Genomic DNA, 57671 nt, shown 5'->3' with positions numbered 1-57671 from the left:
CGGCCGAACTGGGCCTCGACACCATGCAGCTGCTCGTCGCGGAACCGGGCAGCTATCTGTGGGCCGAGCGGCTGCGGTCGGCGGCGGGCGACGACGAGTACCTCGTCACCAACGACGGGCTGGCCTTCGCCGCTGGTCGCGTCGGCGGCGCGATGCTCGACGGCGAGGCCACCGAGGAGGCCCGCCGCCGACTGCTGCGGATGACCGTGGAGGCGGTGCCGGACGTCGAACGGGCGAGCCGCCCCGACCTGCCGCAGACGCAGACGCAGACGCAGGCACAAGCGCAGACGCGGACACCGGGCCAGGACCCGGCGGGCCGGGGCGGGGTGAGCGCCCTTCGCCGGGGGCTGAGGGCCCGGCCGCGCTTCGCGGTGGCGCTCGACTCCGTACAGACGCGCTGGTTCCTCGCCGATGTGGCCTGGCCGAGGATGACGGCCGTCCCCGCCGGTGTGGTGCGCACCCCCGACGGCTTTCTGACCGCCGACAAGCCCGGCGCGGAGCGCTGGCTCAGCCGGATGATCGACAAACGGTTGCTCGAACCGGAATCCCCGGAAGCGGAGAGTGCCTGATGGAGAAACTCGGACTCGGGTTGGGCATGGACCTCGTGTGGGGCGAGCGCATCGGCTTTGAAAGGGGCGGCCCGGGGCGTCCGACCGATCAGGTGGAGACCTTCCTGAAGCGGAACGCCCATGAGTACGACTACCTGTTCGTCGCCTTCCAGCCCATCGACCACGGTCCGCTGACACCGGAGCGCTACTTCCCCGCGTACGACCGGATCTTCGAGCTGTTCGGCCCGGAGCGCCCACGCGCCTTCCACCACACGATGCTCAACACCGGCAGCCCCGAGACCTACGACGGCTCCGCGATCGCCGATTTCACCAACGCCCTGGTCGAGCGGTACGGATTCCGCTGGATCATCGAGGATCTGGGCATCTGGTCACTGGCCGGCCGGAGCCTGCCGTACCCCATGCCGCCGGTGCTGACCGAGGAGGGCCTGCGGCTGTGCGTGGCGCAGGTGGGCCAGTGGGTGCGACGGCTGGACGCGCCGCTGTCGGTCGAGTTCCCCGGTTTCACCGAGGGCGGCAGCTTCCTGGTGGGCACGCTGGACGCCTTCGACTTCTACGCCGCGGTGATCCGGGAGACGGGGGCGCTCGCGACCGTCGACATCGGCCATGTGCTGGCCTACCAGTGGCTGATGGGCCGGACCGGCGAGCGGATGTTCGAGGGGCTCGACGCGCTGCCGCTGGAGCGGTGCCACGAGGTGCATCTGTCGGGCTGTCAGATCGTCGACGGCAGATTCCGCGATCTGCACCACGGCGTCCTGCTGGACGAGCAGCTCGCCCTGCTGGAGCATCTGCTGCCCAGGATGCCCAGGCTCGCCGGGATCACCTATGAGGATCCGAAGTTCGGGGCCGACGGAGCGCTGGTGCCCAAGTCCCGGCCGAACGCCGAGCGTCTCTTCTCCCTCGTCCGCTCCTGGAAGGAGTACGGCCGTGCCGTCTGAGGCCCCGGACACCGGCACCGGCACGGAGACCGATCCCGGTGCCGATCCCGGTGCCGGCCGGCACGAGCGGATCCTGCGGGTCCTCGACCGGCTGCTGTACGACGCCGCCTTCCGCGCCGCCTTCGTCTCCGGAGGCCCCCGGAACCCGGAATTCCCTGTCGACGGCGATCTCACCGACGTCTTCGGCAAGGTCGACCCGCACGAACTGACCCTCGTGGGCCGCCGTATCCGCTCCAAGGTCCTCGGCGGAACCGGAACCGGAACCGGGCCGGGACTCAAGGACGCGTTCCCGCGCACCCTCGAAGCCGTCCGCGAACTGCACGGCGTCACGGCCGGTGAACTCGCCGAGGCGTTCATCGCCTCGCCGTCCTTCCAGGCCTTCCGGGACGTCCCCTTCTCACCCCGGGGCCGTGGCACGACCCTGCCCGAGTGCTTCCACCACTTCATGGCGGCCCCGCCGCCCTTCGACCCCGGCGGCGCGCTGGAACCGCTCGTCTACTTCGAGGCCGCCACCGCCGTGGCGCGCACGGTCGCCGCCGGCGCGGGCGCGACCTTCGCCGTCACCCTGCCGCACTCGGCGTTCCACGGCCCGGTGTTCTGCGCGTTCCGTGAGTACGACGAGGCCCCCGCCGCCTGGGCGCTGCGCCCGACGATGTATCTGGCCGGCGCGGGGCGCTGTGTCGTGGGACCGGCCCGCCGCCCGGTGTTCGAAGCGCTGAGGACGATCCTCGCGGGGCGGGGAGAGCTGATCGCCGCCGAGGTCCGAGGGCCGCTGGAGGAGCGGCTGCGCGCATGGGGGTTCCGCTGACGGCGCGGCGACCGCCCCCGTCCTGAGCATCCGCACCGACACCGGCACTGGCCGGACACCGACATGGGGAGAGGCATGCACATCAAGGATCTCGCAGCGGACCGGTCGGCGGAGGGACTGCCCGACCTCTTCACCGTCGTCCTGGCGAAGGACCGGGCGGCCGTCGCCGCCAATGAGCTGCTGCACCGGGTGGTCGCCCGGCAGTATCTGGTCCGGCTGCTCCGGGCGGTGCGCAGGCTGCGCACGGAACAGCCGGCGGCACCGCAGCTCACCGCCGTCGCGGCGCTGCTCGACGCCGCGGACCTCGACACGGCGTTCGCCTGGGCGACCCGGCCGGATGTGACGGGCTGGATCTGGCGCAGCGGCATGAGCGGCGCGGACCCCGTCGGACTCCTCGACCGGCTCGGCCGCTGCCTGGCCGAGGAACCGGCCGGAGCCGCCGCTTCCGTACCCCTCGGGCGGCACCCCGCCGTCCCCGTGATCACCCCCGGGGCCTCCGCCCGGTCGGCGCAGCTCTTCGACTGGGCGTCCGAGGGCGACGAGCGCCCGCTCGCCCTCGATCCGGCGCGGGCCGCCGCCTTCGCCGCGCGGGTGCGGGCCGCCGCCGAGGTGCTGGGGAGACTGTGGCCGGAAGGGCTCGACACGGCCGCCACGGACATCAGGGCGTTCGCCGCGCTCGGCGGCCACCGGGGGCTCCGGCCGCTGAACTTCAGCATCCACGGCCTGCGCGGGCTGGTGCTGACCAGCGAGCGGCCCGCGTACATGCTCGCCCAGACCCTGGTCCACGAGGCCGGCCACCAGCGGTTCAGCGGGATCCTCGACTGTGTCGCGGTCGTCCGCAACCCCACCGCCACGCACTACTCGCCGTTCGTCGACGCGGAGCGCCCGCTCGGGCACATCCTGCACGGCATCCTCTCCTTCATCAACGATGTGCACGCGGCCCGCCGCTGTCTCGCGGCGGAGGCCGACGAGACGGAATCCCGGCGGATCGAACGCTATGTGGCGCTGAAGACCGACCAGCTCCGGCTGGCGGAGAAGAACTTCGCCGAGGTCGCGGAGCCGACCGCGCACGGCGAGCGGCTGTTCGAGGGGTGCCGGGCCGCGATCGCCGGCCTGAGCCGTGACTGAGACCCTGGCCGCCGAGGTGGGACGGGCACGTGTCCTGCTGGGGCCGGGGGCCAGGGTCACCGCCGGTGAGACGGACGGGCTCTGGAGCGTCCGGATGAGCCTGGGCCCGCCGTGTCACGGCCACACCCCGCAGTGGGGCGTGGCCGCGTACGACGAGGCCCATGTGACGGCCCGGGTCGGCAGCGGCGTCGCCGAGCTGCTCTCGGACCGGGAGCTGCTCAGGGCCCGCAGACCGCTGACGGCACCGGTCACGGGACCCGCGCTGCTCACCCCGACCGCCGCCGGAGTGCTCGTGCACGAGTGCTTCGGCCACACCAGTGAGGCCGACAACTACCTCGCGCACGGCGGCTCGCTGAACCGGGGAGTCGGCGACCTGTGGACCCGGGCCCCGCTGACGGTACGGGACCGGCCCGGGGCCCGTCCGTACGCGGGCAGCTACACGCGCGACGACGAGGGCTCGGAGGCCCGGACGGTGACGCTGCTGGCGGACGGGCGCTGGGTCGGACTGCTCACGGACCGCGCGACCCGACGGCTCAGCGGCGGACACAGCACCGGCCACGGCCGGGGCGGCGGGGGAGCGATCGCCCCCCGGTGCAGTGTGCTGGAGGTGCGCCCCGGGAATCACCCGGTGACCGCGCTGCTCGGCGCTCTGGGCGACGACGGCTGGCTGCTCGGATCGGCGATCGGCGGGTTCTCCGTGCGCGAGCACGCGATCATCGAGCTGCTGTGGGCCCGCCGGGTACGCGCCGGACGGCTCACGGACGAGGTGATCGGCCCGGCGGCGATCTGCGCCCGCAAGACCGCGCTCGCCGCCCGCATCACCGCGCTGGGCGACGATGTCTCGGTGCTCAGCTCGCCGTACACCTGTGTCAAGGACGGGCACGAGGTCGGCTCCACCCTCATCAGCCCCTCCATGCTGCTGGAGCGCTGTGTGCTGCGCCCGCTCAAGGACGTCCGGCGGCTGGTGTCCCGCGCTCACCCGGGCACGGACAGGGCCGCGCGGTAGTCGGCCAGGGCCCGCGCGGTGCCGGTGAGCGGGAAGCGGGCGGCGAGCTGCCCGTCCGGGCGGACGGCGAAGCCGGTCGGTCCGCCGGGGCGGTAGAGCCGGGCGAACTCCCCGGCGGCGTCCCGGTATCCGGGGACGGCCAGGGCGTCGAGGACGTCGACGGCGGTGGGCGGCGCTTCACGGGCGAGGACGGCGACGGTGTCGGGGCCGCCCCCGGCGCTGAGCGCCGTCCCGGCGGCTTCGGCGGCCTCGGCCAGCCCGTCGGGGTCGGCCGAGTACAGGAGCACCACATGCCCCGTACGGCCGCGCAGGACGTCCAGCAGCCGCAGCGGGTAGGCGGCGACGGAGGCGGTCAGTCCGGCGCAGTCCGGGGCCCGGTCGCCGGGCTGGGGCGCGTCGGCCGGGCCGTGGGGGCGGCCGGTGAGCGGGCCGCCCCGGTAGCCGACGAGCAGTTGGGCCTCGCGGAGCAGCAGGGTCCCGGGGTCCTCGGGGTCGGCCCCGACGCCGTGGACGGCGTGGCGCACGGTCCGGCCGACGACCTCCTCGCCGACCGGGCGGCGCTCGGCGTCGTAGCTGCCGAGCAGGGCGCTCCCCGCCTCCCCTCGGACGACGAGGGCGAGTTTCCAGGCCAGGTTGCAGGCGTCCTGGATACCGGTGTTCATGCCCTGGGCCCCGGTCGGCGGGTGAATGTGGGCGGCGTCGCCCGCGACGAAGACCCGGCCGTCCCCGTAGCGGTCGACGATCCGGTGGCTGACGCGGAAGACGGAGGACCAGCGCATCCGGGAGAGCACGGCCGGCTCGGGGGCGAGCCGGTCCACGACGGCCTGGATCCGGGACAGCTCCGGGAGCGCACGGCCGCCCTCCGGCCCGCCCTGAAGCCCGTGCGCCACGCCGTCGTCCTCGCCGTCGCCGTCGCCGCCCGCGTGCTCCCCGCCCGCCGCCCGCGCGGAGAGTTCGGGCGGGACCAGCATCGACATGCGGTAGCGGCCCGTACCGGGCAGCGGAACGCAGACCAGCAGATCGTCGGTGGAGCCGTCGTCGGCCAGATGGCTGGAGCGCACGCTGTATCCGTACGGCAGATCCCAGTCGGCCTCGACATCGGCCAGCATGTACTCCTCGGGAAAGGCCCCGCCCCCGAAGGCGAGCCCCAGCCCCTTGCGGACGGTGCTGTGGGCTCCGTCGCAGCCGATCAGATGGCCGACACGGACCTCCTCCTCGGCACCGGAGGCCGTGCGCAGCGCGGCGGTCACCCCGTCCCGGTCCTGAGCGAACGACAGCAGCTCGGTGCCGCGCTCGACGGCCGTGCCCAGCCCCGCGACGTACTCCTCCAGCAGGCGCTCGGTCTCGTACTGCGGCAGCGCGGCGAAGCCGTACGGCACCTCCGGCGGCAGCGTGAGGCCGGTCCGCGACCGCTCCCGGCCATTGACGTAGACCAGCTGGCCACGCAGCGGAACAGCGGCCTCCCAGGCGGCGCGCGCCAGACCCATCCGGTCCCAGATCTCGAAGGTGCGCGGCTGGACGCCGACCGCCTTGGCATACGGCAGCCGTGCCGGCAGCCGGTCGACGAGACGGCAGCGCACCCCGCGGCGGCGGAGTTCGGCGGCGGCGCTCAGTCCGACCGGACCGGCGCCCACGATCAGTACGTCGTCGGTCATCACGGGTCTCCCAGCGGCTGTCCCCCGGGACCTGCCCCGTACTCCATGGTCGCCCGCCGGCGCGCGGGCGGCGAGCCGGGCCCGCCTGAGGAAGATCCTCATGCGCTCATGACCGAACGGCGGAACAATCTTCAGTGGAAGGGAGCGGTCATGGCAGATGTCCAGGAGTCCGAGGACGCCATGGGCGACGAGGTCTATCAGCCCCAGGGCCCGGGCGACAGCGAGGTGCTCGACGACGTGGGCATCCTCGACTCCGAGGACACCCTTCTCAACCGGGGCGTCGACCCCTACGACGAGGGCTGGTCCCCGCCGGAGCGCCCCCTCGGCGTCGACCACACGGGCGTCACGGCCCGCGAGCAGCGGGAGGGCGAGACGCTGGACGAGCGGCTCGCCGAGGAGGTGCCCGAGGACTGGGACCGGGCGTACGAGGGGGACGGCGTCGGCGACGCGGCCGACACCGACGGGGAACTCCTCGACGACGAGGTGGGCGACCACCGCGCGGGCCGCCTCGTCGCCCCCGACGAGGGCGCCCGTCCCGACGAGGAGAAAGACCTCCTGGCGCGCGACGAGGGCTTCGCCGGTGGAGCGGCTTCCGCCGAGGAGGCCGCCGTCCATGTCGTCCCCGACGACGACTACTACTGAGCCCTCAGGACAGCGCGTTCGGGCGGCGCGGCGGCGGCACCGCCCGCAGCAGTTCCCACAGCGGCGCCGAACCCCCGGCCCACCGTGCCAGCAGGGCGCGGTCCACGAGGTGGAGGCGCTGCGAGCGGGCGAAGTCGACGGCTTTGGCGGTGAAGCGGCCGTTGGTGACGAGGACCACGACATCCCCCTGATGCACGGGGCGTCCGGTGCCGTTGAGGACATGCAGGTCGGGGGTGCCGACCGCGGCCCCGGACGCGCCCGCCCTCCGGTGCTTGCACTGGATCACCCACCGGCGGCCGTACGGGTCGGTCGCCTTCACATCCGCGCCGTTGTCGCCCGCGCCCCCGACCTGGACCGCGTCGGCGCACCCGTCCCGGCGCATCAGATCGCGGACGGCGTACTCGAACTGCCGGTGGTGCAGGGCGTCGATCTGCGGCATCGCGTAGCGCAGCCCGCGCCGCCGGGCCCGCTCCCACCGCCCCCGCTCCCGTCTGCGCGCCGCCCAGAGCCCCGCGCCCCCGGCGACGGCGGCCGGCAGCAGGACGACGACGGCCGGATGCTCGGCCAGCCACCGCAGCGCCCCCGCGACCATGCTCCCCACCACCACGGCCACGAACGCCCCCAGCACCAGCTTCTCCCCGCCGCTCCCTCCGCCCTTCCGTCCGGACCGCCGCCGCGGCCTCCTCACGGGCCGGCGCGCCGGACGACGGCCGCTCATCGCCCACCGTCCGCACGTCCGCGGCTTCTCGACGCAGGCACCGCGCCCCCTCCCGGAAACCTGACAGGCCGGACGGGGCCCGGCCCCGGAGAGCGGATCCCTCCGGCCCTCCTGTGTAGCCGCCGCCGCGGGGTCTCGCGCCCCGATCGCCCGGAGTTGGCGTCAAAACGCCCGCTCTGGCCGGAACGGACGGGGACGGCTCGCCGGAGGAGGTCTCCGGCGGGCCGTCGGCGGGATCGGGTGCCCGGTGGGGGCGGGGGCTACTTTCCGAAGTACGCGTCGATGACGCTCACCGAACTCCTGTTGCCCGAGGTGTCGGTGATCTCGGCGCGGAGCGAGACGCTCTTGCCCTTCGCGGGGTTCTTCACCGTGATCCGGCCCTTGGTGACAGGGGTCCTCCGCCAGCTCCTGCCGCCGTCGTGGGAGACCTGCACGGCGAGCGACCTGAGCCTGGAGCCGGCCGCCGCGCCCTCGACGGTCACCGGCAGGGTCGTCTGCCCGCCGGCCGGTACGGTGCTGTCCAGCGCGGTCTTCGCGCCGAAGCGGGCGGTGGACGCGGGAAGCTGGACCGTTGTGCCGTCGGCGGGCTTCTTCGAGCGGAAGGTGAAGCTCACCTCGGTACGGCTGGTGGCACGGGCCACCTCCGGCGGACGGCTGACGGTGCTCCTCAGGGTGTACTCGGCGTCGCCCGGGCCGACCTCGAAGCCCTCCTCGCCCCGGAGGCCGCCCTCGTACTCCCCGATCTTCGTCCTGCCCCGGTACAGCTCGGTCCTGTACTTGGTCCCCGCCGACCATCCGGGGTGGCCCGCGCCGTCGGTGAACATGCCGACCTCGCCCCAGACGTGGTTGCCCGCGCGGTTGACGCCGCCGCTCCGGGCGAGCGCGGGGGAGACGACACCGGAGTTGAAGTCCTCCTGGTAGGTCCTGCCCGCCGTGAAGGCCCTGGGCTCGCCGATGGAGTAGTTGACGTCGGAGTCGACCATGCCGGCCCACTCCTGGGTGATCTGCTGGTACTCGATGCCCCAGGCAGCCCTGTCCTTCACGGACAGCAGCACGGTACGGCCGACGGGCAGCTTCCCCGGGTCGTAGGGGCTGACCCCGCTGTGGAGGTCACCGATCCGGAAGCCGATGTTCAGCGCGCCGATCCGGTTCTTGGCGGAGCCGCCGAGCCCGGTCCTGACGGTGGCGAAGTCGGCCGCCGCGAACTTCTTGGAGTAGCCGGTCGCGAGCTTCTCCACCGCACCGCCGGAAGCCGTGCGGTACTCGGTCTTCCCGCCCTTCTCCCACTGGAGGTGCCAGGTCTGGGCCAGCGAGCCGTCGGTGATCCGCGGACCCAGGTGCGCGGTGCGCAGACCCGCGAACGAATTCATCACGAAGTCGGCGCGGAGACCGCCCTCCCACGGCCTGCCCACCGTGTAGCCGGTGCCGGCGAAGGAGGGCTTCGCCCCGGCGTCCGGGACGGTGACGGAGACGGGCCTGGCGGTCCGCGCGTCGACGGTCAGCGTGATGTCCTCGGTGACGGACAGCCTCGGCCGGGTCAGCAGATCGACGCCCTTGGCGGCGTTCTCAGGATCCACCACATCGCTGGACTGGAGGGTGTACTCGCCCTTGGGCGCGCGGACGACCGCGATCCCCCTGGCCCGGTCCTCCCAGCGCGTCTCCGGATCGCTGCGGTACTCCCCGGACAGCTCCGTGGAGAAGTTCCGGCCCGGCCCGCCGTCGCGCGCGATGTGCTTGACGGTGACGTCGTACGCCTCCGCCTCCAGCTCCGTCGTGGCGGTGGTACGGACGCTCTGGCCGCCGCCGACGGCGCTCACGGAAGCGGAGTAGTGGCCGGAGACGGTGGAGCCGCGCCGGGTGTCGGCGGTGATGCCGACGGAGGCCGTACCGCCGGCCGGAACGGTCACCCGGTCCGCGCCGAGGGTGAAGAACCCGTCCGGGGCGGGGTCGCCGTCGGGCCGGTGGCCGGTGACGGAGAGCGCGAGGGTGACGGGCTTGTCGCCGAGGTTGCGGTAGGCGGCCCTCTTGGTGACCGGGGTGTTGTCGGAGTGCGGCCACAGCTGCTCGCCGAAGTCGAGCGACACCTTCTCGGCGAGCACGGTCTGCTTCAGCGCGCGGTCGACCGCGATCCGGCCGGTGCCCTGTGTGAACGGGGCGTGGGAGGCGTCCCGGGCGGAGGCGCTGAGCGCGCCCTTCAGCTCCTTGTACGTCCACCGGGGGTGCCGCTGCTTGAGCAGGGCCGCCGCCCCGGCGGCGTGCGGGGAGGCCATCGACGTACCGGAGATCGTCAGATGGCCGTCGGGCTTCTGGCCGTACTCCTTCGCCAGGGAACTGCCGGCCGCGGCGGCCGCGGTGGTGCCGACGCCCGGCGCGGTGACATCGGGCTTGACCCCGCCGCCGTCGCCGTTCGGGCCGCTGCTGGAGAAGTCGGCGGGCCCGTCGCGGCCGTCGGTCGCGCCCACGGTGAGCGCGGACTCCGCCGTGCCGGGGGAGTTGATGCTGTAGGCCTGCTGTCCGCTGTTGCCCGCCGACACGGCGAAGAGGACGCCCCTCTTCCGGGAGAGCTGCTCGACCATCGCCTCCTTCGGGTCGGTGCCCGGGAAGTTCATGCCGCCGAGACTGAGGTTGACGATCCCGGCCCCCTGGTCGGCGGCCCACTCCATGCCCGCGGCGATGTCCGAGTCGGAGCCGTAGCCGTCGTCGTCGAGGACCTTCCCGCTGATCACCTCGGCGCCGGGGGCGACGCCCTTGTGGGTGCCGCCCGACTTCGCGCCGGTGCCCGCCGCGATGGAGGCGACATGGGTGCCGTGGCCGTGGCGGTCCTTGGCGTCCGCCGACGCCGAGAAGTTCTTGGCGGCTCTCAGCCGGCCCTTGAGATCGGGATGGGAGGCGTCCACTCCGGTGTCCAGGACGGCGATGGTGACGCCCTTCCCGTCGTAACCGGAGGCCCACGCCCCGGGCACGCCGATGTGGCTCACGCTCTTGTCGAGCGAGGCCCGGTTCACACCGTCCAGCCAGATCCGGCTGATCCCGGAGGCGGTGGCCCGCGCTCCGCCGTCGCTCTCCTCGGTGAGCGCCTCCCAGAGCGCCGCCGGGTTCTCGCGCGACGCGGTGACCGCGTCCGCGTCGAGCGCGGCCAGCGTGCGCCGCAGCCGGGTGTCGCCGGTGGCGCGGACGCCGCCGCGCGCGGACTTGGCGGCCGTGCCGCCGTACCCCACGATCACCTTGAGCCCGTCGCGGTGGGCGGCGCGGCTCTCGGTGCTGCTCAGCTCGGTGAGGTCGAAGAGCCGCCGGTCGAGACGGCCGCTGTCGATCAGCCGGCGCGCGTCCTCGGGAACGACGAGGGTGCGCCCCTGATGGGCGCGGATCCGGACGGGCACGCCCTCGCGGCCCTTCGCCCGCTGGAGGCCGAGCACCTGGCCCTTGGAGCTGCCCCGAGTGCCCAGTCTGACCCGGTCGCCGGTGAGCAGCGTGACCACCTGGGAGGGGTCCTTCTTGTGCACGGCCGTCGCCGTGGCGGCGGTGGGTTGCGTGGGGATGGCCGGAACGGTCGCCGACGGGCCGGTCATTCCCGCCACGAGCGTCACGGAGATCGACGCGGCGAGCAGGCCGATGCCGAGGTTCTGATATCGGGTGAGCATTCTTCCCCCTCAAGAATCAGAGCGGAACAGAGTCGGGATCCCGTCCCTTCTGACGCAGGAACCCCATCGCCCGTCGCCCGGGTTGGTTCCGAACATGACAATTGGCTGGAAAAGTCTGTCTGCTGGAACGATTCCGGCCGCCGACCCCATGGCGGGGCCGGCGGCCGGAGCCGTTCTCATGCCGCTGTTACGGGGCGTTCCGCACCGTGCCGGTGAACTCCGGGCCCTCCCGGGGCTCCCAGGACTCGTCGTAGAGGACCGAGCGCAGCCGCAGCCGCTCCTCGGGCTCGGCGACCGCGTCCTTGACGGTGGGCACGGTCACCTCGGTGCTCAGCTTCCCCGCGGGCACCACCGCGTGGAGGTAGGCGGTGTCCACCAGGCTCGACAGGGGCCGCTCCGGGTTCGCCGACACGCCGAAGACCTCCTCCAGCCAGGCCGGGGAGACGTCCAGGCTGGAGAGCTCCGGCCCGCCGGCGGGCGGCAGGATGTCGAATCCGGTCACGATCTCCGTACCGGCGGCCTCGGACAGCGAGACCCGCCAGGTGAGCGGCTTCCCCTCGACGACCTTGTCCGCGACCGGAGTGACGGTGACCTTGGGCATCGGGTCGTCCTCCTTGACGGTCAGCCCGCCCAGGTGCGTGCCGACCGCCGTGCCCTGAACCGCCTTGACGAAGGCGTTGTGCTGGGTGCCGTAGCTGTACCGCTTGTCGCCCTTCACCTTGACCTGGGCGACGATCTCGCGGTTGCCCGGACTCAGCGTCACGAGCCGGGAGGAGATCTTCCCGGAGTTCGGATCCGGGAGGAACAGCCGGACCTGGCCGTTGCCCTTGCCGGAGACCCGGATCGGAATCCGGTGGGTCCGGACGCCGGAGTCGCCCTCGGCGACCTCCGTCCGGCCGATGTCGACGCGCGCCAGCGGGGCCGGATGCGTCACGGGGGTGCCCGGACGCCAGTTCCACGCGTCCATCAGCCATGCCTGACCGGCCCGGCCGCGCGGGGTGAGCTCCAGGGTGGTGATCCGCCGCAGATCCAGCTTGGCGCGGGTGGCCGCCGACATCGGCAGCCGGACCTCCCGCGCCCAGTGGGAAGCGGTCCGCCCGGTGCCCGGCAGCCCGTCGACCTTGGCCTGACCGAGCTTCGCCCGCCGCCCGGAGGCGTCGACGAGCGTCACGTCCAGCTGGGTGCCCGAGGTGTTGGGCGGCACGATCAGCCGCAGCGCCAGCGAGCTGTCGCCCCGCAGCGAGACCGGGCGCGCGGGGCGCACCCGTACCGGCGAGCCGGGCTTCGACCATTTCATCCGCACCGCGTGACGGCCCGGCTCGGAGGAGGTCTCCCAGACGGCGAAGTGCGGTGAGGCGCCCCTGACGTCGGACGGCAGACAGGCGTCGGCGGATTCGCTGTCGACCTGGGCGCAGAGCCGGCCGCCGGACCCGGTCACGGTGACCGAGGAGTCCGGTACGAACGCGGGCCTGCGGTTGCCGCCGACGGCGTGGCTGAGCACCCGCGCCGGGCCCGCCGAGGGCGCGCGCCGGTCCGAGCCGTCCAGCAGCGGACGCACCCGGTCGTCGCCGGCGACGAACAGCCGGGCCGCGGCGGCGATGTAGGTGGAGCCCGCCTTCTGCTGCTGCTTGGCGGTCAGCCGGGTCTTGGTGCCGGGCGAGCAGACCGCGTCCGGGGTGTCCTCCGTCCAGAAGTCGTCGTCGGCCGGGGCCTCGGCCTGGCCCGGCGTCCACTCGGTGTTGAAGAAGTTGTGGTTCGCGCCGACCATGTAGACGGCGCTGTGCAGGGCGGTGCCCCTGCTGACACCGCGCGTGCCGTCGAGGTAGATCTGACCCTGAAGGTCGCTCACATCGCCGTCGCAGCCCGGCAGGATGGTCATGGAGGGCACGTCGGGGACCGGGTTCTGCCCGAAGATCGTGGGGCCGATCAGTACCGTGCCCCGGATCCTCCAGCGCACCGGACCCTTGTACCCCTCCTGATCGGCGGGCGGCCGGGAGAGGGTGTCGAGCGCGGCCCGGTTGACTCCCTCGCCGCCGCGCGAGTGACCGACCAGCAGAACGCGGGACAGATCGGCGCGGGAGGCCGCGCGCACGGCGGCCGGGGCCTTGGCCGGATCGGCCGACCACTCTGCCCAGCGGGCGAGGTGCTGCCGGACCAGGGAGGAACGGGCCTGCGCGCCGCCGTCCTCGGCGTTGTAGTCCTGCCCGTTGATGCCGTTGGCGGAGACGGAGACCGTCACATAGCCCTGGGAGGCCAGCAGCTTCTGGTCGTGCAGATAGCCGCGGTGGCTCGGCACCGCCTTGCTGTTCGCCGGGCAGGGCCAGCCGCCGAGCGCTTCGCCCTTGGCGTCGTAGCAGGTGAAGTGACGGCCGTGCAGGAAGAGCGCCAGCGGGCGGCGGCCGGTCGCACCGACCGGCCCGGTCACGGTGGCGCGCATCTCCACCGGCTCGGGGAAACCGGGCAGCTTGACCGGGTCCAGCTCGTACTCGCCGCTCACCGTGCGGAACGAGCCCGGGACGCCCGGGTCGACACCGTTCGCCTTCGGAGGGGCCGGCTGCTCGGCCGGCGGGGCGGAGCTGCGGGGGCCCTTGGCCGCTGCGGCCCCGGCCTCGTCGAGGCGGCGGCCGCCGGCCAGCACCTTCAGTTCCCGCGCCGGGCCGATGTCGACGCCGTCGAGAGGCAGCCGGAAGGTGTGCCGGTCGTCGTCGGCCAGCGGCCGGCCGAGAAGGGCGGAGCCGGAGTGGAACTCGACCCGGGCGTCCCCCATGGGCACCGGGACGGGCGAGACCCAGACCAGCTGCCGGCCCTCCCCGGAACCGGATATTCGCCAGCCGTCGGGCAGCCGCTCGGCGGCGCTCCCCGACGGGCCGTCGGCGGTGGAACCCCGGGTGGAAGGCGGGGAATCGGCGGACGGCAGCGCTTGCGCCACCCCCGGCGATCCCGCTGCCAGCGCGAGTACCGCCATACCGGCGGTCACCATGCGCGAGACACGGATCAAGATGGTCCTCCTCGTGATTGAGCCTGCGTCAAGTACCCCAGGGGTCTCATGAAGCCCAGGGGTCACTCCCGCATCCCGATGACGTCCGGCCGGGGCACCGAGGTTGCCTCGGCTCGCGGACTGTGAGGAAAACGTTGTTCACCCGCGGCCGGGGTGAATCCTTCGGCGCGGTCCGCGCCTCTTGTTCCTGTGCGGACGAAACCTCGACACAGAACATTCAGCACAGGACATTCGGTACGGAACATGGAGGCTGTCATGATCGAAGGTGCTGTCATCGGCGCGATCGTGCTCATCTGCGCGTGCGTGGTCGTCGTGATGCGGCGGAAGGGGCGCTCCCGTGGCTGAGTTCGACTGGCCCGGCGAACAGCTGATCACCGCCGCCCGGGAGGGCGACCCCGAGGCCACGGCCGCCCTGGTCTCGGGCTCGCACCCGCATGTGCGGCGATTCGCCCGGACGCTCTGCGCCTCGCCGCAGGACGCCGAGGACGCCGCGCAGGAGGCGCTGATCATCCTCTATCGCAAGATCGGGATGCTGCGGGCCTCCGGGGCGCTGGCCTCCTGGATGTTCCGCATCGTGCGCAACGAGTGCGTGCGCCGGACCCGGCTGGCGCTGCGCGGCGGCCACGGTCCGCTCCCGGACGCCGTCGCGCCCTCGTTCGAGGAAGAGGTCTTCCTCCGGCTGGAGGCGGGCCGGGTGGCGGCCGCGATAGCCGCCCTCCCCGCCGACCAGCGACGGGTCCTGATCATGCGGGACGTCCAGGGCCACAGCGGGCGGACCACCGCCGACGCCCTCGGACTCAGCACCGCCGCCATGAAGTCACGGCTGCACCGGGCCCGTACCACCGTCCGCCAGGCCCTGGGCGACCAGGACGGCCCCGACCACCCGGGCGGCGGCCATGACTGACACACCGGACTTCGCCAGCGCGACACTGCCCCGCCATGTGCTGCGCGGTGCCGTGGGGTTCGGCGCCCTGGCCGGCTCCGTACTCGCGCTCCCGGCGGTGGGCCCGGTCAGTCTGCTCCTGGTGCCGGTGGGACTGCTCGCGCTCCGCGGCTGCCCCATGTGCTGGACGATCGGCCTCGTGCAGACCCTCTCGCGAGGCCGGCTGCGGCGCTCCTGCGCCGCCGGCCGCTGCGAGCTGACAACCACCGGCCGGTGACCTGACGGGCTCCGCGCGGCGGGTGCGGCGCGGTGGACGGCCCGTCCCTACCGGGTCAGCCGGGGGGCCTCCGCAGCCGCGTCGACCGGAGCCCCGTCCCTCTCCCCGCCCTCGCCGACCCGCGCGGCGAGGGCGCGCGCCCAGGCCACCAGCCCGGAGACGTCCACCCCGTACGGATCCCGACAGCCGCCGATCCGCTCCGCCCCCCTCAGCAGCAGCCTGGCCCCGCCCTTCGCATTGCCGCGCGCCGCATGCGTCAGCCCCACCGCCAGCTGCGCCAACCCCCGCCACAGCTCGCGCTCCGGCTCCGGGCCCGACTTCCAGGCATCCTCGAAAACCTCATGCGCATGGAACGGCTTCCCCTCGTCCAACAGCCGCTGCGCCTCCATCAGCGTCCGCTCCGGCGAACGCACCACCCCCTCCGGCTGCCGCTCCACCCCCTCCACCCCGTACGGCATCGGCCGCCCCAGCCCATCACGGGGCCGCGCGCTCCGGGCACGTCCTTCTGGGTCACGATCACGTGGTGCGCCGCTCATCCCCCGATTCTCCCCGACACCCCGCCCGGCCACCGGCAAGGCGGTCCGACCTGCCCCGGGAGTGGGGTAATGTTGCTTCTGCGCGCCCGGCCGGAAGGCCGAACAGGGCACGCGATCGGGACGTGGCGCAGCTTGGTAGCGCACTTGACTGGGGGTCAAGGGGTCGCAGGTTCAAATCCTGTCGTCCCGACCAGCGTTTTCGCAGGTCGGAGGCGGTATCGGAGTAATCCGGTACCGCCTTTCCGTCGTTCCTGGGGACCGGTTGGGGATCAGTTGGGGACCACGCGGCCTGGCGACGCCTCCCGGCGAGGCTGTTCTTCACCGTGGAGCGGCCCTGTTCGTCGGCGATCCATCCGTGGACGGCGCGGTCGACGGCCCTGTAGGTGATTATCCGTACGGGGAAGTGCCCGAGCGCGGGGACCACACGCCGACGCCAGCCGGCGAGGTAGGGGTCGAGGGTGTCGAGGGTCTTCGGTTCCGGGCCGCGCAGGGCCAGGTCCATGGTGGCGGTGCTGTACTCGGCCAGGGGCATGGTGGCCACGTTCGGCGCGATCCCGGCTTCCGCGGCCTTCAGGATGCCGGCGATCCAGTCCTCGGCCTCGTCGTGCGTTTCTTTGCCCTCGGAGAGGGATCTGCGGCGCCTGGAGACGGGTTCGAACCAGCGGACGCGCGCACGGTAGGGCGAGGCGCGGTCGGGGCGGTACCCGATGTCGCCGGCCGCCCGCACACCGAGCGGAGCGGCCTCGGTGTAGGACATCAGACCGCCGCACCGGGCGTGACGCGGCGGGATCGGCCCGCAGGAGGCGGGCGAGTTCCCCGGTCGAGTACCAGGTACCGGACAGCGGCCCTTCCGGCTCGGTGCCGGAAGACGTGCCGGATGGAGTCGAGCGGGTGGGCTAAGGGTGTGTGCACGGGTGGTTCACCCTTCAAATCTCGGAAAGATCCCCAGTTGCAGAAACCGGGGATCACCTGCTGTAAAAGCCGCCCACATACGCCAGGGAGGCCAATGTCAAACGGATGTGGGGCAGATGGTCATTCCGGAAGGGAATGTCCTTGGTGCCCGCGAGATGACGAAGCCCTGTTCAAGTGGAGTGACAGTCCGCCCTGGACCTCTGGTTCCGAGCGCCAGTAGGAAGCCGATTCGCTGCTCTGTGCGCAGCCAGGCCCTGGACATGGCTGTAGAGCGGGGCGTGGATGTCGAGGAGCTCGGTGGGATCGAGATCTCATCCGCCAACCGCCCCCGGCCGTCGCGTCGCGCCGCCCCGGCGGCGGCTTCTCGTCGGGTCCGCAGTCTATTTCCGCGTAATTAACGCGTCGGTAATCGGGACCGAGGGGGTTGTAACGGTCCCCGGGCCGGCGCGTCGTGATCGGGGACGGTGAGGGGACTGGTGAGTTATGGCCAATTCGCCTACTCCTTCTGCCACATAGGCATCTTGGGGGGCCAGAATTCCCCATAGCCTCTGGCAACGGTGCGCCGGACGTGTTCCGTGCGGATACCCGTGTGCCCGGCCGGGGGTCGTACAGACGCCGGGCGATGTGCCGTCGGTGCACCTCTCCGACTGGACGGCCGGGGCCGTGACAGACCTTTGACGCATAGGAGTTGAGATGACGCCACTCCCTCGCAGAGCATCAGCCGCCGCAGCGATGATCACCGGATTAGCCCTGTTCGCGGTGGTCCTGCCGCCGGGCGTCGCGGGGGCCGCACCCGGGGCGGCCGAGGTGGTGCCCCGGTCGGGTGCGCTGCCCTCGTACATCAGTCCGGCCGAGCAGGCTCGGCTTCTCGCGGACGCCACCGCCGCCCGCGAAGGGACCGCGAACCGGCTCGGGCTGGGGGGCAAGGAGCGGCTCGTGGCCCGGAGCGTGCTCAAGGACATGGACGGCACCCTGCACACCCGGTACGAGCGGACCTACGACGGGTTACCCGTCCTGGGCGGCGATCTGGTCGTGCACACCGCTCCGTCCGGGCGGATGAAGGGTGTGACCAGGGCGAGCGAGGACCGGATCGCCGTGCCCGGCACCAAGCCGGTCCGGAACGCGCGCTCGGCCGGTGCGTTCTCGGTGCGGGCCGCCGAGGCGGCGGGCACCGAGGGCGCGGTGGTCGGGCGGGCACCGCGCAAGGTCGTCTGGGCGGCAGGGGACGGGCGGCCCGTGCTGGCCTGGGAGACCGTCGTCAAGGGGACCCAGGCCGACGGCATGCCCAGTGAACTCCATGTCGTCACCGACGCGACCACCGGTGCCGAGCTGAACCGCCGCGAGGCGGTGGTGAACGCCGTCGGTACCGGGGCCCCGCGCGACACCGGGGCCGAGCCCGCCAAGGCCGGGCGGGTCGAGGACAGGGGCGTCGGGCACAGCCGCCACAGCGGCCGGGTCGAGCTGGGGACCTCCCGCTACGGCTCCCTGTACACCCTGACCGACAACGCCCGGGGCGGACACCGGACGTACGATCTCATGAACGACCAAAGCGGCTCGGGCATCGGCGGCCGGCTCGTCACCGACACCGACAACGTCTGGGGCGACGGCACCTCGGCGAACCGGCAGACCGACGCGGTCGACGCCGCCTATGGGGCCCAGGTGACCTGGGACTACTTCGCCGAGGTGCATCAGCGCTACGGCGTACGGAACGACGGCGACGGCGCGTCCAGCAAGGTGCACCGGACCAACAGCCGTGGTGCCTACTGGTACGACTCCTGTTTCTGCCTGGTGTACGGCGAGAGCGGAACCACCCCGTACACCTCCATCGACATGGCGGCCCACGGGATGGCCTCCGGACTCGTCGCCGCCACCACGAACTTCTCCTACTACGGGGAGTCCGGCGGGATCGCGGCGGCGACCAGGGACATCTTCGCCGCCGCCGTGGAGTTCCACGCGGACAACCCCCGCGATCCCGGCGACTATCTGACCGGCGAGAACGTCGACCAGGGCGGCCTCAACCACCGATACCGCCAGATGGACCGGCCCTCGAAACAGATCAGGGGCACGGACTACTGGCATCCCCGGATCAGTTCGAGCCAGCACGGTACCTATATGGCTGGACCGGCCACGCACTGGTTCTATCTCCTCTCGGAGGGCGACGGTGCCAAGACCGTCAACGGCGTCGCCTACGACAGCCCGACCCATGACGGACTGCCCGTCACCCCCATCGGCCGGGCCGCCGCCGAACGGATCTGGTACCGCGCCCTCACCGTCCACATGACCTCCAGCACCGACTATCTCGGCGCGCGCGCCGCCACCCTCGCGGCGGCGGCCGACCTGTACGGTGCCTCCTCACAGACCTACCGCAAGGTCGCGGAGGCATGGGGTGCCGTCAACGTCGGTACCCGGCCGGGAGGTTCGCCGCGACCGGTGGGGCCCAGCTTCGAGAACACCGCCAACTACCCCTTACCCGCCGACGCCTCGACAGCCGAATCACCGATCACCGTCACCGGCGTCCCCGGAAAGGCCCCCAATATCCTGCTCGTCGATGTGAACGTCGTCGACTCCGGCCAGTTGATGGAGCTTGTGGCCCCGGACGGCAGTACGTATCCCCTCGTCAATGGCTTCTCACTCGAAGGCGACCCCAGCATCTCCACAAGCGGCGTCGACGCATCCGCCGAGACCGCCAACGGCACCTGGAAGCTGCGGGTCCGGGGCAGCGGCTACTACTCCGGGTACATCGACAGCTGGAAGCTGACCTTCTGACCTGGAATCCACTGACCCGATGGCCCCGGCGATCCGCCGACCAGGGCCGCCCGTACCGTACGCCGGGGGTGGTGATCGGATCGAAGCCCCGCCGCCCACCCCCGCGCGTTCGTCCGTCAGGGCGGCCCGGGCCGGGCTCAGGTTCCGCGCCGGCACTGATCGGGCCGCAGTAGCGGCCCGGAAACCACCTTCGGGACAGTGCCCGGCACGGCCGAACTCCAGGCTTCAGCCAGTGCCCGGCGAACCCAGAGGTGCGGGCGGACCGTACGACAGCACGCGCCGCCCCGCGTGGCTGTAGGGGCGGGGCTTGTGCGGTTGACGACGGTGACGGGCTCGGCCGGCCTCCCCCAGAAGGCGCAGGGCTTGATGGTGGAGGTGAAGTCGCCGTAGATCGGATAGCGGACCTTGCCCCGGATGGCGTCCTTCCGGTACCGCGCGGGGTCGCGCGGCCACGCCTTCTCGTTGTCACCGCAGATGACCGCCCAGGTGGTCTCGGTGGCGCCCGGGGGCGGCTTGTACGGCTCCGGGGCGGGTGGCGGACCCATGGGCAGTCCGAGCGAGGCCCGGCGCAGGTCTTCGACCTTTTCCGCTCCCGTTTTGACGTATTCGGGTCGACGGCGCTGTCGAGGACAAGGCGGTCGGCGCGGTGCGGGAACATCTGGGTGTAGACGGCTCCCAGACAGGTCCCGTACGAGATGCCGAGATGCGAGATCTTCTTCTCGCCGAGGACGGCGCGGATGACGTCCATGTCCCGAACGGTGTTGCGGGTGGTGATGTGCGGGATCCGATCGCCCTCCTTCGCCTCGCGCTTCTGGGCCATCGAGCGGGATATCGCGATATCCCGCTGCGCGGTCTCAGCCTCGCAGGGGCTGTCGAAGAACTGCTCTTCCTCCTGGGTGAAGCCGCAGTTCAGCCGGGAAATGCGGCCAAGTCCCCGGGGTCGAAACCGATCAGGTCGGGGGTCGTGCCGCCGCACTGTTTCCACTGGGGTTTATGGCTCTCGTACCAGGTCGTGGTGGAGTCCGATCCCGGAGCGGCCTGGGCGGCGAATGCTGTCTGAGGCACCAGCGGGGCAGTGATTCCCATGGCGGGCACGGCTGCGAATACGCTCAAACGCAGAGCGGCCCTTTCATCCGCCCTTGGGCTGGGCGGAGGGTCACAGAAGACCCTGCCGTGCACAGGCAGCTGGGCGCATCGGCCTCATCCGGGTCCGCGTGCTACCACAGCGGTACCCGGACGCCTTGGTTGACAGCCGAAAGGCGGAGTGATCCCCGGGAGATCCCGGCCCCGCCCTCCCGCTCGGAGGGCGCCCGTGGCGACCACGCCGAACAGCCGCACCGAAGCCGACAGGGACCGTTGGGCGGGAACCAGCCGGCGATGCCGTCCAGGACGACCGGCCACCGGCACGGATCCTGACCTGACCTCGGGATCGGCCCCGCACAACTCCACACCGGCCTGCGCGTTTCCAGCCACCATCGACGACATCGGCGTCGGCCGGCTCGTGGCCCAGGGCCTTGCCGACGAAGACGTGGACGACGGAGGGGGACGGTCGCTGACTGCTGGACGACTTCGAAGCCTGTTGTGGGGTGTCGGCGGCCATTGACCCGGAGGGCCATGCTGTAAATACCGGTCGTGATCCTGGTGGTGGTGGCAGCGGTGGAGCGGAGCCGGTGCTGTTTGGTCAGGGTGACGGGCTGCTCCGGTTGGGGGAGAGCCGGACGGGCGGGTCGGTGGGGGTAGCCGAGGAACTCGTACGCCGTCGGCCAGTCAGCGCCTCCATCACCCAGGCAGAAACCGGTCGTCGTCGCCCCGACGGTCATGAACGCTCGACTGCCGGCGAGCCGGTTCGCCTCCTCCAGAGCCCGCAGTTCGGCCGGGGTGAAGCCGCTGAGTCCCCGTGCTCAACCCTTCGGAACTTATCCTCCTGCTCCGCCACCAGGTCCGGACGGTCTTCACCGCCCAGCCCGCCCCTCCGTCGGCGGCTGGGCCGGGGCATGGGCAGCGGAAACCAGGCCACTGGCGAGAATCGGGAGTCAGGCGCAGCCGAACCCCTGCCTGGGCGCCGGCCACAGCTCGACGCCCCGCGGAGTGCGGATGTACACCCGCGAGGCGTCCGACGTACGGAACAGGGCCCGCTCGCCCTGCCGGTAGCCGGTGTCACGGGCTTCGGGGGGCAGAACGGCATCCCCGTCGTACCGCGTGGAGAACTCCTCCGGGGGGAACACCCCCCGGGGATCGCGGACGTACATCCGCTTCTCCCGCCCCTCGCCGAGATGGAGGAAGTGCGCCGACTGCCAGTCGCAGTGCTCGGGCCCGGCCGAACTGCTCATCCGGGTGACGGGCACCCGCCGGCCCCGGGCGTCGGTCCAGATCTCGTACTCCTTGGAGTCGGTGTAGCTCGCCGGCAGCTCGGCCGGATCGCAGGAGGCGCTGGTCTCCGGGCCCCAGCCCGGCCGGTCCGGCCGGTCCTCGGCGACGACCACCGCGACCTTGGTCTCGCCCTTCACATCGAAGGAGTACAGCACCCGGTCCCCTTCCTCGCGCTCCACGCGGTAGCCGCTCCTCGGGACATCGGGCTGCTCGATGTCGAAATAGAGCTTCAGGCCCTCCTCCGGGGTCGATCCGCCGTCCCCCTCGCTCCAGGGGTCGCTGATCCCGCCGCCGTACATCTCCCCGTCGCACTCCACGGCCCGCCCGGCGGCACCGGAGGCGTCCCGGAGCCGCCGGGGGTCGTCCTCTCCGCCCTCGCTGGTCTCCTTGACCGGAACGGCCAGCGGCCCGTCGTACGGCTTCGCCGGGGGAGTGCCTTCGATCACCAGCCCCCGCCCCGCGTCGTCCGTCCCGGCCCCGCCGCCGCAACCCGCGACCGCCGCCGTGAGCGCGAGCGCTGTTGCCAGCGTCCCGACCAGACCCTTGCGCATATGTCCGCCTCCAGGAGTTCCGCGTCCGTGGCGGTCGGACGGACGACCCGCCCCGCTGGTTCCCCCGGGAGCGCCGGTGATGATTCCCGCACGTCAAATACGTTCGTTCCAGGGGCTAGGGCATGGAGCACCGGATTCCTACGTAACCAGACCCGCCGCCTTCACCGTCGTGATCGCCCTTGCCGCTGCGGTGACAGCGGCCTTCGCACCCTTTCCTGTCTGACCGGTTGATGGCCGCCTACTTGGGGAACAGTTGGGGACCACACGGCCCTGGCGACGCCTCGCGGGGAGGGGCCGGGCTGCGAGGCTGGGGGCGTTGGCGCAAGCCGCCCCGGGCCGTCGACGCCGGTACCGGGATCAGGCGGTGACGAGCTTCTGCTGGTCGGGTGTCTTGACCTTGGGCTTCTTGTTCGGCAGCGAGAGGCGGAAGACCTTGTGCCACGCGGAGAACACTTGCTTGGGCAGCGGCCCGGTGACGTATTCCAGCTCGTACTTCTCGAACAGCGCGCGCACCTTCACCGCGACCTCGGCGTACCGGTTGCTCGGCAGGTCCGGGAACAGGTGGTGCTCGATCTGGTGCGACAGGTTGCCGGTCATGAAGTGCATGGCCCTGCTGCCGCTGATGTTCGCCGAGCCCATCATCTGGCGCAGGTACCACTGGCCGCGTGTCTCGCCCTTGATCGACCGGCGCTCGAAGACCTGTACGCCCTCGGGGAAGTGTCCGCACATGATCACCGAGTGGGTCCAGAGGTTGCGGACGAGGTTCGCGGTGAAGGTGGCGGCGAGCGTGGTGAGGAACGACGGGCCCGACAGCAGGGGGTGGATCACGTAGTCCTTGAGGACCTGCTTACGGATCTTGCGGCCCACGGCCCTGGCCCGCGCGCGGAACTCCGGGTTCTTGCGGCGGCGCTTGTGCAGGTTCTTGCCGAGTTCCAGGTCGTACGCTGCGATGCCGTACTCGAAGAAGCAGGCGTTGATGAAGTTCCACAGCGGCTGGCCGAGGTGGAACGGGTGCCACCGCTGGTCCTCGTCGACGCGCATGATGCCGTAGCCGAGGTCGTTGTCCTTGCCGATCACGTTGGTGTACGTGTGGTGCAGCTCGTTGTGCGAGTGCTTCCACTGATCGGCAGGGGAGACGTGATCCCACTCCCAGGTGGTGGAGTGGATCTTCGGGTCCCGCATCCAGTCCCACTGGCCGTGCAGGACGTTGTGGCCGATCTCCATATTGTCCATGATCTTCGCCACGGACAGGCCGGCGGTGCCGATCAGCCACGCGGGCGGGAAGATCGAGAACAGCAGCACGCCCCGGCTGGCCAGCTCGAGCTTGCGCTGCACCGAGATGACCTTACGGATGTAGGCGGCGTCCTTCTCGCCGCGGTCGGCGAGCACCTCGTCGCGGATCGCGTCCAGCTCGCGGCCGAGCTCCTCGATCTGCTCCGCGGTCAGGTGGGCGGTGGGGTCGATGGCGGTCACGGTGTTCCTACCGTTCGATGTCGCAGGGGCCCGCCGCGGCGGACACACAGGTCTGGATGAGGACGCCCGGCTCGGCCTCGGTGATCTCGCCGGTACGCAGATCGCGGACGGCGCCCGCCCTGAGCGGTGTGACGCAGCCGAAGCAGATGCCCATGCGGCACCCGGAGGGCATGAGCACGCCGGCCTCCTCGCCGACGTCCAGCAGCGGAGTGGCACCGTCCGCGTCGACGGTCCTGCCGGTGGTGCTGAACGTGACCTCGCCACCGTCTCCGGTGACGACGATGCCGGGGCGGAAGCGTTCGGTGTGCAGGCGCTCCGGTACGCCGTGCTCGGTCCAGTGGTCTTCGGCGGCGTCGAGCAGGCCCGCGGGCCCGCAGGCCCAGGTCTCGCGCTCGGCCCAGTCGGGCACGAGTTCACCGAGACGGGCGATGTCGAGCATGCCGTCCGTGTCGGTGTGCACCTCGGTGAGACGCAGCTTCTTGTCCGCGGCCAGGTCGTGCAGCTCGTTCCGGAAGATCACGTCTTGCGGCTGTGGCGCGCAGTGGACCATGACGACGTCGTCGAGCTCGGTGTCGCGCAGCATGCCCATGACCGGGGTGATGCCGCTGCCGGCCGTCAGGTAGAGCACCTTGGCGGGCTTGGCCTCCGGCAGCACGAAGTCACCGGTCGCCTGGTCGAGCTGGATCAGCGTGCCCGGTTTCGCCTCGCGGACCAGATGGTTGCTGACCTTGCCGCCCGGGATCGCCTTCACCGTGATCGTGACGCGGCCGTCCCGGCGGTCTGCCGGCGAGGTGATGGAGTAGGCACGCCACAGACGCACCCCGTCGACATCGATCCCGATCCGCACATACTGACCGGCCCTGTGGCCACGCCAGCCCCGTCCCGGCCTGATCACGATGGTCGCGGCGTCCTCCGTCTCGGGACGCACGGCCTCGACGCGCCCCCGCAGGTCGGCACCCGCACGCAGCGGACTGACCAGGTCGAGGTAGTCCGACGGCAGCAGCGGCGTCGTGACCATCTCCAGCATTTTCCAGGCCCTGCTGCGGAGGGCTGCACTCGTCATGGCTCCAGCTTGATGCGCCTCAGGGCGTAAAGTCCTACCCGTAAGGCGTGAAACCGGTTGGCTGAATTGTTCGCAGGGAATAAAAAATGGGGCATGCAATCCGGAGAGTCACCGACCTGGCCCTGGATGAGACGACGGTCACCGCACTCCGGGCCGAGCTGAAGAGCACCGCCGACGAGGTCGTCCAGGCGATCATCGACGAGGTCCCTCCCTACGCCAACGCTCTTTCGGGCCGCATGGGCGGCACCATCCGCCGGGCCGTCCGTACCGCCCTGGGGCACTACCTGGACCTCGCGAGCGGGAACGCCACGGGCGGCGACGCCGGTGACGCGGCCTACGAGCTGGGTCGCGGCGAGGTGCGCGACGGCCGTTCGATGGACGCCCTGCTCGGCGCCTACCGTGTCGGCGCCCGGGTGGCCTGGCGGTGCCTGGCGGCGGGTGCCGTGCCCGCGGGTCTGCCCGCCGCCGAGGTCGCCAAGTTCGCCGAGCTGACCTTCGCCTACATCGACGAGCTCTCCGCCGCGAGCGCCGCGGGCCACGCCGACGAACTGGCCGCCCGGGGCCGGGCCCAAGAGCGCCACCTGGAACACCTGGCCCGCGACCTCCTCGCCGACGCGAGCCCGGACGTGCTGCTGGCCTCCGCTCAGCGGGCAGGGTGGCAGCCCCCGGCCTCGCTGACCGCGGTCCTGCTGCCCGCCGCCCAGGCCCGGCCCGCCTACCGCGCGCTCGACCCGAGCACCCTCGTCCTCGACGATCTGCCGGACGCCACCGGTGTGCTGCTCGTCCCCGATGCCGACCGATCACATCTCCTGAGGCAGCTGACCGACCGCACCGCCGTGGTCGGCCCGGCCCGGCCATGGGCGCGAGCGTCCGCCTCGTACGCGCGAGCCGTACGCGCGCGCTCCCTCTCCTCCGAGGTTCGCGACACCGAGGACCACCTGCCCGAGCTGGTGCTGACCGCCGACGTGGACGCGTTCGCGGACCTGCGTGCGCGCGCTCTCGCACCGTTGCGGACCTTGCCTGCCGCGACGGCACAGCGACTGGAGGAGACGCTGCGGGCGTGGCTGCTGCACCAGGGCAGGCGGGACGAGGTGGCGGCGGCGCTGTTCGTCCACCCCCAGACGGTCCGGTACCGGATGTCGCAGCTGCGGGAGCTGTTTCCGGACCTCGCATCGCCGCACCGGGTCCTTGAACTGACACTGGCGGTCGGCCTTCGGGCCGGCTGACCCGCACTCCGACCGTCCACGGCCGCGTCCCTGGGCCCGAGCCGGGGAACGTGCCTCGCTCTCGGTGCCGTGCGAGGTGAAAACCGGACAAGGAAACGGGAAGCCGGCCGGAGGCGCTGTCTCTGAGAAGCGGGTGGCGGATACGGCTCGACGCCGGGCCGGGGCGGCCCGGGACCCCCGTACCCGGGCCGCGCCGTCCGGCGGTCCACCGCGTGCGCCCCGGAAACCGCCGGAACAGCTGTGGCGAGCCCAGCAAGATCCGTAAGAGACGGCCTAGAACTGCCCCCGGTTCAGAGCCGTCTGGAGGGCCCGTATCGTGGCGGGCCCCCACGCGCCGTCCACCGTCAGACCCGCGCCGGTCATCCGGTTGAGGTGGGTCTGCAGCGCCCGGTACGTCCCCGGTCCGGCGGCCCCGTCGACCACCAGCGCGGCACCGCTCCAGGTGTTCAGATGACGCTGGAGGCCGCGGACCGAGTTCGGGCCCCACGCACCGTCCGCGGTGACTCCGACGACCCGCTGGGTCGCCCTGATGGTCGCCGGCCCGAAGCCCCCGTCGACCGTGAGACCCGCTCCGTTGTCCATGTTCCCCGCGTACGCGGCTTCGGTGGTGGGTCCCCAGAGGCCGTCGGTGCCGACGCCGAGGCGGGCTTGGAGCCATCGGACTCCGGCGGCGGTGTTGGGTCCCCAGGTGCCGTCGACGATGAGGGCGGGGGTGTGGCCGAGGCCGTTGACGGCCTGCTGCTGTGCGGCGACCGACCGGACCGAGGTCATTCCGCCCCCGCCGCCGGTACCGCCGCCGAGGTTCCCCGCGTACGCGGCTTCGGTGGTGGGTCCCCAGAGGCCGTCGGCGCCGACGCCGAGGCGGGCTTGGAGCCATCGGACTCCGGCGGCGGTGTTGGGTCCCCAGGTGCCGTCGACGATGAGGGCGGGGGTGTGGCCGAGGCCGTTGACGGCCTGCTGTTGTGCGGCGACCGACCGGACCGAGGTCATCCCGCCCCCGCCGCCCGAGCCCCCGCCGGAGTCGCCGATCGATCCCGTGCCCCCGTGGACCGGCAGGGTGGTGGCGGACATCCCGCCCTGGACCCACGCCCGCAGACCGGCGCCGGGGCACTGGGTCGACTGCCCGGAGAGCCCGCCGTGCCAGGTCCGGTCCAGGGTCCGTCCGGCACCGGAGTTGGCCGCCTCGTACAGCGCGCGGATCGCGGAGAGCGCCCGCGGGGTGGCGTCGCCGTCCTGTCCGATGAAGCAGACCCCGATGTGTGTGCTGTTGTGACCGGTGGCGTGGGCGCTGACGACATCCCAGCCGCGCCCTTCGTAGATCCGGCCGTCCCGGTCGACGAGGAAGTTGTATCCGATGTCCGACCAGCCGCGGGAGTCCATGTGGTAGTTCTGGATCTGCCGGACGGTCTGGGTGGCCGCGCCCGCCGAGTAGTGGACGGTGAACCCGGTCCGGGAGGACATCGGAACCCGTGTGACCTCCGTGGGCGGACGAGCGCCCCACTGGGTACGGGTGTAGGCGAAGAGCGGCTGGTTCGGCTTCGGCGGCGGCGGGGTCTCCTCACCCGTGCCGGTCGGGTGGAAGTCCCCCCGCCGCACATAGGGCTGGAGCTTCCCGGGGCAGTCGGTGGAGGCGACATCCAGGTGCCCCTTGATCGTGGGGCCGCCGTCGTGGCGTGCCTGGAGCCACGCGATCAGCTCCCGGACGGCGGACACCATCTCGCCGTGGACCGTGTCGTCCGACCCCATCATCGCGCAGATGGCGAAGTGGTTCTGGTTGGCGCCCGGCGTCTCGGTGTCGTTGGCCGCCGACCGCACGGTGGGCCCGCGGCCCTCAAAGACGATTCCGTGGTTGCAGACGAGGTAGTTGTACGAGATGTCGTCGTACACGTCCAGATCCGGACGCCACAGGGGCGGGTCCATGTGCGACCGCTGGACGTCGCGTACGTGTGCGTAGCAGTCGTCGTGACGGCTCTGGAGCTTCAGCCCGCCACCGAGGTGGTGAAGGACGAATCCCCCGAGCCAGGGGGTGAAGGAGGCGGTCTCGGGCTTCTTGCGCGGGAGGGCGTGCCACTCTTCGCGCCTGACGATCTGGACCATGGCGGTGTTCTCCGTGGGAAGGTCTGCTGGGTGTCGGGTGGGAGGGGCGGGAGCGGCTCAGCCGCCGACCACGCCTCCGTCGTCGCGGCGCACCGTGATCGTTGCCGAGCGCGGGCGGCCGTCCGGCCGGTGGTCGGGCCAGGAGCTGACGGCTTGGGGGTCGGTGGGCGTGGGGGCTCCCCAGGCCGCCGTGGCGGAGCCGGGGTGCTGGATGTTGACGAACAGGGTGCGTCCGTCGGGGGTGCTGCTCACCCCGGTCACCTCCGCGCCGCGCGGCGCGGTCAGGAACCGCCGGATCTCCCCGGTCGCCGGGTCGGCGGCCAGCAGCGCGTTGTTGCCGAGGTTCTCGTGCCCGCGCTCCGCCAGGTGCTGGGAGTGCGGCGAGACGCCGGTGCTGATCCACAGCACTCCGGCCGGGTCGAGATGGAGGCCCTTCGGCGAGCCGAACGCGCTGGACGGGCCGAGCCGCACCGACGGGTCGTGCGCGGGGTCGCCGCCGAGGACGAAGACGTCCCACCGCAGCCCCGTCCCGCCGTCCGGGTCGTCGTGCATGCGGATGATGTGCCCGTACGGATTGGCGTCCCGGGAACCCGCGTCGCCGCCGAAGCCACCGGCGCTGTTCGCGAGCGCCGCGAACACCTCGCCGGTGCGCGGGTCGACCACGATCTGCTGCGGCCGGTCCATCCGGGTCGCCCCGAGGGCGTCCGCCGCCTCCCGGGCCCGCAGCACGACGTCCGCCTGGTCCCGCCAGCCGTACGCCGCGGTGAGCGTGGCACGGCCGTGGACCAGCGGCAGCCAGCGGCCGGTGCCGTCCTCGTCGAACCGGGCCACCTGGAGCACCCCGTGGTCGAGCGGACTGCGGCCCCCGGCCCGCTCCCGCCGCCAGGGCCGGTCGCCGACGAAGCGGTAGAGATAGCCGCCGTCCTGGTCGTCCCCGCTGTGCACGGTGACCCGCCCGTCCCCGGTCTCGCCGACCGCGGCGGCGGAGTGGTTGAACCGTCCCAGCGCGGTCCGCTTGACCGGGGTACGCCCGTCCAGCGCGAGCGGGTCGACCTCCACGATCCAGCCGAAGCGGTGCGGTTCGCCGGGCGAGCGGGCCAGGTCGAACCGGGGGTCGGCGCGGTGCCAGCCGTGACCGTGGTCGAGTGCGCCGAGACCGTACCGGCGCTCTGTGGCGGTGGGCCGCCAGCGCGGGTCGTCGGTGCCGAACCAGCCGTTGGCGTTCTCCTCGCAGACGAGGTGGGTCCCCCACGGCGTCGCCCCGTGACCGCTGTTGCTCAGTGTGCCGACGGGCTCCGCCGTGCTCTCCAGCGCCGGGTGCCCGGTGGCGAGGGGGCCGCTGAAGACCACGGGAGTGGTTCCGGTGAGCCGCGCGTCGCGGGGCGAGCCGACCGGATGCCAGGTCCCGTCGCGACCCCGGCGGACCTCGATCGCGGTGACGCCCTGGGCCGCGAGACCCTTGGCGACCCGCGCCGCGGTGACCGCCCGGCCGCCGCCGGGCTCCCGGTGGTGGAGCAGGACGGGGTCCACCGACTCGTGGTGGATCACGAGCATCCCGTGCCGGTCCCCGCCCGCGCCCCCGGCCAGCGGCAGATACCGCAGCCCGCTGTGGTGGGACCCGATCTGCCGCGCCTGGTCGGCGGCCGAACCGCCGCCGTCCGGCCGCCACCGCGGACCGTCCGGGAGCAGCGGCGCCCCCCAGGGGGCGAGCACCGCGGTGCGGTGACCGGCCGGTACGACGACCCGGTCCGCCGCACTGGCGGGCACGGGCCGGAACGCGGCGCGGAGCCGTCGCCCGGCGGGCCGCGCGAGCGCCGCCGCGCCCGGGGCGAGTGCGAGGTGTGCCGCGGCGATCGTCGCGCCGAGCACGATGTTCCGGCGGCTCGTGCGGGCCGTCAGCACATCGCGGAAGTCCCGGCTGCCGTGCCGGGGCGGGGTCGTGGGTGGCAGGGCGTCGTCCACCGTGCAGCTCCTTGTCACTGGGGCACCCCGCGCGGCGGTCACGTCGCCAGGTCACGGCGGCCATGGCTCCGGCGCACCGGCTGCGGGCGATCACCGCGGAGGGGTCCACGGGATCCGATCTCCCTCGAACCTAGGGGAAACCGCAGCTCACAGCGGTCATGAGGCGTCCCAGGGACGTCCCGTGACAGCCCGTCGGCGCGGTGGGACACCGGTGACCGGGGGAGGGGGAGGAGAGACGGGGCCCGGTCGTCGCGCAGTCCCCGGGCTCCACGCGGCCACGCCTCACGGCAGAACGGGTGCCGCCCCTTCCGGCCTCGGCACGGACCGCACCCCGGTCCCGGTCGCGGTACCGGTGCTGCCGGCTCCCGTCGTCGCCGTCTTCGTCGCCGTCTTCGTCTCGGCGCACGCCACCTCGCGCTGCCGGGGGATGGCCCCGCAGACCGTCATCGCGGCGAGCGGCGCCTCGGGGGAGACGGCGAGCATCCGGGTGTAGGTGTCGTTCTCGAACCGGATCGTCGCGTCCAGCTCCTCGCCCCGGGCGTCCTTGATGATCACGCGGTCGCCGACCGTGCCGCCCTCTATCCGCCCCCAGACCGACTGGCAGGCGGCGCTGTAGCGGAGTTGGATGTGCATGCCCCGCAGCCAGGTGGCCTGGGTGGTGGTCGCGTCCCACTGGCAGTCCTTCGCCTGGGGGTCGTGGCGCAGACAGGTGTCGGATCTGCACCCGATCCGGATGACCTCCTCCTTGAGCTCCATGCGGGGCGAGCCGCTCGCGGCGGCGTCCCGGCCGCCGGGGGCGCCGGAGGGCGTCCCGTGCATCGCGTCGGAGACGAGCAGCGCGGTGGCGACCGAACCCAGGACCGCGCCGAGCGAGACGTAGCCGACCACGCCGAGCCGCCGCCGCCACGCCGGCGGGACCGCGGGGAAGCGCGCCCGGCCCGGCCGGACCGGTTCGGCTCCGATGGGTTCTCCGGCAGTGGCCCCGGCGGCGGGTGCCCCGTCGGCCGGGGCGTCGGTCGCCCGCTTCAGCAGGGCGAGCAGCGGCTCCGGGTCGTCCCCCGTGACGGCGGCGAGCTGTTCGACGGCCACCCGGGTCGGCAACTGCTTCCCGTTGAGGAAGCGTTCCCAGGACGACCGGCTGTAGTGCGTGCGGTGCGCGAGCCGCCCGAAGCTGAGCTGAGCCGTCTCCCTGATCCGCCGCATCTCGCGGAGCAGCTGGTCGCGCGCGGCCTCCGCCCGGGCATGGCTGTGCTGCTGATCGGTCATTCGAGTGAATCCCCCCGTGGTTCCTGCGCCGGGGCCGTCTCGTATCGGGGCCGAGGCGGGAACCAGATTAATCCGGCGGGAACCCGGATCGACGCGAGGGGACCGCGGTACGCGCACTCACGTTCGCCGCACGGGCCCGTGGACACCGACCCGGGAACCCGCGCGGCCCCCGGCTGTCTCCACCGGCTCCGGGCCCGTCCGGCGGGCCGGTCCGTCCCGGCAGCGCGAGGGGACCCCACCGCGCCCGTGGACCCGCAGATGCGCCGGTGGGTGGCTGGCCGCGACTAACCTGAAGAAATGGGCCGCCTGGATTTGGGGTATGTCGCTGAATCTGGCACCGTGATGCGACTCAAAGTGTTGCTGGGCCAGCATCTGCTTTCTGATCTCAATGTCGCCGCTCAGTACGACGAGGGGGCTGGCCTGCTTCAAGCCGATAATGGATTCCTATGTGGTAGAGGCCACGCCTCGCCTTTCAGTTGTGGTGTCGGGAGACGGACGGTGTGTGGGCGGATCACTTCGCGCGGCCTTGGAATCGGATGGCGCGGTGCCATCTGTGGTCGGATGTCAGATGGTCGAGGCCGACCCATTCCTGGGCGAGCCGTTGCCCCGACAGCATCAGATCGATGGCCGCAGGCCGTTGGTGCGGTGCGAGCCAGGACGCCAGCCGTTCTGCTTCCGCGCGTGACACGTTCCGCTCCCTCGGCGGGACCCGGCCCGGGACGCCGAGCTGGAGCAGGGAATCGTACAGCTCCACAGCGGGCAGTACCTCGGGGATGTGCGAGCCGCTGATCCTTGTGTTCGCGCGCAGGGGGATACGCAGCCCCGCAGGGTCCAGATCCCCGAAATAGCGGATGTGGCTGACGTCGTGGGCGGGGGCGATGCTGGCGATCGACGAGGCGAAGTTCCAGCCGATTCCCCAGGCGATATAACCGAGGTCGTGGCTGATGCTGTCCAGCCGTTTGGCGATCGACCAGTAGGTTGTGGAGTTCTCCACGACCAGGAGTCCCCGGCCTCCCTCAACCGGGTGGAACCCTGCTTCCTTCCCCAGTTCCACGACCCGGGGGAAGGTTTTCGTCAGCAGGGGCAGATCAACGGCGAACGAGCGGGTGAGCCTGTACAGCTCGGAGAGATCGGAGAACACTGGCCGTGCGGAGAACTTGTCGAGCACCTTCTCCGCCGGATGTTTGTGCTGCTGGAAGAAGGGATGCTGCCCGAAGATACGCATGGCCCGTTCCCGCCAGGGGATCTCCATGGAACCGTAGTCCCCCGCGTGGAGCCAGGCATTGAGTGCTTCGTACGCGGCCTGGATCTTTTCGGTACCGGAGTCCCAGTACGGTGCGACACCGCGCAACTCGCTGTACCAAACGGGTGCGGGGCGCTTGAGTCGTACGGACGACTTGACCGGTGTCAGAGTGATGTGACGCGGCAGCCGGTAGCGCTCCCGGACGGTACCTGCGGACCAGCCGATGGCCTCGGCGGTCACCAACTCCGTCAGCCGGGCGAGCAGTACGGCATCCGGAAGCTCGTCCTTGTACCCCGGTCGGTGGACCGAGTGGAACACCTTCCGGACGTCGTCGAGAAGAATGCGCGTGGCGGTGGTGCCGGGCCACTTCCGGCTGTCGCTCGCGAACCGCCGGAGTGCGCCCAGCAGATCCGCTGCGGGGCCGGGTGGCGGATCGGGGCGCAAGGGGTCGTAGTCGAAGGTCAGAGCCCGTCCACCGGTCATGTGCTGTCCTGCTCGTGGGTGAAGTACCGCATGGCCGAGAGCTGGGGTTGCGCAGACGGGCCGAGGTCGCTCTGGACCAGCCGGCCGATGGCGCTGTCCACTGACAGGTACTTGCGCCGGGCCCGGAGGTCGGCGTCATTGCGGAGCCTGATCACCAGGGGGAAGGTGTCCAGTGCCGTGGTGTCGAACAAGCCGGTGGTGAAGATGAGCTGCACCCCCAGGGCGCGGGCCACCGACTGCTGGAGGCGGAGCAGATAGCCGGCCGAGGCCCGGCCGATGGGGTTGTCGAGGAAGAGCACACCGGAGTGCTGATTACTGGTCCGCCCACGGTCGTTGGCCCGGAGAGCCGCCATGGTGCAGTAGAGGATGATCGCGGTGGTGAGGATCTGGCCTCCCGAGAACACCGTCTTGATATCGCCCACCGGAACCCGCTCGGTGCGCAGCACCCGGTCCGGCTTGAGGATCTTCACGGTGAAGCCCTTGGGCTCCGCCGCCCGGCTGACTCCCCTGAGAATCAGCGAGAGCCCGTCCCGTTTTGCCTCCTGTTCCGCTGCCTCGTCGATGACCAGGGACATCTGATGCTGTAGCGCCTCGTCGGAGATCGTGGCGAAAGAGATCCGCAGAAATTCCTGCCCCGCCCAGTCGGCGAGCCCCTTCGGAAGCCGTGACAGCCGCTGGGCCCGCCGCAGAGTATTGAGCGCGTCGTCCACCTGCTGGGCCAACAGACCGGTGATCTCCTGGCGATGCCGTTCGATGGACTCCAGATCGTCCTTCAGGGACTGGAGCCTGGCACTCAGAGCACGGCGCCACTCCTCGGCGTGGCCCGGCAGCTCATCACGCGGTGTGCCTTGGATGATCTGCCGGTTCGCTGTGTTCAGAAGAGAGAACCGGGGGGCGCCGGCATGGGCGGCGAGACGATCGCAGAGATCGCGTTCGTTTTTCTCGGCAGTGCTGCGGACTTCACGGGCCGTTTCCCATGCCTTACGGAGGCTGTCGCAGTGGTCCCGTGCGGTGGGCAGTTCTCCCCCGAATGGAGAAGACGCATCGAGTGGTGCCTCATCGCCACCGAGACCGTGCCAGGGCTCGGCCAGCCGCCCGAACGCCTCGTGTGCCCGGTCGGCTTCGTCCCATGCCTTGCCCACCCGAAGTCCGTGCTGCTTCAGGTTCTCCACGATGCGCTGGACGTCCTCCCCGGCCCGCTTGGCTTCGTCGATCGTGCGCAGGCCTTGGGCGAGATGGCTCGGGGCCTCGAAGGGAGTGAGATTGACGGGGCCGTCCGGTTCCCGGTACCGCTCGTACTCCTCCCTGCGCTGGGCGACCCGAGCGCCCAGCTCCGCCGCCCGGGCCGCTACCACGGACGCGTCTCGCTCCGCCTTCGCGCGGGCCGGTTCCCGGCTCGCCGAGTCGGCGCCCTCCGGGCTTTTCAGCAGCTCGGTTGCCCGGGTGCGGATCGGTTCGGGGTGCTCGTTCAACTCCTGCTCGGTCTCGGTGACCGCGTCCTCGGCAGCACGGAGATCGGCGAGCAGTCTGTCCCCGACCGACACCCGCCGGTAGCGTTCCACGGCCTCGGTGTGGAGACGGCGGAGCACTTCAAGGGGTGGCTCGTCCTTGGAGAAAGCGGGTACGGCAGGATCGTCGGGGACTGCGGGTAGATGCGCCCGTTCGTCGGCGAGTCGGCTCGCGGAGGAACTGAGGACGTCTGCCTCCCGCTGGGCCGCAGCTTCGCCGGTTCGCCGGCTCTCGGCCTCCCGTGCGGCCTCCTTGGCGGCCGTGCGCTCTGCGGCGGCCGCTTCACGGTGAAGCGTTGCCTCGGCGAGCCAGCCGCCTACCTTCGTCTCCTGCTCAGCCAGTGCCTTCAGCCGGATCGTCCGTTGGTCCAGCTCGCGCTGAGCCTTGCGCAGAGGAGTGATTCGTGACGCGACGGCCTTGCGTACCTCGGTGAGTGTCTCGCGGGTCGAGCGCACCTCCTCGACCTCGGCATCCGCCTCGGCCAGCAGTCCACGCAGTTCGTCGGAGCGCGCTCGGAGTTCCTGTGTCCGACCGGCCGGATGATCGGCTCGCCAGGTCCGCAGCGCGGTGAGGAACTCCGCCGCCCGGTTCTGGCGGGACGTCAGTTCAGCCAGTTCCTGTACACGCTGTTCATGGCGGCGCAGCAGAGTGGCGCGCTCCGCGTCAGCGGCCTGCTCATCGTAGAGGGCGGGATGCGCCGGTACGACGAAGTCGACACCAACGAGCGGGGGATGTTCGCCCTCCATGCCTTCGGTGGTGCCCACCGCGAGGAAGAAGGCCGGGTGGATGTCTTTGTCGTTCAGGACACCACGGGCCTCGTCCAGCTTCTCGGGATCATTGATCAGCACACCGCCGGCCAGGTGCGGGACCCGTTCCCAAAGCCGTCTTCTGCGATTGCGGTCGGGGGTGGCGGCGAGATACTCCCAGCCGGTCCACGCAGTGATGTCGGCTTCCACCAGGGCGTCCCTCGCCTGTACCGCCTCAGGTGACGGCGGCAGCAGCTCGTTCGTCTCCAGGGCGAGCCGGGCCCGCTCGTCCCCGGCCTCGGCCACCCGCCGGTCAGTGATCTTGGCGAGGGTCTGGTCGCGGATCTCTCTCAGTCTGCGGACCAGAGTGTCGTAGGTCTCCTCGATGTCCCCGGGCTCCCCGGCGAGCAGTTCGATGAGACCGGGGTCCGTGGCGAGCTTCTCCTTGCGTTCCTTCGCCCGCCGCCATGACTCCTCGGCGGTTTCGTACCGCCGTCGCATGTCGTCCCTTCGCCGCTCACTCCCGTGGAGTTGTTCCTGCGCGGAGGAGAGCTCCCGCTCCAGGCGTTCCGACTCGGCCTGCAGGCGCTCCGCCTCGGCGGCGTTCTCCGCGGCCGTCGTGCGGGCCCGCTCGGCGGCGTCCGCGACGGAGGTGTCCGGCGGCAGCAGGTTCTCGGCGACGGCCCTGGCGATCTGCGCTCTGACGTCAGTGACGCGCTCCTCGGCGACTTCGGCGTCCTTCTCCCGGCCGATGGCGCGCCCGATGGCCTCGTTGTGCGACTTCTGCGCCTGGGTGGCCCGCTCCGCCTCCGCTCCGGCTTCTGCCTCCCGTTCCTTCGCTGTACGGTTCATCCGGGAGATCTCCCGGCCGAGCGCCTGGTGCAGCCGTGCGACGGACGTGTCCCGGATCTCACGTGCTGGGCGAGCCTTCTCCTCGGTCGCGTCGACAAGGTTGCGTACTTCGCCCAGCTGAGCGGTACGGGTCAGATGGCGCAGCATCAACGGAGTCACGGCCCAGGCCTGAGCGGTCGTTCGGGCTTTTTCAGCTGCCTCGTCGGCCTCGCTGTGCCCGATGATCGCTTCCTCCAGCCGCAGCAGCGCGGTCAGGCGTTCGATCTCGGTTGTGACCACGGCCAATCGGTCCCGCTCGGCGGTGTGCCGGTCCAGATCCGCCGTCAGCTTCTCCCGCTCCTCGTGGAACTGGTCGGCAGCCCGCTTCTCCGCCGAAGCCCGCGCCGCCAGCTCGCCGAGGAAGGCACGTGCCGTGCGTTCGATGCCCGACAGGCCGGTCCGGGCGGTGTGGGTGGCGTCGGCGGCCTCGGCCAGGGGGCCGAGGATCTCCAGGGCGCCTTCCACGAAGGCACGGTCGTGCTCGAGGAGGCCGCGCTGCGTCAGACGCTCCGCGTAGGTGTCGAGCAGCCGAGCCAGCTCCTTCGGCGGCTCGGGGTCCAGGACGGCCCGGAGCAGGAAGTCGACGAACGTCTTGTCGTTGGTGAACGAGAACGCCTCTGCGGCCTCGCCCTCGTCGGCGTTCATGCTGAGCTGGTAGCGGAACAGCTCGGGATCGATCTCCAGATCGGTCAACCGCCGCACCCACTGGCCATGGCGGTCGAAGGCGGCGAACTCCAGGGACCGGTCCGTCGTGTGTGCCTTGGCCAGTTCTTCCAGATAGGCGGTGAGTCGCAGATACCGGTGGCCGTCCGAAAACGGCAGGCCGAGCAGATCCAGATCTGCGGAAGGACGCAGGTGATACCAGGTCTCGATAAGATTTTGGTGGTCGGACGAGGCACGCTGGTCCCGCCATTCGGATACCTTGCCAGTGATCAGCTTTCTCCCGCTGCGTGCATGTGTCCACTCCAGCACGGTGTGCGAGGTGTCCTGGGGGAGGACAAGCCGCTCCAGCCCCCCACTCCCGGCGCCCCCCATGGCATTGCGGCGGCCCGGCAGCATCACCGAGAAGATGAGCTTGAGCAGAACGGATTTGCCGCCGCCGTTCTCCAGGAAGAGCACGGTGGCGGGGGACGGGCGGCGGGGCGTCTCCTGCTCGAAGAGCCCCATCTGCCGTCCGCCGAAAGGCAGCCCCACGGAACTCAGATCGAGCAGGACGTCCTCGTAACGTGCCCCTTCGGGGCCGACCCCGCGCAGCAGGACACGGGAGAGTTCATACATCGATGGTGTCTTTCTCTCCGGGTCCGCCCGGTGTCGCGGCGCGCAGTGTCCCAGCCGGGCCGGTCAGGGGGACGACACCCAGGGCGAGGAGTTCCTTGAAGGCCGCGGTGGCGGCGAGCTCGCGGACCTGCACACGGTAGCGGGGGGTGGGCTGAAACACTTCCGGTTCGTCTCCGCCGCTCTGGAAACGGGACATGAGCCCCTGGTCCGTCAGAAAGCGGAGCGCACGGGAGGTCATGGCGAGAGTGGTGCTGTGCGCGGCACGACTGTCCTCGGTACGCGCGGTCTCCGGCCGACGTGCGTAGGCCCGCCAGGCCCGCTCCAGCTCGGGGGTGTCGCTGGGCGCGTCGGTCGACTCGGCGTTCTTGGCGGTCCGGTGCTTCAGCTCGTCGCAGATTCCCCGGACGAACTCGTCCACCTGTCCGGCGGTGAACCGTCGCAGAGACTCGTCCTCCGCCAGATCCGGCGGTCTGGGGAAAGACAGGGTGGCGATGGCGAGATGGATGACGCCGTGCAGCAGCTTCTCACCGTCGCCCCGGAGCCGGGCTGCCCTGGCGTAGTCCTCGATCCGTGTCTCGTAGACGGACGATTCGGCGGCGGCGAGCACCAGGCCCGCCTCCAGGCCCGCCGCGACTGTACGCAGGCCCAGACCGAAGGCTATCCGGTCGGTGAGCAGTCGGAAGTCGTCGTCCTGCCGGTAGCGGTTTATGAGCTCCGTGTAGACGGTGTCGGCGACCGGGTGCAGCCGGGGGCGCAGCCCGAAGGCGATCAGCCGGCCCGCGTCCTCCGCCTCGGTGGTGGTGTGGGTGGGACTCACTCGGGTGTTTCCTCCGGTGGGGTGTCGGTTTCTTCCCCGGTCCGCGGGGCCGGCAGCAGCGGCACCGTCCCGACCAGTAGATCGTCACCCCCGATGAGCGGGGTGTCCAGCAAGGCTTCGGCCCGCACGCTCACCAGCATCCGATCGTCCACCTGGTCGAGATGCTCGCCCACGGGGGGACTGAAGGCGTGGGCCACCCGGTGGGCCAGCAGCGCGGCCACGGCCGGCCCATGGGCGAGGGCGCGGGTCAGCAGTTCGCCGAGGCGTCGCGGGCCGCCTTCAAAGGAGAGCAGCTCATCAGTGATACGCCACTCCTCCACCCCGAAGGTCTCCATGGGTTCGGGTGTCTCCAGCTCGGGTTCGGGCACGCTCCCGCCCAGCCGTTCCCGCTCCCGGGGAGGCAGTAGCAGCCGAGGCACGAGGGTGGCGAGAGAGGTGACCGCAGGAACCTGGGGGGCGGTGGCCGAACGGAAGTACACGGTCGCCGCCGGCAGCGCGTCCCGGACGGTCAGGCTCAGCAGGGGGCGGAGGAGCTGCCCGTGGAGGTCGACCGTTTCCCGTACCGGAAGGTCGGCGAACTGTTGCCGGTCCTGCTCGGAACGGAAGAGATCCCCTGCCTCCAGCAGCCACTTCTGCAGCCGCATATGGCGGCGGATGCAGTCGCGCACGATGTCGACCAGCTCCGCGGCCTGCTGTTTGTGTGTGGGGTCCTCCGAGGCGTCACGCGCCTGGCTGATGTTTCGGAGGATGCTGTGCTCGGCACGGTAGCGGGCCTGGACATGGTCGAGTGCCTCTGCCAGCAGTTTCGGGACTTCGTGCTCCCAGTCGACCGTGCGGACGTCACGGCGGGTGGCATCGAAATGGCGCCGGATCGTCTCCCCGTACTGCACCGTACGGTAGCGAGCCTGTTCGGCGGCGAGCTTGGCCTCAGACAGCCGCTTCCTGCGAATGAGGTGCTCCAGTTTCACTTCGGCGGCGACCTGCGCGGACTCCACATCGGTGTCGAGCGCGCCCACCAGGACGTTGATGGCCTCGTCCGTGGCGCGTACATAGGTCTTCCCCTTGAAAGGGCGCTCCACGAGCAGCCGGAAGGGGAAGTGATGGAGCCGGTAGCCGCCCTCGCCGTCGATGAGCCCGTAGTCGCGGCCGAAGCTCCGGTCCGCCGTGCCGATGTTCAGCAGCCGCTGGAGCACCAGGGTCGCTATCCGCTCGTGTTCCTCGGTGGTGCGATCTGGCCTCTGGACGGCAACGAACGGTGCCACCCCGGCCAGGATGTCTTTGTGATCGGCCCCGGAGTCGAAATCCATCGAGACCGTGACGTGGTCGATGGTGTGCAGCGCGATCTCCGCGAGTTGATAGTCCTTGGCGGGGCCGAAGCCCAGGGACGCCTTGTTGTCGTCCAGGGCGAGCAGCGGTGCCGTACACGCCATGGACTTGATGCGGCGTGCCAGTCCCTCGTCGGGCAGGTGCCGGGATGCGACCGCGAGTGAGTCACGCATGCCAGCGACCCTAATCATCCTGCCGGAACGACGGCAAGATGATCATGGCCTTCGCTCCCGGGGTATGGGGAGAGTTCACCCAGCGTCGGGTTCGCTGCCGGGAAGTCGCCGCCACTGGTTGTGGCCGGATCGGAATTGTCTCATTGCGCGGGTTGCATGGTCGGCGTTCTGTGGTGATGGCCGAATGCTTGGTGCCGGACGAGCTGTGGGAGTTTTTCCAGCGCGGGTGATTCCGCTCGTTCCGGCGAGACCACAGGGGGATACCGCCCAGGCCCGGGTCACGTTGCACCATGTCATCCTCTGCGAACTCGCAAGGCGGTCCGGACCGGCCACGCCGCGCGATCGACCCGGTGGACATACAGGACTTGAAGGGAGGGAGTCGACAGGTCTGAATCCTGTCGACCGGGGCGAGAGGGGCCACTTGACCGTAGGGCGGGCAGGTCTGTCCATGATCCAGTGAATTGAAAGGTGTGCTTTGCCTGTTTCTTTAGCGTGCTCTGGTCGATATCGTCCTTCCGCCATTCTTGGGGACCATGGAGTCCAGTAGTGCCTTTCGCTGGTTTTGTTGGAGAGTTCGACAGCCCGCAGCCCCGGAAACCAGCCGCTCGTGCCGCAAGCCGCTCGGGAGATCAAGGCGAGCGCCGTTCGATGCCCCCGCACCCCTGGTTCATCCGATTCGGTGGATTGGGGCACGGGCCGGGGAGACGCCGAGGAGTGGGGGCCACAGTGGGGGAAACGCGGCTTCACGACATGCCACCCCCTGGCATGTCAGCCTCATGAAAGGCGGCACCACCGATGCGGACGGAAGCGCTCAACCGGGTTCGGCTCGTCTTCGATCTCTTCGATGTCAATGGCAATGGGGTCCTGGAGGCGGCGGACTTCGAGCTGATGGCCGACCGGGTACGGGACGCGGTCCCGGGGGCGGAGGCGGCGGCGCAGGAGTCGATGGCGGCGGCGTTCCGGCGGTACTGGGACACGTTGGTGGAGGAGTTGGACACGGACGGGGACGGCAGGGTCGACTTCGACGAGTATGTGGCCTGTGTGCTGGTGCCGGAGCGGTTCGAAGGAGCCGCCGCGGAGTTCGCCGGGGCGCTGTCCACCGTTGGCGATCTGCGGGGGGACGGCCGGGTGGGGCGGGTGGAGTTCGTCGCGCTGATGCTCGCGATCGGCTTCGCGCCGGCGAATATCCAGGCGCTCTTCGACGCTCTCGGCCCCGACGAGGAGGATCGCGTCGCCTCCGGGGCGTGGGACGCGTCGATTCGCGAGTACTACCAGCCCAATGCCGACGGCACGGTCGGTGACCTGCTCGTCGCCATCCCGGCGGAATGAGGCGGTCTCGTCCCGATCTGGTTCACCTGCACCCCATCCGGCGGGCCGGCTCTCGATCTGGCGCGAAGTGCCTGATCACATAGGGGTGCGGATGTTATCGTCCCACGCATGCCCGAACTGATCGCTCCCACGGGACGGTTGCATTCCTCGTGGCTCACGGCGCGTGACGAGTGGCAGCCCGGTGCGCACCAGGACGGGGTCGGCCTGCATCTGGTCGGTGACGACGACCTCGACCGCCCAGAAGGATTCGCCTCCTGGGCCGAGCGGCTGCGGCAGCAGTCCGACCGGTCGCTGCCCGTCGGGGAAGGGCGCGTCCACGCCACCCACTGGTGGATCGCGGACGGTGAGGTGTACCTCGGGGCCATCGACCTTCGGCACTACCTGAACGCCTTTCTGCTGGAAGGCGGCGGACACATCGGCTACAGCGTTCGGCCTTCCGCCAGGAGACGCGGACTGGCCTCGTGGGCGCTGGGAGCGGTTCTGCTCAAGGCACCGGCGCTCGGTCTGGACCGGGTCCTCCTCACCTGTGACGACGGCAACGTCGGCTCGGCGCGCACCATCGAAAGCAACGGCGGCGTCCTCGAAGATGTGCGCAGCACGGAAAACGGGATCAAGCGCCGCTACTGGATCGCTCTCGACGATGCCGGGGCACCCTGATACGACGTATGCCGTCGGTCAGTTGCCGCCGGGTCCGTATCGGCGGCCGGCCAGGCATCTTGCCTCACACGCCCTAGAGCGTGCCTCTTTGATCGGTTGGTCATTTGATCGGATGTGTCTGTCCGGTTAGTGATCACTGATGCGATCTGGGGCCGGATTGAGCCGCTGATGCCGGCCGATCCGGCCCGCGGTCGGCGATGGGCCGATCACCGCCGAACCTTGGAGGCCATCAGGTGGAAGTACTGAACCTGCTCGCCCCCTGGCGGGACCTGCCGGATGAGCCCGGTTCGTTCCAGAGCCCACAAACGGCTGATCCGGTGGGCCGTGGACGGCACTTGGGAACGCATCTTTGCTGCTGTCCTGGCAGCGGCCGAGGGTGCTGACGACATCGGCTGGACCGTGTTGGTGAACTCCACCGTCTGCCGGGCTCACCAGCATGCCGCCGGCGCCAGGAAAAGGGGGCTCCAGGCGCCGGGCCGAACCCGACGTCCATGCGCTCGGACGCTCCCGAGGCGGTCTCAGTACGAAGGTTCACCTCGCCGGCGACAGCCGTGCACGCCCCCTGGCTCTCCGGGGCACCGCAGGCCAGGCGGGCGACGCCCCGGCCTTCGAGACTGTCATGGCCGGCATCCGTGTTCCGCGAAGCGGACCTGCAAAACCGAGGACCCGAACCGATGTCGTCCTCGCAGACCGCGCGTACTCATCCCGCGCGATCCGAAGCCGCCTCCGCCGGCGCGGAATCCGCGCTGTCATTCCCCAGCCGTCCGACCAGGTCGGCCACCGTCTGCGGCGAGGCCGCACGGGTGGCCGACCACCCGCTTTCGACGCCGAGGCGTACGAGCAGCGCAACGCGGTCAAACGATGCGTCAACCGGCTCGAACAGTCGCGTGGGCCGACCGTGCGAACGGACAAGCTCGCGATTGCTTACCAGGCCGCACTCCACCTCGCGGCCATCCTCATCCGGGCCCGCAGATGACCCACGAGAGAAGCTTCAGGACTGATGGCCGATGCCAAGAGCGTGTTCTTTGAGGAATGCGCCCGCGTGGGCCGCTGCTTCTTCCGCGGTCGTGCAAAGCGTCCCATCGGCGACCGTGCCGGATGTCCCATCAGCGCCCTTGCCTGTCCAGCGCCAATCGCCGGAAGGCGACTGCACCAGCTCGGCAGTCCCTCCGAACAGCGCAAGTGTGCTTCTGCCCGCCGCCGCAGGTGTCGGGCGACTGACGGCGTCGGGCCATTTCTTACGGGCGCCCTGCCGGGTGATGCCCCAGACAGCTCCCAGCTGCTCATAACTCGCACCGTAGGAGCCGGCGGTTGCCGCCGCCCGCTCCGCCAGCCGCTTGATCTCGACATCCACCACCTTCCAAGCGGCCAGGACGGACAGCGCCACTTCGACGGGATTCGCATCCCACATACGGTCCGCGGGCAGCCCGGTCTCTCGGGAGCGGATGGCCGAGGCCAGGGGATTCAAGGCGTCGTACAGGGCCTTGTCGAGCTCTGCCTGCTCTTCTGGGGTGATCTCAGAGGGCGTCATGTGACAACCGTAGTTTCCAATACTGTCGATGTAAACTAAAGTTTCCGCCCTGTGTCGGTTACACCTCCGCCGCATCAGTGAGACAGGCTCTAGTCGGCCCGTCCCGCTTCTCTGAGACCGTGGGGCACCGGGCAGGCCCCGATGCCGGGTGCCGGGTGTGTCCCCAGGTCCGCCAGACGGTAGCCCCGGGGATACCCCTTGATCTCAGGGTTCAGCCGCCCGAAGTGAGGCGCCCGGCGCGGCGGCAGCAGTCGTACCGCGCGTCCGCGCAGCCGAAGGGCTCCGCCGACCGCGCCGCGCAGCAGGGGGGAGGGTGCCGGGAGGCGGAAGGTGTTGAGCAAGGGCGCGTCGAGGAGGGCGATGCCGGCCGCCCGGACGCCCGGGGCCAGTATTTGTGGATACCACGAGGCCATCAGGTCCAGTGTGGCGTCGGCGACCGCGCGACCGCCCTCGTCCCAGCCGAAGTGCTCGGCCTCGTAGGTGTCGAGGAGCTCTTCGAACTCCGCGAAGGTCTCCGGGATGTCGGGGATCCCCATGTGCTGTCCGAGATGCCGGTAGTACGCGGTGCAGGCCCGCATTTCGTGGTCGGTGAGCCGTCGCCAGCCGTAGGCGTCGATCCAGCGCTTGGGCACCACGACGAAGGTGGACAGAACGTACCGCATGTCGCCGTCGCCGATGTCGTAGCGGCGGTGCATCTGATTGATCCGGCGGATCGCCGTCCGCCCGCGCCGGCTCGCGAAACCGTGCTCGACCACCGCGTCCAGCAGCAGGACGGTGTCGTCGTACCGCTTCTGGGTCCGCTCGGTGAACTCCGCGGTACGGAAGAGCAGCGATCCGATACTGGGCACCGCGTAGGTACGGAACAGCGCCAGCTCCAGGGCGCGGGTGAAGTCCCACGGGAACTCGTACGCGGCGATGAGCCGGTACATCTCGTGGAAGTCCCGCTCCGGATCCATGCGCCGGATCTCTTTCAGCCGGTCGTACCGCCGCACCGCGCCGCCCCCTTGGTCACTGTTCCGTGACCGCCATTCTCCCATCCGGCGCGCCCAGCGCCACGAGGGATCGTCTCCGCCGCCGACAGTTGGCGGAACCTGAGGTTCGAACCGGCGCGCACGGCGCACCGAAGTAACGCCCATGTGCGCCCTCTTGCCATCCGCGCGCGCCCTACCGGGGGTCATGGGCCGAGGTGATGATGAGCCGTCCGCAAGTGATCCATAAGGTTCCGCACACCTGCCCCCGGTCAGGTGGACATGCGGTGGAAGGAGTCCGCGTTGCTGCTTCTCATCTCTCCGGACAGTGTCGATGAGGCCCTCGACTGCGCGAAGGCGGCGGACCATCTCGACATCGTCGATGTCAAGAAACCCGATGAGGGCTCGCTCGGCGCGAACTTCCCCTGGGTGATCAGGGAGATCCGCGAGGCGATCCCGGCGGACAAGCCGGTGTCCGCGACCGTGGGAGACGTACCGTACAAGCCCGGCACGGTCGCCCAGGCGGCGCTCGGCGCGGTTGTCTCCGGGGCCACGTACATCAAGGTCGGTCTCTACGGGTGTACGACGCCCGAGCAGGCCGTCGATGTCATGCGGGGGGTCGTCCGCGCGGTGAAGGACCATCGGCCGGACGCGCTCGTCGTCGCCTCGGGCTATGCCGACGCGCACCGGATCGGCTGCGTCAATCCGCTGGCCCTGCCCGACATCGCCCGGCGCTCCGGCTCCGACGCGGCCATGCTCGACACCGCCGTCAAGGACGGGACGCGGCTGTTCGACCATGTGCCGCCGGAGGTCTGCGCGGAGTTCGTCCGGCGGGCGCACGAGGCCGGTCTGCTCGCCGCGCTCGCGGGCAGTGTGAAGGCGGAAGACCTCGCCGAGCTGACCCGCATCGGCACGGACATCGTGGGGGTGCGCGGGGCGGTCTGCGAGGGCGGCGACCGCGACGCGGGAAGGATTCGGCCGAAGCTGGTGGCCGCCTTCCGGGCGGAGATGGACCGGTGCGCCCGGGAACACGCGGCCGCCGTCAGCGCCGCGAGCTGACCGCCCGCATGGTGGCACATCAGCCCCGTCACACGCCCGCAGCACCCGGAACTCCCGGCGCGCGCTTCGCCGTCGTCGATCCGGCGACGGGCGAGCCCTTCGAGGAAGCCCCCGACCAGCGGCCGGACGCGTTGGACGCCATCGTCGGCCGGTCCCATGACGCCTGGCGCGGCTGGCGGGCCGACCCCGCCGCCCGCGCCACCGCGCTGCTCACGGCGGCCGACGCGGTGGAGGCGGCCGGGCCGGACATCGCTCCGCTGCTCACCCGTGAACAGGGCAAACCCCTGGCCGAGTCGTACGCGGAGATCGCCCGGACGGCGGCTCGCATGCGCTACTTCGCGGGGCTGGCCCCCGAGACCGAGCGCATCGCGGACGGCCGGCCGGTACGCGGCGAGATCCGCTGGCGACCGCTCGGGCCCGTCGCCGCGATCGTCCCGTGGAACTTTCCCCTCCAGCTCGCGTCGGCGAAGTTCGCGCCCGCGCTCGCCGCGGGCAACACCGTGGTGCTCAAACCGTCCCCCTTCACCCCTCTCGCCACGCGGCTGCTGGGCTCTGTCGTCTCCGCGGCGCTCCCCGAGGACGTGCTGACGATCGTCACCGGCCGGGAACCCCTCGGGGCCCGTCTGGCCGCCCACCCGGGGATCCGCCACGTGACCTTCACCGGCTCCGTGCCCACCGGGCGGGCCGTCGCGGCGGGCGCGGCGGCCTCGCTCGCCCGGGTCACCCTGGAGCTGGGCGGCAATGACGCCGCCATCCTGCTGGAGGACGTGGATGTGGAGCGGATCGCGGACCGGCTGTTCTGGTCGGCGTTCCGCAACTGCGGGCAGGTCTGCATGGCGGTCAAGCGTGTCTACGCTCCGGCCCGGCTCTGCTCCGACGTCGTCGAGGCACTCGCGCAGCGCGCCAGGACCGCCGTCGTTGGAGCAGGCCTCGCCCCGGACACCCAGCTGGGCCCGGTCAACAACGCCCCCCAGCTGGCCAGGGTCGAGCGCTGCACGGCGCGGGCGCTGGCGGACGGTGGCCGCGCCGCGGCCGGTGGCCACCGGCTGGACCGGCCGGGCTATTTCTACGCGCCGACGATCCTGGCCGATGTCCCGCCCGACAGCCCGGTGGTGAGGGAGGAGCAGTTCGGCCCGGTCCTGCCGGTGCTGCCGTACGACAGTCTCGACGGAGCCGTCGAGGCGGCCAACGACACCGGCTTCGGGCTGGGGGGCTCGGTGTGGGGGACCGATCTCGACCGGGCGGAGGCGGTGGCCGACAGGCTGGAGTGCGGTACGGCATGGATCAACCACCACGCCGAACTGTCCCTCGCCCAGCCCTTCGCGGGCATCAAGGAGAGCGGCGTCGGCGTCGCGGGCGGCCCCTGGGGGCTCTACGGGAACCTCAGGCCGTTCGTCGTGCACCGCCCCGAGGAGGAGATGTGACGCGAGGAGGCGAGACGGGAAGAGGCGTGACGGGAAGAGGCGCGGCGATGAGGTTCGGCGCGGCCGTACTGCGCTCGCCCGAGGCACGGTTCGCCATCGAGGAGGTGGTCCTGAACGAGGGGCCCGCCGACGGCGAGATCCTGGTCAGGGTCGCGGGCTCCGGGATGTGCCGGACGGATCTCGCGGTCCGGGGTCCGGCGAGCCGCTCGCCGCTGCCGGCGGTCCTCGGCCACGAGGGGGCCGGGGTCGTGGTGGAGACGGGCGGCACCCACACCGGTCTGAGCAAGGGCGACCACGTCGTGCTGAGCTTCGACTCCTGCGGACACTGCCGGAGCTGTGTCTCCGCCGCCCCCGCCTACTGCGAGTCCTTCGCCTCGCTCAACCTCTTCGGAGGGCGGAAGGAGAACGCCGCCCGGTTCACCGACGCGGCCGGGGGCGCACTGGCCCCCCGGTGGTTCGGCCAGTCCTCGTTCGCCGAGTACGCGGTGGTCCCGGCCCGCAACGCCGTCCGTACCGACCCCTCGCTCCCCGTCGCACTGCTCGGACCGCTCGGCTGCGGCTTCCTCACCGGGGCCGGAGCGATCCTCAACTCCTTCAGGGCCGGACCCGGCGACACCGTCGCGGTCCTCGGCGCGGGAGCGGTCGGGCTGGCCGCGGTCATGGCGGCCACGGCCTCCGGAGCGGTGACCGTGGCCGTCGACCGGCACCCTGAACGACTGGCCCTCGCCGAGCGGTTCGGCGCGATTCCCCTGCATGCCTCGTCGGACGACCTGCCCGGCCGCATCCGGCGGCTGACCGACGGCGGGGCGCGGTACGCGCTGGACACCACGGCCTCCGGCCGGCTGATCAACGACGCCCTCCGGGCCCTGCGGCCGACCGGCCACCTCGGTCTGGTGGCACGCCTCCACACCGCGCTGTCGCTCGAACCGGGGACGCTGGACCGGGGCAGGAGGCTCTCCCACATCTGCGAGGGGGACGCGGTGCCGGGAGTGCTGATCCCACGGCTCATCGGGCTGTGGCGGGCCGGACGGTTCCCCTTCGACGAACTGATCCGTACGTACCCGCTCACCGACATCAACGAGGCCGAACAGGACTGCGACGCGGGCCGTGTGGTCAAACCCGTTCTGATTCCGTGATTCCCGAGGGAGGACATGTGGTCGGCACCATGCCCGAGAGCACCGATGTGGAAGGCGTGGAAGGAGGCGTCGGCCTGACCGCTCTCATGGTCGCCGCGGCACGGGCGATCGAGACCCACCGGCACGACGCCCTCGCACAGGACGCCTACGCGGAGCACTTCGTTCGCGGCGCCCCCGCGTCCGCCGACTGGCCGGTCCGTGTGCGACAGGCCCCGGACGGCGACGCGAACCCGCTGTGGGGGCGATTCGCGCGGTACTTCGGCCTCCGCACAAGAGTCCTCGACGACTTCCTCCTCCGGTCGGTGCGCACGGGAGAAGCCCGCCAGGTGGTCCTGCTCGGGGCGGGCCTGGACGCACGGGCGTTCCGGCTCGACTGGCCCTCCGGCTGTGTGGTCTTCGAGATCGACAGAGAGGGCGTCCTCGCCTTCAAGCACAAGATCCTCGACGCGGTGTCGGCCACCCCGACGGCGGCCCGCGTACCCGTCCCGGTCGATCTGCGCGACGACTGGGCCGGAGCGCTGGCCGGCGCCGGCTTCGACCCGGCCGCACCGAGCGTCTGGCTGGCGGAGGGGCTGCTGTTCTACCTGCCGCCCGCCGCCGAGACGTACCTCATCGACACGGTGGACCGGTTGAGCACGGAAGGAAGCGCTCTGGCGTTCGAGGTCAAGCTGGAAAAGGACTTGCTGGCGTACCGCGACAGCCCGATCTACACGTCGACGACCCAGCAGATCGGCATCGACCTGCTCCAGCTGTTCAACAGAGAGCCGCGCCCCGACTCCCAGGGCGATCTGGCGGGCAAGGGCTGGTCCACCTCGGTCCACACCCCCTTCGAATTCACCCGCCGTCACGGACGCGGCCCGCTGCCCGAGCGGAACGACGCGCTGGCGGGCAACCGCTGGGTGTTCGCGAACAAGCTCCGACCGTGACGCCGCCGCCGGGCTTCGAGCGGACCGTGCGGGGCGGCCCGGTCATGGACCGCCCCCCAGAATGCCGCGGTCGTACGCCGCGGCCACCGCGGCGGCCCGGTCCTTGGCCTCCAACTTGCCGTACAGATGGGTCAGATGGGACTTGACCGTCGCCTCGCTGATGAAGAGCTCCCGGGCGATCTCGCGGTTCGAGGTGCCCTTGGCGACCAGTTCGAGCACCTCGCGCTCGCGGGCCGAGAGCACCTTGGCCGCGGGGACGGCAGGGTTTCTGACGGCGCTGACGAGGCGGGCGGCGATGTCGGGCGACAGGATGGTGCGCCCCTTGGCGGCGGCGCGGACCGCGGCGAAGAGTTCCTCGCGGGGGGTGTCCTTGAGGAGGTAGCCGGTGGCGCCGGCCTCGATCGCGGGGATCGTGTCGGAGTCCGTGTCGTACGTGGTGAGGACGAGGACCTTGGCGCGAACGCCGCGCCGGGTGAGTTCGGCGATCGCCTGGACTCCGCCGCCGACGGGCATCCGCAGGTCCATGAGGACGACGTCGGGGTCGAGGCGCTGGGCGAGTTCCACCGCCTCGACGCCGCCCGCGGCCTCGCCGAGGACGTCGAAGCCGGGATCGGAGGCGAACATGCCGCGCAGGCCGTCCCGGACGACGGGGTGGTCGTCGACGATGAGCAGGGTGATGGTCGGGTCAGTCATGGCGCACCAACGGTACGCGGGCGCTGATCGCGGTGCCCTGACCGGGCTCGGACTCGACGGCGAGGGCGCCGGCGACGCGTTCGGCGCGGGCGCGCATCCCGTCGAGGCCGAAGCCGCCGCTGCCGGTGCGCGGTACCGCGGCGAGGGGGTCGAAGCCGCGTCCGTCGTCGCGTACGTCCAGGGTGACCTCGTCGTCCATGTAGGAGAGGGTGACACCCGCGCGGGTGGCGCGGGCGTGGCGGGCGGTGTTGGCGAGGGCCTCCTGGGCGATGCGCAGAAGGGTGGCGGCGATCTCGCCGTGCAGGGGCTCCTCGGTGCCGGTGACGGTGAACCGGGCGGTGACGCCGCTGTGTTCGGACCACTCGCCGACGGCCTTCTCCAGTGCCTCCGAGAGCGTGTCGTGCTCCAGGGCGGCCGGAGAGAGATTCTGCACGGAGCGCCGGGCCTCGCCCAGGGAGCGGCGGGCCAGCGCCTGGGCGCGGCCCAGATGCTCCCGGGCCAGGTCCGGGTCGGCGGCGGCGGAGACCACCTGGAGCTGGGTGATGACGCCGGTCAGGCCCTGGGCGATGGTGTCGTGGATCTCGGCGGCGAGCCGGCGGCGCTCGTCGGCGACGCCGGCCTCCCTCGCCTGGAGGACGAGCTGGGCGTGGAGGGCGGCGTTCTCGGCGAGGGCCTTCTCCAGGGCGGAGATGGTCTCGGCCCGCTCCTCCGCCTTCTCCGTCTCCTTGGCGCCGAGGTGGCCGAGGCCGAGGGCGAGGGCCGCGTTGAAGACGAACATCGTGCCGAAGACGATCCACTGTGCCGGTGAGTCCGGCGGCAGACCGCCGGACTGGGCGCCCGCCAGGGTGACGGCGGTGACCATGAGCCCGGCCCGGGCGGCGCGCGGCGGCAGCAGCTGCACGGCGTCGAAGCAGCTGAGGCACGCGTAGATCGCGTAGAAGGGATTGAGCCAGGTCAGGGCGAAGGCGAAGGCGGTGCGCAGCGTGAAGTGGACGCGGCCGGCGGTGGTCCCCTCGGGCAGCACCGGACCGTCGGCCTTCCGTCGCTCGTCGTCGTCGTCGCCGTCGCCGTCGCCGTCATCGGGCTCGGCCGACGACGCCGCCGCCGTGAGCAGCCGGGGCACGGCCCGCGACCACCACGCCTGCACGGCCAGCACGGCGAGGAGCAGAGCCCCCGCGGCGTACATCTCCCGCCGGGTCATCAACAGGGGGGCGGCCACGGCTCCGAGGAGTGTGGCGAGGCCCAGCAGGGCGTACGGGCCGTACCGGAAGAACTGCGCCCAGCGCTCCTCGACCGTCATCGTCATGGATCGGGCTACTCCCATGTGAACCAGCGGCGGGCCGCGGCGATCAGCAGGACCGCCCACAGCGCCGTGACCCCCAGATGCGTCCAGTCCGGCCACTGTCCCGCGGCGGCCTGGTCGAGGGCCCGCGCGGCGGCGCCCAGCGGGGTGAGGGTCACGATGCGCTGGACGACGTCGGGCATGGTCGCGACCGGCAGCCAGACACCGGAGGCGAACATCGCCGGGAAGAACACCGCCGAGCCTACCGCCTGGGTGATCTTGGTGGTGCGGCAGACGGCGGAGACGGCCGCGCCGAGTCCCAGGGCGGCGAGGGTGACGAGGGCGAGCGCGACCAGGTATCCGAAGAGCTGGCGGGGCAGGGCCACGTCGAACACGATCCGGCCCACGGCGAGGGCGAGCAGCGCGGAGACCGCGATGGCGGCGCCGTGCAGGGCGATCTGCGCGCCGATGAGGGAGCCGGCCCGCACGGGGGTGCTGGACATGCGGCGCAGGATGCCGCGCTCGCGGTAGCCGGTGAGCACGGGCGGCAGGGCCTGGAGCCCGGCCATGAGCACGGCGATCAGGATCGCGATGGGGACATAGAGATCCACGACGCGCAGACCGCCCAGATCGGCCTCCTGCTCCCGGTTGGACGGTATGGCCCCCAGGATGCACAGCAGGATCGTGGGGAAGGCCAGCACCCAGAACAGGGCCGCGGGCTCACGCAGGATCAGGCGTGCCTCGGCCTTGAGGACGGCGACGCCGCTGCCCCTGACGGCCGTCGTCCGGCGGTGGATGGGAGTGCTCATGCGTCCGGTCCCGCCGTCAGGCCGAGGTAGGCGTCGTCCAGAGTGGCCTCGGTGACGCGGAGCTGGTGGGCGGAGAGCCCCAGCCCGGCGAGCAGCGAGAGGACGGCGTGCACCGTCTCGTCCGTGCCGTTGACCACGATCCGGCCGTCCTCGTACGCCACCGACGCCACCGAGGGCAGGTCGGCCAGCAGCCGCGTCTCCAGCGGGGCCGAAGGCGCGAAGGAGATCACCGTGCCGCCCGCGGTGCGTCCGATCAGCCCGGCCGGGGTGTCCACCGCGGTGATCCGGCCCTTGTCGATCAGGGCCGCCCGGTCGCACAGACGCTGCGCCTCCTCCATGAAGTGCGTCACCAGCAGCACCGTGACACCGCTGTCGCGGATGTCCTGGATGAGCCGCCAGGTCTCCCGCCGCGCGCGCGGGTCGAGACCGGTGGTCAGCTCGTCCAGGACGACGATGCCGGGGTTGCCGACCAGCGCGAGGGCGATGGACAGCCGCTGCTTCTGACCGCCGGAGAGCTTCGCGAACCGGGTACGGAGCTTGTCGGTGAGCCCGAGGCGCTCGGCCAGGGCGCGCCAGTCGGCGGGGTGCGGATAGCAGGCCGCGTACAGTTCGAGCGCCTCACGGACGGTGATCCTGGGCTGGAGCTCGCTCTCCTGGAGCTGTGCGCCCAGGACCCGGGTGACGGCGTCCCGGTCGGCGGCGGGGTCGTACCCGGCGACGCGGACGCTGCCGCCGTCGGGCCGCCGCAGTCCCTCCACGCACTCGACCGTGGTGGTCTTGCCGGCGCCGTTCGGGCCGAGTATCCCGAAGATCTCTCCCTGCTGGACGTCGAAGGACAGGCCGTCGACGGCCCTCTTGTCCCCGTAGGCCTTGCGCAGGCCTCTGACTTCGATGATTGCCATACCGACGAGCCTGCCGCCGCGGGGCAGGGGCGGGCATCGGCCTTCGCGCTCGAAGGAGCATCAGCCGATCGGCTGATGGCGGGGTACGACAGGGCGGAGGACGAGGTGCCACCCCTGCCCCGCGGCGTCGACCGCGCTGCTCCGAGGGGCCATTGACAGCCGTCGGGATCGGAGTCACGGTGAGGGTTCCCCTGTGGCCCGAGACCGGAGGTCGACCCTTGGCCGGTTCGTCAGCACCTCGTTCGGACACCGATCTCGTCCAACGGGTACGCGGGCTTCATCCGCTCATCCGCTCGCACTCCGCGGACGCGGAGCGGCGGCGGCGGGTGACGGGAGAGGTGGTCGAGGCGCTCTCGGGGGCCGGGGTGCACCGTATGAACGTTCCCCGGCGGCACGGCGGGTACCAGACCCCGTTGCGGACCCAGGTCGAGGTGCTGAGCGAGATCTCCGCCGCGTGCGGATCGGCCGGGTACATGGCGTTGATCCAGGCGGGGTCGGCGTACATCGCGGCCCTGTTCCCGGACGAGGCTCAGGACGAGATCTTCACCAGCCCCGACGTACGGGTCGGGGGCACTCTCGTCCCGGGCTCGAAAGCCGTTCCGGTGGACGGCGGCGGTTATGTGGTGAGCGGGAAGTCTCCCTTCGCGACCGGCTGTCAGGACGCGGACTGGCATCTGCTGACGGCGCTCGCCGACACGGGGGAGGGCCCGCCGGAGATGCTGTGGCTGGCGATTCCCCTGGCCGATCTGGAGGTGCTGGACGACTGGGAGGTCACCGGTCTGGCCGGGAGCGGCAGCAATACCGTCGTCGCCGAGAAGGTCCATGTGCCCGCCCATCGTGTTCTGCCGGTGGGGCCGCTGCTGGCGGGTGAGTTTCCGTCGCGGCGGAACAGGGACGACGCCTTCTACGGGATGCCGTTGCTGCTGCTGTTCAGCGCCTGGACGGGCGCGAACGCCCTCGGTCTCGGGCGGGCGGCTCTCACGGAGTTCGGGGAGCGGGTCCGGCGGCGGGGGATCACGTACACCTTCTACGAGCGCCAGTACGAGGCCCCGGTGACGCATCTCCAGTTCGCCGAGGCCGAGATGAAGGTGTCCGCCGCGGAGCTGCTCGCCGCCGACCTGGTGGAGACGATCGAGTCCAGGGCGGCCGGCGGAGAGCCGTACACGACGGAGGAGCGGGCCCGGATCAGGGCGCAGTGCGGGTATCTGGCGCGGCTGTGCAAGGAGGCCGGCGATCTGATCGGGTCGGCCTCGGGCGCTTCGTCCCTGCACCGCGAGGTACCGATCCAGCGCATCGTGCGCGACCTGAACGCCCTGAGCCTGCACTCGTACGTCAATCCCGCCACCAACCTGGAGCTGTACGGCAGGGTGCTGTCCGGGCTCGACCCGGGGACGCCCTTCCTCTAGGTCGTGTCTTCGAACAGGTCGTGTCTTCGAAGTCCCGTCCGCCTGGACACTCCCTAACCCTCCTCCTCCCGGTCGGGCGGGGCCGCCGCCGTCTCGCCGAGCGTCTCGCGCAGCAGGACCGCCTCCCGGTCGAGGTGGTGGAGCAGCGCCTGGAGGGCGGGGGTGCGGGTGCGGTGGGCCGCCTCGGTGGTGCCCACCGTGCGTCCCACCGAGGGAAGCTCGACCGGCAGCGCGGCGAGGTGCTCGTCGTCGCGCAGGACCAGCTCGGGCAGGAGCGCCACCATGTCCGTCTGGAGGAGCAGCGCCCGCATGGTGAGGATGGAGGTGCATTCGACGCGGTCCGCGGGGAGTGCGAGGCCCCGGTCCACGAAGAGCGCGCCGAGCTCCTGGCGCAGGGCGGTCCGCTCGACCGGCAGGATCCAGGGGAACCCGAGGGTGTCGGTGAGCGTGACGCCCGGGGCGGCGAGGAGCGGGTGGCCGGAGCGGACGGCGAGGCGGATGGGCTCCCGGTACAGCATCCGCTGGCTCAGCCCGTCCCCTTCCGCGGGGACCGGTCCCACCCGGCCGACGATGACGTCCAGCTCGCCCGCGAGCAGCGCCGGGTGGAGGACGTCCGGGGTGCCCTCCCGCACGACCACCGTGAGCCGGGGCCGTTCCCGTTTGAGTCCGGCCACCGCCCGGGGCAGCAGCACATTGGCCCCGGCCAGCAGGGTGCCCACGGCCACCGTGCCGTCCTGTCCCTCCCGCAGCCCGGTGAGATGCTCCCCGGCCCGCCGTATCTCGGCGACCACCGCGCGGGCGTGTTCCGCCAGCGCCTCGCCGTAGACGGTGGGCCGCATGCCGCGCGGTACGCGGACGAAGAGCGGCAGATCGGCGATGGCCTCCAGCTCGTGGAGGGTCCGGGTCGCGGCGGGCTGGGTGAGGTGCAGGGACTCGGCCGCCCGGACGACGCTTCCGTGCGCGTGCACCGCGATGAGCAGGGTCAGATGCCGGAACTTCAGCCGGCCGTCCAGGAGGTCCATCGCGGCGGACTCCTTCCGGGGAGGCGGGGCGGCCGGGGAGGCCCGACGGCGCGACATACCAGGATCGTTATATCTCCCGCGCCGATCGGCATTGGATCGGCATAGCTGGGTGGGTGCACTATACCGGCACGCCCCGGGGGCGATTTTCAGACATCCCCGGGCCCAGTGACGGAGGTCTGCAAGGTGAGTTCACCCGCGCGGCATTACGTAGGAGGCGGGTTCGACGCGTCCGGCGTGCCGTTCCCGCTCGTCGACCCGGTCACCGGGCGAACCGTCGGCGAGGTGCCGGCGGCGTCCCGGGAGACGGTCGACCGGGCGGTGCGCGCGGCCCGGGAGGCGCTGCGCGGGCCGTGGGCCGCGTGGAGCCCGGCGGAGCGGTCGCGGGCGCTGCACCGGATCGCCGACGGGATCGAGCGGCGCTTCGAGGAGTTCGTCGACGCCGAGTGCGCCGACACCGGCAAGCCCCGCGAGCTGGCCTCGGCGGTCGACATCCCGAGGGCGGTCGCCAACTTCCGCTCGTACGCCGACCTCCTGGCCGGGCGGAGCGAGCGGTCCTGGCACACCGCCACCCCCGACGGGCGCGGCGCGCTGAACTACACCGTGCGCAAGCCGCTCGGCGTCGTCGCGGTGATCTCGCCGTGGAACCTGCCGCTGCTCCTGCTCACCTGGAAGGTCGCGCCCGCCCTCGCGACGGGCAACACGGTGGTGGCCAAGCCGTCCGAGCTCACCCCCGGCACGGCCTGTCTGCTGGCGGAGACGATCGCCGAGGCCGAGCTTCCGCCGGGCGTCTTCAACCTGGTGCACGGCCCGGGCGCGGACGCCGCGGGCCAGTGGCTCACCGAACACCCCGGGGTGGACGCCGTCGCCTTCACGGGCGAGTCGCGCACCGGCTCGACGATCATGCGGGCGGCGGCGGACCGGCTCGCGCCGGTCTCCTTCGAACTGGGCGGCAAGAACGCCGGGCTCGTCTTCGCCGACGCCGATCTGGAGCGGGCCGTCGAGGGCACGCTGCGGTCCTCCTTCACCCACAGCGGGCAGGTCTGTCTCTGCACCGAGCGGGTGTACGTCCAACGGCCGGTTTTCGACGTTTTCGCGGCGGCGCTGGCCGCCGGCGCGAAGGAGCTGTCCGGCTACGGCCCGATGGTCTCCGCCGCCCACCGGGACAAGGTGCTGGGCCATCTGGAACGGGCCGCCGCCGACGGCGACGTCCTGGCGGGCGGCGGGGTGCCGCGCTTCGGGGACGAACGGGACGGCGGGTTCTGGGTCGAGCCCACCGTGCTGACCGGACTCCCGGAGGACCACCCGGCGGTACGGGACGAGATCTTCGGCCCGGTCGTCCACCTCGCGCCCTTCGACACCGAGGAGGAGGCGCTGGCCCTCGCCAACGCGGGCCCCTACGGCCTGGCCGCCACGGTGTGGACCGGCGACGTGAGCCGCGCGCACCGGGTCGCCCCCGCCCTCGACGTCGGCACCGCCTGGGTCAACACCTGGAACCTGCGCGACCTCCGTACGCCCTTCGGCGGTGTGAAGGCGTCCGGGATCGGCCGTGAGGGCGGCGACCACTCCCTCGACTTCTTCTCCGAACCGATGAATGTGTGCGTGAAGCTGTGAGAACGACGGACGAGACCATGATCGCCGGGGGTGCGCCGCCCGACCCGGTGACGAGAGCCGCCGAGCGCCTTGAGGAGGCGCATCGCACCGGCGTCCCGTGCGCCCCGGTCCGCGACCTCCTCCCGCCCGGGGACCTGGACGCCGCCTACGCCGTCCAGTCCGTCCTCACCGACCGCCGACTCGCCGCCGGCCGCCGTGTCACCGGCTGGAAGGTCGGCCTGACCTCGGCCGCCGTGCAGCGGCAGCTCGGCGTGGACACACCGGACTTCGGCGTCCTCCTCGACGACGCCGCCGTGCCGGACGGCGACGAGATCCCCTGGGGCTCGGTGCTCCAGCCCAGGGCCGAGGCCGAGATCGCCCTCGTCCTCGAACACGACCTCCGCCACGAGCGGCACACGGTGGCCGACGTGATCCGGGCGACCGCCTTCGCGCTGCCCGCCATCGAGGTGGTCGGCAGCCGGATCCGCGACTGGGACATCTCGGCCGTCGACACCGTCGCCGACAACGCCTCCAGCGGCGCGTACGTCCTGGGCACCCGCCCCGTACCCCTTGGGGAACTCGACCTGCGCACCGCGGGCATGGTGCTGGAGCGCCGGGGCGAGCCCGTCTCCACCGGCGCGGGCGTCGCCTGCCTGGGAAACCCGCTGCACGCCGCGCTCTGGCTGGCCGACACCCTCGTACGGCTCGGCCGCCCGCTGCGGGCCGGGGACACCGTGCTCACCGGCGCGCTCGGGCCCATGACGGCCGTCGGGCCCGGCGATGTGTTCGAGGCCCGTATCGACGGGCTCGGCTCGGTGCGCGCCGCCTTCGGGCGCGCCGCCGCGGAAGGAGAGGTCCGATGAGCATCCAGTCCCTGGCCGAGTCCCTCGACACCGCGGCGCTGGACGCCCGCCCGCTGCCGGGCGGCGGCACCGGCCTGACGGACACCGCCGAGGCGTACGCGGTCCAGGACGCCCTGGTCGCGCGGC

Annotated in this window: 44 protein-coding genes, 1 tRNA gene and 2 pseudogenes (2 of these 47 cut by a window edge); 23 read left to right on the top strand and 24 right to left on the bottom strand. The window is 71.5% G+C overall.

Going from position 1 to position 57671, the window contains the following annotated elements:
- The 5 genes from ABD371_RS08080 to ABD371_RS08060 all read left to right on the top strand — a co-directional run.
- Window positions 1-569, top strand: partial view of a B12-binding domain-containing radical SAM protein gene (locus ABD371_RS08080; RefSeq protein ID WP_344474310.1) — the 3' portion only. Its footprint begins 1408 nt before the window's first position; only the last 569 of its 1977 coding nucleotides appear in the window; its start codon lies beyond the left edge, outside the window; the stop codon is at window positions 567-569.
- Window positions 569-1504 (top strand): multinuclear nonheme iron-dependent oxidase, encoded by a 936-nt coding sequence (locus tag ABD371_RS08075; protein WP_344474309.1) that lies wholly within the window; start codon window positions 569-571, stop codon window positions 1502-1504. Before ABD371_RS08080 ends, ABD371_RS08075 begins: the two co-directional genes overlap by 1 nt.
- The gene (locus ABD371_RS08070; RefSeq protein WP_344474307.1) at window positions 1494-2312 is read left to right on the top strand and encodes a hypothetical protein; all 819 of its coding nucleotides are present in this window, start codon (window positions 1494-1496) and stop codon (window positions 2310-2312) included. The genes ABD371_RS08075 and ABD371_RS08070 overlap by 11 nt, the downstream gene beginning before the upstream one ends.
- Window positions 2313-2387: 75 nt before the next feature.
- Entirely contained in the window at window positions 2388-3440 is a 1053-nt protein-coding gene (locus ABD371_RS08065; RefSeq protein WP_344474305.1) for an aKG-HExxH-type peptide beta-hydroxylase, read from the top strand.
- A complete protein-coding gene (locus ABD371_RS08060; protein ID WP_344474303.1) occupies window positions 3433-4446 on the top strand; it encodes a metallopeptidase TldD-related protein in 1014 nt (337 codons plus the stop codon). Before ABD371_RS08065 ends, ABD371_RS08060 begins: the two co-directional genes overlap by 8 nt.
- Here ABD371_RS08060 and ABD371_RS08055 read toward each other — a convergent pair.
- Window positions 4416-6101 (bottom strand): FAD-dependent monooxygenase, encoded by a 1686-nt coding sequence (locus ABD371_RS08055; protein ID WP_344474301.1) that lies wholly within the window; start codon window positions 6099-6101, stop codon window positions 4416-4418. The two genes, ABD371_RS08060 and ABD371_RS08055, sit on opposite strands and share 31 nt — an antisense overlap.
- Before the next feature lie 150 nt (window positions 6102-6251).
- Between ABD371_RS08055 and ABD371_RS08050 the strand changes: the two genes are divergently transcribed.
- On the top strand, window positions 6252-6743 hold the full coding sequence (locus ABD371_RS08050; RefSeq protein WP_344474299.1) for a DUF5709 domain-containing protein: 492 nt from the start codon (window positions 6252-6254) through the stop codon (window positions 6741-6743).
- Between the two features lie 4 nt (window positions 6744-6747).
- Here the strand turns inward: ABD371_RS08050 and ABD371_RS08045 are convergent, their stop codons facing one another.
- The 3 genes from ABD371_RS08045 to ABD371_RS08035 form a co-directional block, all read right to left on the bottom strand.
- Window positions 6748-7461 carry a restriction endonuclease gene (locus tag ABD371_RS08045; RefSeq protein WP_344474297.1) on the bottom strand — a complete coding sequence of 238 codons (714 nt, stop codon included), beginning with the start codon at window positions 7459-7461 and terminating at the stop codon, window positions 6748-6750.
- A gap of 260 nt (window positions 7462-7721) precedes the next feature.
- The gene (locus ABD371_RS08040; protein WP_344474295.1) at window positions 7722-11102 is read right to left on the bottom strand and encodes a S8 family peptidase; all 3381 of its coding nucleotides are present in this window, start codon (window positions 11100-11102) and stop codon (window positions 7722-7724) included.
- 187 nt (window positions 11103-11289) lie between these two features.
- Window positions 11290-14100 carry an alpha/beta hydrolase gene (locus ABD371_RS08035; protein WP_381734121.1) on the bottom strand — a complete coding sequence of 937 codons (2811 nt, stop codon included), beginning with the start codon at window positions 14098-14100 and terminating at the stop codon, window positions 11290-11292.
- Between the two features lie 337 nt (window positions 14101-14437).
- Between ABD371_RS08035 and ABD371_RS08030 the strand changes: the two genes are divergently transcribed.
- Complete coding sequence (locus ABD371_RS08030; RefSeq protein WP_344474293.1) at window positions 14438-15004, top strand: RNA polymerase sigma factor; 567 nt, start codon at window positions 14438-14440, stop codon at window positions 15002-15004.
- Window positions 14997-15260: a hypothetical protein gene (locus tag ABD371_RS08025; RefSeq protein WP_344474291.1), complete on the top strand. Its 264-nt coding sequence runs from the start codon at window positions 14997-14999 to the stop codon at window positions 15258-15260. Before ABD371_RS08030 ends, ABD371_RS08025 begins: the two co-directional genes overlap by 8 nt.
- A gap of 47 nt (window positions 15261-15307) precedes the next feature.
- On the opposite strand, the gene ABD371_RS08020 is transcribed toward ABD371_RS08025, so the two are convergent.
- Window positions 15308-15796, bottom strand: coding sequence for a DUF309 domain-containing protein (locus tag ABD371_RS08020; protein ID WP_344474289.1), 489 nt, complete (start codon window positions 15794-15796; stop codon window positions 15308-15310).
- A 116-nt stretch (window positions 15797-15912) separates the two neighbouring features.
- On the opposite strand from ABD371_RS08020, the gene ABD371_RS08015 reads away from it, so the two are divergent.
- Window positions 15913-15989, top strand: a tRNA-Pro gene (locus ABD371_RS08015).
- Between the two features lie 1451 nt (window positions 15990-17440).
- Window positions 17441-19474, top strand: coding sequence for a M4 family metallopeptidase (locus ABD371_RS08010; protein WP_344474286.1), 2034 nt, complete (start codon window positions 17441-17443; stop codon window positions 19472-19474).
- 137 nt (window positions 19475-19611) lie between these two features.
- Here the strand turns inward: ABD371_RS08010 and ABD371_RS08005 are convergent, their stop codons facing one another.
- Both ABD371_RS08005 and ABD371_RS08000 read right to left on the bottom strand, forming a co-directional pair.
- Window positions 19612-20019 (bottom strand): hypothetical protein, encoded by a 408-nt coding sequence (locus tag ABD371_RS08005; protein ID WP_344474284.1) that lies wholly within the window; start codon window positions 20017-20019, stop codon window positions 19612-19614.
- 119 nt (window positions 20020-20138) lie between these two features.
- Window positions 20139-20213, bottom strand: a pseudogene (locus ABD371_RS08000) (hypothetical protein); the annotation flags it as partial.
- Here ABD371_RS08000 and ABD371_RS07995 point away from each other — a divergent pair.
- Window positions 20178-20534, top strand: a complete 357-nt coding sequence (locus ABD371_RS07995; protein WP_344474282.1) for a hypothetical protein — start codon at window positions 20178-20180, stop codon at window positions 20532-20534. The pseudogene ABD371_RS08000 and the gene ABD371_RS07995 sit on opposite strands and share 36 nt — an antisense overlap.
- Window positions 20535-21507: 973 nt before the next feature.
- Here the strand turns inward: ABD371_RS07995 and ABD371_RS07990 are convergent.
- The 3 genes from ABD371_RS07990 to ABD371_RS07980 form a co-directional block, all read right to left on the bottom strand.
- Window positions 21508-22395, bottom strand: a complete 888-nt coding sequence (locus ABD371_RS07990; RefSeq protein WP_344474280.1) for a hypothetical protein — start codon at window positions 22393-22395, stop codon at window positions 21508-21510.
- Between the two features lie 357 nt (window positions 22396-22752).
- Entirely contained in the window at window positions 22753-23868 is a 1116-nt protein-coding gene (locus ABD371_RS07985) for a fatty acid desaturase family protein (RefSeq protein ID WP_344474277.1), read from the bottom strand.
- 7 nt (window positions 23869-23875) lie between these two features.
- Window positions 23876-24931, bottom strand: a complete 1056-nt coding sequence (locus ABD371_RS07980) for a ferredoxin reductase (protein WP_344474275.1) — start codon at window positions 24929-24931, stop codon at window positions 23876-23878.
- An 86-nt stretch (window positions 24932-25017) separates the two neighbouring features.
- On the opposite strand from ABD371_RS07980, the gene ABD371_RS07975 reads away from it, so the two are divergent.
- Entirely contained in the window at window positions 25018-26157 is a 1140-nt protein-coding gene (locus ABD371_RS07975; RefSeq protein ID WP_344474273.1) for a PucR-like N-terminal domain-containing protein, read from the top strand.
- 273 nt (window positions 26158-26430) lie between these two features.
- Here ABD371_RS07975 and ABD371_RS07970 read toward each other — a convergent pair whose 3' ends face one another.
- From ABD371_RS07970 to ABD371_RS07940, 7 genes are all read right to left on the bottom strand, one after another.
- Window positions 26431-28254, bottom strand: a complete 1824-nt coding sequence (locus ABD371_RS07970; RefSeq protein ID WP_344474271.1) for a peptidoglycan recognition protein family protein — start codon at window positions 28252-28254, stop codon at window positions 26431-26433.
- Window positions 28255-28311: 57 nt separating this feature from the next.
- A complete protein-coding gene (locus tag ABD371_RS07965) occupies window positions 28312-30216 on the bottom strand; it encodes a PhoX family protein (RefSeq protein ID WP_344474268.1) in 1905 nt (634 codons plus the stop codon).
- Between the two features lie 282 nt (window positions 30217-30498).
- On the bottom strand, window positions 30499-31482 hold the full coding sequence (locus tag ABD371_RS07960) for a helix-turn-helix domain-containing protein (protein ID WP_344474267.1): 984 nt from the start codon (window positions 31480-31482) through the stop codon (window positions 30499-30501).
- Between the two features lie 511 nt (window positions 31483-31993).
- Entirely contained in the window at window positions 31994-33208 is a 1215-nt protein-coding gene (locus tag ABD371_RS07955) for a hypothetical protein (RefSeq protein WP_344474266.1), read from the bottom strand.
- Window positions 33205-37632, bottom strand: a complete 4428-nt coding sequence (locus tag ABD371_RS07950; protein WP_344474265.1) for a coiled-coil domain-containing protein — start codon at window positions 37630-37632, stop codon at window positions 33205-33207. The genes ABD371_RS07955 and ABD371_RS07950 overlap by 4 nt, the downstream gene beginning before the upstream one ends.
- The gene (locus ABD371_RS07945; RefSeq protein ID WP_344474263.1) at window positions 37625-38449 is read right to left on the bottom strand and encodes a hypothetical protein; all 825 of its coding nucleotides are present in this window, start codon (window positions 38447-38449) and stop codon (window positions 37625-37627) included. The genes ABD371_RS07950 and ABD371_RS07945 overlap by 8 nt, the downstream gene beginning before the upstream one ends.
- Window positions 38446-39948, bottom strand: coding sequence for a hypothetical protein (locus ABD371_RS07940; protein ID WP_344474261.1), 1503 nt, complete (start codon window positions 39946-39948; stop codon window positions 38446-38448). The genes ABD371_RS07945 and ABD371_RS07940 overlap by 4 nt, the downstream gene beginning before the upstream one ends.
- 795 nt (window positions 39949-40743) lie before the next feature.
- Here ABD371_RS07940 and ABD371_RS07935 point away from each other — a divergent pair.
- The 3 genes and pseudogenes from ABD371_RS07935 to ABD371_RS07925 all read left to right on the top strand — a co-directional run bounded on the left by ABD371_RS07935 (window position 40744) and on the right by ABD371_RS07925 (window position 42910).
- A complete protein-coding gene (locus tag ABD371_RS07935; protein ID WP_344474259.1) occupies window positions 40744-41277 on the top strand; it encodes an EF-hand domain-containing protein in 534 nt (177 codons plus the stop codon).
- A 108-nt stretch (window positions 41278-41385) separates the two neighbouring features.
- Window positions 41386-41934 (top strand): GNAT family N-acetyltransferase, encoded by a 549-nt coding sequence (locus ABD371_RS07930; RefSeq protein ID WP_344474257.1) that lies wholly within the window; start codon window positions 41386-41388, stop codon window positions 41932-41934.
- Between the two features lie 168 nt (window positions 41935-42102).
- Window positions 42103-42910: pseudogene (locus ABD371_RS07925) on the top strand (IS5 family transposase).
- A 15-nt stretch (window positions 42911-42925) separates the two neighbouring features.
- Here ABD371_RS07925 and ABD371_RS07920 read toward each other — a convergent pair.
- Both ABD371_RS07920 and ABD371_RS07915 read right to left on the bottom strand, forming a co-directional pair.
- Window positions 42926-43465 carry a hypothetical protein gene (locus ABD371_RS07920; protein WP_344474255.1) on the bottom strand — a complete coding sequence of 180 codons (540 nt, stop codon included), beginning with the start codon at window positions 43463-43465 and terminating at the stop codon, window positions 42926-42928.
- 89 nt (window positions 43466-43554) lie between these two features.
- A complete protein-coding gene (locus ABD371_RS07915) occupies window positions 43555-44421 on the bottom strand; it encodes an oxygenase MpaB family protein (RefSeq protein WP_344474253.1) in 867 nt (288 codons plus the stop codon).
- 294 nt (window positions 44422-44715) lie between these two features.
- Here ABD371_RS07915 and ABD371_RS07910 point away from each other — a divergent pair, with 294 nt between their 5' ends.
- Genes ABD371_RS07910 through ABD371_RS07895 form a run of 4 tightly spaced genes read left to right on the top strand, consistent with a single transcriptional unit; the run spans window position 44716 to window position 48978 of the window.
- Complete coding sequence (locus ABD371_RS07910; protein ID WP_344474251.1) at window positions 44716-45492, top strand: (5-formylfuran-3-yl)methyl phosphate synthase; 777 nt, start codon at window positions 44716-44718, stop codon at window positions 45490-45492.
- Window positions 45493-45500: 8 nt separating this feature from the next.
- Window positions 45501-46916 carry an aldehyde dehydrogenase family protein gene (locus ABD371_RS07905; RefSeq protein WP_344474968.1) on the top strand — a complete coding sequence of 472 codons (1416 nt, stop codon included), beginning with the start codon at window positions 45501-45503 and terminating at the stop codon, window positions 46914-46916.
- 47 nt (window positions 46917-46963) lie between these two features.
- Window positions 46964-48052: an NAD(P)-dependent alcohol dehydrogenase gene (locus ABD371_RS07900; RefSeq protein WP_344474250.1), complete on the top strand. Its 1089-nt coding sequence runs from the start codon at window positions 46964-46966 to the stop codon at window positions 48050-48052.
- Window positions 48053-48081: 29 nt separating this feature from the next.
- Window positions 48082-48978, top strand: coding sequence for a class I SAM-dependent methyltransferase (locus ABD371_RS07895; protein WP_381734143.1), 897 nt, complete (start codon window positions 48082-48084; stop codon window positions 48976-48978).
- Window positions 48979-49020: 42 nt separating this feature from the next.
- Here the strand turns inward: ABD371_RS07895 and ABD371_RS07890 are convergent, their stop codons facing one another.
- Genes ABD371_RS07890 through ABD371_RS07875 form a run of 4 tightly spaced genes read right to left on the bottom strand, consistent with a single transcriptional unit; the run spans window position 49021 to window position 52664 of the window.
- Window positions 49021-49671 carry a response regulator gene (locus tag ABD371_RS07890; protein ID WP_344474246.1) on the bottom strand — a complete coding sequence of 217 codons (651 nt, stop codon included), beginning with the start codon at window positions 49669-49671 and terminating at the stop codon, window positions 49021-49023.
- Window positions 49664-50977 carry a sensor histidine kinase gene (locus tag ABD371_RS07885; RefSeq protein WP_344474244.1) on the bottom strand — a complete coding sequence of 438 codons (1314 nt, stop codon included), beginning with the start codon at window positions 50975-50977 and terminating at the stop codon, window positions 49664-49666. The genes ABD371_RS07890 and ABD371_RS07885 overlap by 8 nt, the downstream gene beginning before the upstream one ends.
- An 8-nt stretch (window positions 50978-50985) precedes the next feature.
- On the bottom strand, window positions 50986-51762 hold the full coding sequence (locus ABD371_RS07880; RefSeq protein ID WP_344474242.1) for an ABC transporter permease: 777 nt from the start codon (window positions 51760-51762) through the stop codon (window positions 50986-50988).
- Complete coding sequence (locus ABD371_RS07875) at window positions 51759-52664, bottom strand: ABC transporter ATP-binding protein (protein ID WP_344474240.1); 906 nt, start codon at window positions 52662-52664, stop codon at window positions 51759-51761. The genes ABD371_RS07880 and ABD371_RS07875 overlap by 4 nt, the downstream gene beginning before the upstream one ends.
- Before the next feature lie 218 nt (window positions 52665-52882).
- Here ABD371_RS07875 and ABD371_RS07870 point away from each other — a divergent pair, with 218 nt between their 5' ends.
- The gene (locus tag ABD371_RS07870; protein ID WP_344474238.1) at window positions 52883-54070 is read left to right on the top strand and encodes an acyl-CoA dehydrogenase family protein; all 1188 of its coding nucleotides are present in this window, start codon (window positions 52883-52885) and stop codon (window positions 54068-54070) included.
- 53 nt (window positions 54071-54123) lie between these two features.
- Here the strand turns inward: ABD371_RS07870 and ABD371_RS07865 are convergent, their stop codons facing one another.
- The gene (locus ABD371_RS07865; RefSeq protein ID WP_344474236.1) at window positions 54124-55092 is read right to left on the bottom strand and encodes a LysR substrate-binding domain-containing protein; all 969 of its coding nucleotides are present in this window, start codon (window positions 55090-55092) and stop codon (window positions 54124-54126) included.
- Between the two features lie 183 nt (window positions 55093-55275).
- On the opposite strand from ABD371_RS07865, the gene ABD371_RS07860 reads away from it, so the two are divergent.
- The 3 genes in view from ABD371_RS07860 to ABD371_RS07850 are tightly spaced (at most 17 nt apart) and all read left to right on the top strand, a layout consistent with a single transcriptional unit that may run on beyond the window.
- Window positions 55276-56703, top strand: a complete 1428-nt coding sequence (locus ABD371_RS07860) for a 2-hydroxymuconic semialdehyde dehydrogenase (protein ID WP_344474234.1) — start codon at window positions 55276-55278, stop codon at window positions 56701-56703.
- A gap of 17 nt (window positions 56704-56720) precedes the next feature.
- Window positions 56721-57545 (top strand): 2-keto-4-pentenoate hydratase, encoded by an 825-nt coding sequence (locus tag ABD371_RS07855; protein ID WP_344474966.1) that lies wholly within the window; start codon window positions 56721-56723, stop codon window positions 57543-57545.
- On the top strand, window positions 57542-57671 hold the start of the coding sequence (locus tag ABD371_RS07850; protein ID WP_344474232.1) for a 2-keto-4-pentenoate hydratase. It continues 644 nt past the right edge of the window; the window shows 130 of its 774 coding nt (coding positions 1-130); the start codon lies at window positions 57542-57544; the stop codon falls past the right edge of the window. Before ABD371_RS07855 ends, ABD371_RS07850 begins: the two co-directional genes overlap by 4 nt.

Origin of the sequence: Streptomyces amakusaensis (assembly GCF_039532665.1) — a bacterium.
GTDB lineage: Bacteria > Actinomycetota > Actinomycetes > Streptomycetales > Streptomycetaceae > Streptomyces > Streptomyces amakusaensis.
The sequence above is the reverse complement of the archived record's forward strand: the minus strand, read 5'-3'. Positions and strand labels throughout refer to the sequence as shown.

Bases quoted from the DNA above. Each gene is read 5' to 3' on its own strand.
- ABD371_RS08010 (WP_344474286.1), top strand. From the start codon at position 17,441: ATGATCACCGGATTAGCCCTGTTCGCGGTGGTCCTGCCGCCGGGCGTC.
- ABD371_RS07880 (WP_344474242.1), bottom strand. From the start codon at position 51,762: ATGAGCACTCCCATCCACCGCCGGACGACGGCCGTCAGGGGCAGCGGC.
- ABD371_RS07955 (WP_344474266.1), bottom strand. From the start codon at position 33,208: ATGACCGGTGGACGGGCTCTGACCTTCGACTACGACCCCTTGCGCCCC.
- ABD371_RS08005 (WP_344474284.1), bottom strand. From the start codon at position 20,019: ATGGGTCCGCCACCCGCCCCGGAGCCGTACAAGCCGCCCCCGGGCGCC.
- ABD371_RS07960 (WP_344474267.1), bottom strand. From the start codon at position 31,482: ATGACCGATCAGCAGCACAGCCATGCCCGGGCGGAGGCCGCGCGCGAC.
- ABD371_RS07890 (WP_344474246.1), bottom strand. From the start codon at position 49,671: ATGACTGACCCGACCATCACCCTGCTCATCGTCGACGACCACCCCGTC.
- ABD371_RS08055 (WP_344474301.1), bottom strand. From the start codon at position 6,101: ATGACCGACGACGTACTGATCGTGGGCGCCGGTCCGGTCGGACTGAGC.
- ABD371_RS07995 (WP_344474282.1), top strand. From the start codon at position 20,178: ATGCGAGATCTTCTTCTCGCCGAGGACGGCGCGGATGACGTCCATGTC.
- ABD371_RS07875 (WP_344474240.1), bottom strand. From the start codon at position 52,664: ATGGCAATCATCGAAGTCAGAGGCCTGCGCAAGGCCTACGGGGACAAG.
- ABD371_RS08020 (WP_344474289.1), bottom strand. From the start codon at position 15,796: ATGAGCGGCGCACCACGTGATCGTGACCCAGAAGGACGTGCCCGGAGC.
- ABD371_RS07865 (WP_344474236.1), bottom strand. From the start codon at position 55,092: ATGGACCTCCTGGACGGCCGGCTGAAGTTCCGGCATCTGACCCTGCTC.
- ABD371_RS07975 (WP_344474273.1), top strand. From the start codon at position 25,018: ATGGGGCATGCAATCCGGAGAGTCACCGACCTGGCCCTGGATGAGACG.
- ABD371_RS07855 (WP_344474966.1), top strand. From the start codon at position 56,721: ATGATCGCCGGGGGTGCGCCGCCCGACCCGGTGACGAGAGCCGCCGAG.
- ABD371_RS07940 (WP_344474261.1), bottom strand. From the start codon at position 39,948: ATGCGTGACTCACTCGCGGTCGCATCCCGGCACCTGCCCGACGAGGGA.
- ABD371_RS07905 (WP_344474968.1), top strand. From the start codon at position 45,501: ATGGTGGCACATCAGCCCCGTCACACGCCCGCAGCACCCGGAACTCCC.
- ABD371_RS07915 (WP_344474253.1), bottom strand. From the start codon at position 44,421: ATGGATCCGGAGCGGGACTTCCACGAGATGTACCGGCTCATCGCCGCG.
- ABD371_RS08075 (WP_344474309.1), top strand. From the start codon at position 569: ATGGAGAAACTCGGACTCGGGTTGGGCATGGACCTCGTGTGGGGCGAG.
- ABD371_RS08025 (WP_344474291.1), top strand. From the start codon at position 14,997: ATGACTGACACACCGGACTTCGCCAGCGCGACACTGCCCCGCCATGTG.
- ABD371_RS07970 (WP_344474271.1), bottom strand. From the start codon at position 28,254: ATGGTCCAGATCGTCAGGCGCGAAGAGTGGCACGCCCTCCCGCGCAAG.
- ABD371_RS07910 (WP_344474251.1), top strand. From the start codon at position 44,716: ATGCGGTGGAAGGAGTCCGCGTTGCTGCTTCTCATCTCTCCGGACAGT.
- ABD371_RS07900 (WP_344474250.1), top strand. From the start codon at position 46,964: ATGAGGTTCGGCGCGGCCGTACTGCGCTCGCCCGAGGCACGGTTCGCC.
- ABD371_RS07930 (WP_344474257.1), top strand. From the start codon at position 41,386: ATGCCCGAACTGATCGCTCCCACGGGACGGTTGCATTCCTCGTGGCTC.
- ABD371_RS08050 (WP_344474299.1), top strand. From the start codon at position 6,252: ATGGCAGATGTCCAGGAGTCCGAGGACGCCATGGGCGACGAGGTCTAT.
- ABD371_RS07885 (WP_344474244.1), bottom strand. From the start codon at position 50,977: ATGACGATGACGGTCGAGGAGCGCTGGGCGCAGTTCTTCCGGTACGGC.
- ABD371_RS08065 (WP_344474305.1), top strand. From the start codon at position 2,388: ATGCACATCAAGGATCTCGCAGCGGACCGGTCGGCGGAGGGACTGCCC.
- ABD371_RS07895 (WP_381734143.1), top strand. From the start codon at position 48,082: ATGCCCGAGAGCACCGATGTGGAAGGCGTGGAAGGAGGCGTCGGCCTG.
- ABD371_RS07920 (WP_344474255.1), bottom strand. From the start codon at position 43,465: ATGACGCCCTCTGAGATCACCCCAGAAGAGCAGGCAGAGCTCGACAAG.
- ABD371_RS07935 (WP_344474259.1), top strand. From the start codon at position 40,744: ATGCGGACGGAAGCGCTCAACCGGGTTCGGCTCGTCTTCGATCTCTTC.
- ABD371_RS08040 (WP_344474295.1), bottom strand. From the start codon at position 11,102: ATGCTCACCCGATATCAGAACCTCGGCATCGGCCTGCTCGCCGCGTCG.
- ABD371_RS07950 (WP_344474265.1), bottom strand. From the start codon at position 37,632: ATGTATGAACTCTCCCGTGTCCTGCTGCGCGGGGTCGGCCCCGAAGGG.
- ABD371_RS07980 (WP_344474275.1), bottom strand. From the start codon at position 24,931: ATGACGAGTGCAGCCCTCCGCAGCAGGGCCTGGAAAATGCTGGAGATG.
- ABD371_RS07990 (WP_344474280.1), bottom strand. From the start codon at position 22,395: ATGCGCAAGGGTCTGGTCGGGACGCTGGCAACAGCGCTCGCGCTCACG.
- ABD371_RS08045 (WP_344474297.1), bottom strand. From the start codon at position 7,461: ATGAGCGGCCGTCGTCCGGCGCGCCGGCCCGTGAGGAGGCCGCGGCGG.